Genomic DNA, 56,719 nt, shown 5'->3' with positions numbered 1-56,719 from the left:
GCGTCGGCTGTCCTACCGGCATGGCCTACGCGTCGGTCGCGGGGTTCAGGCGTTATCCCGAGCTGGCCGCGTGGAAGGAGAAGACGCTGCAGACGCAATACGATCCGCGCCGCCTGCCGATCGAGCAGAAGACTCACGCCGTGATCGCGTACGCGATGACCGAAAAGCAGGGCGGATCGGATCTGAGGGAAACGCAGACGTTCGCCGTCCCGCACGAGAACGGCGAGCATGGCGCGATCTACCTCGTCACCGGGCACAAGTGGTTCTGCTCGGTGCCCGTCGCCGACGGGATCTATACGCTCGCGCGCACGCAGGCCGGGGTGTCGTGCTTCTTCATGCCGCGGATTCTCCCGGATGGAACGACGAACCGGATTTTCATCCAGCGTCTGAAGGACAAGGCGGGCAACAAGTCGAATGCGTCGAGCGAGATCGAATATCGAAACGCATGGGCGATCCTCGTCGGCGAAGAGGGGCGCGGCATCCGGGAGATCCTCTCGCATGCGCATCTGACGCGTCTGGATTTCGCCGTGGGCTCGGCCGGGCTGATGCGTCATGCGCTCACGCTCGCGCTGAATCACGCGCAGACACGGACCGCGTTCGGCAAGCCGCTCGCGGAGCAGCCGATACAGGAGGCGGTGCTCGCCGATCTCGCGATCGACGCCGAGGCGTCGATGCTGATGGCGCTGCGCGTGAGCCGCGCGACGGACGGGTGGGAGGCCGGGAACGCGGCGGAGAAGGCGTTGGCCCGCATCGCGACGCCGGTCGCGAAGTTCTGGAATTGCCGGCGCGCGGCGAGCTTCGTCGTCGAGGCGCTCGAAGTGCATGGCGGGAACGGCTTCATCGAGGAAAATCCGATGGCCCGCCTGTATCGCGAGGCGCCGCTCAACGCGATCTGGGAAGGCACGTCGAACATGATGTGCATGGACGTCATGCGAGCGATGAAGCGCGAGCCGCAGACGCTCGATGCGTTGCTCGACGACTTCGCCGGTCTTGCCGGCGCCAACCGCTTTTTCGACGCGCATCTCGGCGTACTGAAGGCGACGCTCGACGAAGGCGCCGAAATCGAAGGAAACGCGCGCCGCATCGCATCGCTGATGGCGCTCGCCTTGCAAGGCGCCGAACTGCTGCGCCATTCGACCGCGGAAGTGGCGGATGCATTCTGCGCCTCGAGGTTGCATGACGGCATGGGCTACGTGTTCGGCGCGCTCAAGCCGACGCCGGCGCTTCGGCACATCGTGCGTCGCGCGGCGGTCGTCCCGCATTAGGAACGGCGCGCGCGCGATGCGATCGCGTGCGGCATGCGGCGTGCGGAAGCGAGTCCGGCTCGCCGCCATCATTCCCGGCGGATTCGGCTTCGCGCATGCGCGCGCCGAATCCGCGGTCGCGCCGAAAGAGGCCGGCGCGTTCGCGAAGACGCCCGCCGCTTGCTGCGCGCGCAGCAAGCGCCGACGGCGGCTCAACATCCGATTCGATCGATAGACACCGTGCGTGCTGCGCAACGGCGATGATGCCCTCGTGCCGGGGCGAGCGAAGGCGCGATGCTGCCCGTCGAACCGGCGGCACGGAACGCGGCGGCGCGGGGCGGACGTCGCCGCCGGGTTCGCATGCGCGCGCCGCACGTTCACCTCCGGAGGAAGCATGTTCGGCCTGATGCAGGATAAGCAGCTTCTGATCAGCGATCTCCTCGAATACGCGCGGGTCTATCACGGCGCGCGCGAGATCGTCAGTCAGGACGCCGCCGGCGCGATTCATCGCTACACCTATGCCGACGCGGCCGCGCGGGCGGCGCAGCTCGCGCACGCGCTCGACGCGCACGGCGTGGCGGACGGCGATCGCGTCGCATCGATCGCGATGAACGGCTATCGCCATTTCGAGATGTATTACGGCGTTTCCGGCATCGGCGCGGTGCTTCATACCGTCAACCCGCGGCTGTTCGACGCCCATCTGGTCTACGTCATCAATCACGCCGAAGATCGCCTGCTGTTCGTCGATCCCGAATTCCTGCCGACGGTCGAGCGCATCGCCGGGCAACTGCCGTGCGTCGAGAAGATCGTCGTGCTCGGCGATGCGGGCAGCGCCGGCGCGGTGCGACTTCCGGTCGACGTGACCGATTACGAGACCTTTATCGGCGCGTTCGCGACGACGTTCGCGTGGCCGTCGTTCGACGAACGCAAGGCTTCGTCGCTGTGCTACACGTCGGGAACCACGGGGGAGCCGAAGGGCGTGCTGTATTCGCACCGCTCGACGGTCGTGCACGCGCTGGCCGCGGCGCAGCAGAGCGCGTTCGGCATCGCGTCGTCCGACGTCGTGATGCCCATCGCGCCGATGTTCCATGCGAACGCCTGGGCGATGCCGTACCTCGCGGCGATGACGGGCGCGAAGCTCGTGCTGCCTGGGCGCAGGCTCGACGGCGAATCCGTCCAGCGCCTCGTCGAGCGGGAGCAGGTGACGTTCACCGTCGCGGTGCCGACGGTCGTCACGATGCTGCTCGAGCATCTGCGCCGCACGGGGAGCCGCATCGACAGCCTGAAGCGCGCAGTCGTCGGCGGCTCGGCGGTGCCGCCGCCGATGATCAGGACACTGAAGGAAGTCTACGGCTGCCAGGTTCATCAGGTATGGGGGATGACCGAGCTCAGTCCGCTCGGCACGTTCTCGACGCTGTCTCATGCGGCGAGCCAACTGGACGACGACGCGCAAACGAGAATCATGGCGTGCCAGGGCCGCGCGCAGTTCGGGATGGAGCTCAAGCTCGTCGGCGAGGACGGGCGCAGGCTCGCTCATGACGGCCGGTCCGTGGGCGCGATCTGGGTCAGAAGCGCATGGGCGGCGTCCGGCTATTTCAAGCAGGCATCCGGTGGCGTGCTGGACGGGGACGGCTGGTTTCCGACGGGCGACGTCGGAACGATCGATCCGCTCGGCTACCTGCGCATCACGGATCGCGCGAAGGACGTGATCAAGTCGGGCGGAGAGTGGATCAGCTCGGTCGATCTCGAAAATCTCTGCTATGGGCACCCGGCCGTGAAGCTCGCGGCCGTCGTCGGCGCGAGCCACCCGAAATGGGAAGAACGGCCGGTTCTTTGCATCGTGCGCAAGGCGGACGAGCCGGTGACGAAGGACGAACTGCTGACGTTCCTGTCGAGCCGGGTCGCGAAATGGTGGCTGCCCGACGATGTCGTGTTCCTCGACGAGATGCCGTTGACGCCGACCGGAAAAATCAGAAAGACCGAGCTGCGCGACCGCTTCCGCGACCATCTGACGGCCGGCGCACGTCAGGGCAGCGGGGACGCGACGTGATGTCGGCGCTGCGGCGCGCAGTTGCCGTCGCGCCCCGCCGCCTCTGCGGCTGCCGGGCATTGGGGAACGCACATCGGGGGATTGGAATGGAACGGGAGCGTCGCGAAGAGAGCCGAGACGTCGTGTGCGTCGAAAAACGTTCGTCGATGCCGGTTTCGACGTGGCGTGACGCGTCGCTGCCGGCGGGGCGGCTGGTTCGCGCGGCGTACGGCGCGCACGTTTTCGAGCCGCACGTGCATGACGAGCTCGTGATCGCCGTCACCGAAAGCGGCGCCGCGCATTGCAAATCGTCGCGCGGCGTGGAGACCGTGAAGCCTTTGACGCTGTGGGTGACTCACGCGGGCGAGTGCCACTCGGGTACAGTGCCGCGCGATTCCTGCTGGAAATACAGGGCGATCTATCTCGATCCGCTCGATGGCGACGAGCGCGTGCGTTATGAGAATATCCGCTCCGGCCTGCATGACGAGCCCGGGCTTGCCGCGCTGCTGCTCAGGGCGCATCGCTGCGCCGAGATCGATGCGCCCGCGCTGATGAAAGAGGCGTTCTGGCTCGAAGCCATGTCGGCGCTGCACGCGCGCTGCTCGACGGCCGCGGCGGCCGGCGAGCAGATCGGCGGCAACGCGCAGGCCGTCCATCGCGCGAAGGATTACCTCATCGAATATGCCGACGGCGATGTCAGTATCGAGGAACTGGCGCGCCTCACCAACCTGAGCCGTTTCCATCTGATGCGCTCGTTCAAGAAGACGTTCGGCATTCCGCTTCACCGCTTCCATCTCCAGTGCAAGCTTCACAAGGCGAAGTACCTGCTTCGGACCGGCACGTCGGTTGCCGACGCCGCATTGAGCGCGGGTTTTTTCGATCAAAGCCACTTCACGCGGAATTTCAAGCGAATGTACGGCGTCACGCCGGGTACGTTCCGAAGCCTGTATCGCGATGGCGTCAACTGATCGAGCCGAATCGCGATGCGCCGCGGCCGCTTCAGGCGATGACGTGCGCGAGCGCGGGTGTCGTCGGGGCCGGCGTCCATGCGTACGGCATCTCAGCACTATCGTACAAGCCGCCCGTTTTTGACGTTCGCACTATGGGCCGACCTTCGATAACGCACGCGAAACGGGGTAAGGAGATCAACGAAAAATGCGAGCACGACTGATAGGCGGCGCGACCGCAACGACATTTCTTTTGTGCTCGCCGGCCTGGGCGCAGAGCACCGTGACGCTGTACGGCCTGCTCGATAGCGGCTTCACCTATTCGAACAATCAGAATGGAAAAGCGAGCTATCAGGCGTCGAGCGGAGAGCTTCAGGGCAGCCGCTTCGGATTGCGCGGCGTCGAGGATCTTGGCGGCGGGATGAAGGCGATCTTCACGATCGAGAACGGATTCGACGGCTTCACGGGCAGGCTCGGGCAGGGCGGTCTCGGGTTCGGACGGCAGGCGTATGTCGGGCTTTCGTCGCCGTACGGCACGATCACCGTCGGGCGGCAATACGAGTCGATCGTCGAATACCTGGGCTACATGGAAGCGGGCGACACATTCGCGGGTTATCTGGGCGCACACGCGGGAGACGTCGACAACTTCAACAACACGTTTCGGGTCAACAATTCCGTGCGCTACAAGAGCCCGAATTTCAACGGTTTCGATTTCGGCGGGCTATACAGCTTCGGCGGCACGCCGGGCGATTTCGCGAACAACCGCGTCTGGAGCGTTGGCGCGGAATATGTGGCGTCTGGCCTGACGCTCGCCGGCGCGTTTCTGAGCATTCACAACGCGAGCACGAACATCTACGGGGCATCCGCGCCTGCGACGGCTGGCGCCGCGTTCGAGTCGAACGTGAAGAATCCGATCTACAGCGGCTTCACGTCCGCGTCGACGGTGCAGATTGCGGGTGTCGCCGCGCGATACGCGAGCGGCAAATCGACGATCGGCGCGATGTATTCGCAGACGCGGTTCGGCGACGTCGTGCCGACGAGCGCCGGCCCTTATTCGGGCAACCTCTACATTCGCAACGTCGAGGTGAGTTACCAGTATTTCATCACGTCGCTGCTGGAGGCCGGCGCGGCCTACGTTTTCACGAAGGCTCCCGATGCGAAGTATCACCAGGTCAGCCTCGGTCTCGACTATTTCCTGTCGAAGAGAACCGATGTATACGGCGCGTTCCTGTGGCAGCGCGCGATCGGCACCGACTCGACCGGCAATGCCGCCGTGGCGAATCTGAACCTGCTGTCGCCGTCTTCGTCAGCGAATCAACTGGCTGTCCACGTCGCGCTGCGCCACAAATTCTAGGTGCTGCCGGATGGCGGTAACGGGATTGCGGTGTTGGGGCGATCGGCTCCGATCGAGCCGTGCCGCAGCGCTGTCAGAGCGCGTGACGTGTTCCGGGCAGGGGCCGCTGGCTGGAAACAGAAAAGGGTTACAAGCTGATCGCTTGTAACCCTTTGAATTCGGTGGTGGGGCGTGAGTGACTCGAACACTCGACCTACGGATTAAGAGTCCGCTGCTCTACCAACTGAGCTAACGCCCCAACAGAAAGAAAATTATGCCGAAGCTTTCAAGACTTGTCTAGTCTTTTTTGTATTTTTCTCGAAACGCTTCCGTCGGCCGCGCATTGCCGTTCCGGATTCGCACGTTCCGTCGCATCGCGCGCGCTCCCGGTATGATGTCGCCCAAACCCTGTCGCGCGGCGGGCGCGCGGCTCTTTCTGGGCGTACGACAATGGACGAAAACACTGTCCGTGATTTGCTGGATCGGCTCCTTGCTCCGTGGGTCCGCTCCCTTTCCCTCACCCCCGTATCGGTTTCGGACGAGAGCGTCACCCTCCGGCTGCCGTTTTCCGGCGAGCTTCGCCATTCGGGCGGCGTGATCTGCGGGCAAGTGTTCATGGCGGCCGCCGACACCGCGATGGTCGTTGCGATCTCCGCCGCGCTCGGCGAATTCCGGCCGATGACGACCGTCGCCCTCAATACCCACTTCATGCGCCCGGTCCGCAAGGGCGACGTGCTCGTCACCGCCCGCGTGCTGCGGATGGGCCGCAATCTCGTGTTCGGCGAAATCGAGCTGTTCGACGAGGACGGCAAGATGGCCGTTCACGCAACGTCGACGTACGCGCTCGTCTCCTGAGCGCGTACAGCGGCAGGGTGGAACGGGAGCGCATCCGATGTTCGACCAGGTGGTATTCGCGGGCGGCGGCAATCGGTGTTGGTGGCAGGCGGGATTCTGGGACGTCGCGCGGCCCGCACTCGGCCTGCGGCCGCGCGTGATCGCCGGCATCTCGGCGGGCGCGGCGACCGCCTGCATGCTCTACATGCGCGACTCGCGCTGGGTGATGCGCTATTACGAAGAGGCGCTCAGGCACAACCGCCGGAACGTCTACTGGGGCAATCTGCTGCGCGCCGAGCCGGTCTTTCCGCATTACCGGATCTACCGGCAGGCGCTCCTCGATATCTACGGCGAGCCGTTCGCGAAACTCGCCGGCGCGCCGGAGATCCGCATCGGCGTGTCGCATGTGCCGCGCTGGCTCGGCGCGCGCAGCGCGGTCGCGGCGGGGCTCGTCGCGTACAACATCGAGAAGTACGTCCGCAAGACGTTGCATCCGACGCTCGGCCGCTCGCTCGGCTTTCGCCCCGAGTTCATCCGTGCGCAGGATTGCGCGCGCGTCGACGAACTCGCGGATCTCGTTCTCCAGTCGTCGTGCACGCCGCCGTTTACGCCCGTCCTGCGCCGCGACGGCCGACCGGTGCTCGACGGCGGGATGGTCGACAACGTGCCGGTCGGCGCGCTCGATGCGTCGCCCGGGCTCGTGCTCGTGATGGTGACGCGGCGCTACCCGCGCCCGCAGACGTTCGTCGTCGACTGCGACGGGCAGCGGCGGTTCTACGTGCAGCCGTCGAGCAAGGTGCCGATTTCGAGCTGGGACTACACGAGCCCGCATCAGATGCAGCATGCGTACGATCTCGGCCGGCGCGACGGCGAGCGCTTTCTGAGCGTCGTGCCGCAGTGCCTGGAAGACAACGGCGCGGTGCGCTGACGCCGGAAGCGCCGGGGCCTGGCGGGAAGCGGGTGCGGCTGATCGCCGCGGCCGGGCGCTCGGTGCACGATGGCGGGAGGCCGCACGGGCACGGGGCCGCTCGCGCACCGCGCTTCTTGACGCCGCTCCGCTCAGCGGCGAATCCGCCCCTGGTTGAGCGCTTCGGGATTCGCGACGCTCGACAGATCGCCCGCATCGAACGCGAGGATGTTCTTGAACGCCGCGCTGAAGTAGAGCTCGTAGCTTTCGCGTTCGACGTAGCCGATGTGCGGCGTGCAGATCACGTTTTCCATGCGCAGCAGGCTGTAGCCTTGCAGGATCGGCTCGCTCTCGTAGACGTCGATCGCGACCATTCCCGGCCGGTTGCGCGCAAGCGCGGAAATGAGCGCGTTTTCTTCGAGCAGTTCCGCGCGACTCGTGTTGACGAGGAGCGACGTCGGCTTCATTCGCAGCAGATCGTCGAGCTTGACGATGCCGCGCGTGTCGTCGTGCAGGCGCAGGTGCAGCGACAGCACGTCGGCCTGCTCGAAGAACGCCTCGCGGCTCTCGGCGGTCGCAAAGCCGTCGGCGCGCGCCGCTTCGAGCGAGTGCTCGCGTCCCCAGATCAGCACGTTCATTCCGAACGCCTTGCCGTAGCCGGCGACGAGCCGGCCGATCTTGCCGTAGCCCCAGATGCCGAGCGTCTGCCCGCGCAGCACCTGGCCGAGCCCGAAATTCGGCGGCATCGCCGACGTCTTGAGGCCCGATTGCTGCCATGCGCCCTGCTTCAGATTCGCGACGTACTGCGGGATGCGCCGCTGCGCGGCCATGATGAGCGCCCAGGTCAGTTCGGCGGGGGCGATCGGCGAGCCCGTGCCTTCGAGCACCACGATGCCGCGCTCCGTGCACGCGTCGAGATCGATGTGGGTCGACACGCGGCCTGTCTGGCTGATCATGCGCAGATGCGGAAGCTTGCCGAGCAACTGCGACGTGATGTGGGTGCGCTCGCGAATCAGCACGAGCGCTTCGACTTCGGCCAGGCGGCTCGCGAGCTGCCCGAGGCCGCGCACCGTGTTGTTGAAGATCTTCACTTCATGGTCGGCGAGCATCTCGAAGCAGTTGAGCTTGCGGACGGCGTCCTGGTAGTCGTCGAGGATGGCAATTTTCATGGCGAGTTTCGGGATTCGCGCGGGATGAGCGATGTGAGGTGGTGGCCGTCGCGCGTCGTCGCGCGCCGGGCCGGCCCGGTTTGAGGGCCGTAATGATCCTATGACGGCGCGGCAACAGGTGTATCTCTTTTTAACAGCTTGTTACGCGGTGCGGCAAGCGCCGATGCCAGGGGGCCGATCGCGCTGTTCGGACCCCGCTTGATGCTGGCCTGGCGGCGATTCCGGCGTTTCTCGATTGGGTAATTTGCGCAGGGAGATTGCTCAATTATTTCTTATTTCAGAACAATTGGTCTATCTAGCTAGATGGGCTGAGCAAATTTGAAGGTTTTTATCGAGATTTCGCGGGAAGTTGAGCAACTCTGCATCTTTTTCGCTGTCGTAGGAAAATTACTCATTTGCTTCATATTTTTGAAGCGGTAACAGCGGTAGGAGTGGAGTATGGATCATTTGCAGTCGATGCGAGTGTTCGTCAAGGTCGCGGATCTCGGCAGTTTCGCCCGGGCGGCGAGCGCGATGGACATCTCGAACGCGGTCGCGACGCGCCACGTCGCCGACCTCGAAGGCCGGCTCGGCACCCGCCTTCTGAATCGCACCACCCGTAGCCTCTCGCTGACCGAATCCGGCCAGGTTTACCTGGAGCGGGCGCGCCAGATCCTCGACGAGCTCGAAGACGTCGAGCAGATGGTCGTCGCGCGCAACCACGAGCCCGTCGGCACGCTGCGGATCGTCGCGCCCGTCGTGTTCGGCCTGCACAACCTTGCGCCCGTGCTGCAGACGTACACGCAGCGCTTCCCGAAGGTCATTCCCGACCTGACCCTCGTTGATCGTCAGGTCGATCTCGTCGAAGAGGGATTCGACGTCGGCATCGTGATCACGCGGCAGATGCGCAGCGCGAGCATCGTCACGCGCCGGCTGACGACGGGCTGCATGGTGGTCTGCGCGACGCCGAGCTATCTGGAGAAGCACGGCATGCCGATGCATCCGGAGCAGCTCGTCGAGCATCCCTGCCTGAGCCTGCCGTCCGAATACTGGGGCGACGAGCGCGTATTCACCGGCCCGGACGGCGAAGTGCGCGTGCGGCCGTCGAACGTCGTCGTCGCGAACAATACCGAGATGCTGCGCCAGTTCGCGATGCTCGGCATGGGCGTCGCGATCCTGCCGAGCTATCTGATCGGCAGCGACATCGCGCGCGGCAAGCTCGTGCGGCTGCTGAGCGATTACCGGCTGCCGCAGGTCGAGATCAACATCGCGTATCCGAGCCGCCGGCACCTGCCGGCGAAGGTGCGCACGTTCATCGACCATCTCGTCGAGCACTTCAGCCAATCGCCGGACACGATGCTCGGCGAGCAGTGGGCCACGCAGGGCGTTGCCGGCCAGCCCATCGACGCGCTGCCTGCCGACGCGCTCGCCGAGCGATCGAGCGCCGATCCGGCGCTGTCGCCGCGTCTGCCGCGCGCGCCGCGGGCGCGCACCGTCGTGCCGTCTCCGCTGTAACGCCGCGCGGCGTCGCGCGCCGAATCTCCTCCGCAAAAAGCAAAAGCGCGGGCTCGTCGAGAGCCCGCGCTTTTGCTTGGACCGAAGCATCGCGGCGCGGGCGCGCCGCCCGGTTGCTCGACATCGCGCGCGCCGCCCGGCGCCAATGCCGGCGCACCGCATTCGCGGCGCCGGCATTGCGCCGGTTACGAGCCCGTCTTGCGCGCCGGCGTCCTGCGCGCAGCCGTCTTGCGAGCGGGCGCCGCCTTCTTCTCGGTCTTGTCGCCGCTGTCGGCCGCTTCATCGTCGGCCGCGGCCGTCGTTTTGGACGCGGTCTTCTTCGCGGCCGCGGGCTTCGGCTCCTTCTTCTCGAACTCGAAGCCGATCTTGCCGTCCGCCTGCTTGACGAGATACGCCTTGAAGTTGCGCCCGGTGCGCAACGACTTGAAGTTCGGCAACAGATCGGTGCGGCCGTTCTCGAGGAGCTTCGTCATCTGCTCGCGGGTGATCTCCTGCTGCAGGATCACCTTGCCGGAGCGGAAGTCGCAGGTCTTCGGGCTCGCGACCGCGTGCTCGCAGACATAGCTCATTCCGTGCTCGAACACGCGGCCCTTGCACTTCGGGCACGCGCCTACGGGCGCCTGCGCGGAGAAGTCGGGCGCTTCGCCCTCTTCGCCGCCTTGCTCCTGGCCGAAGTCGAATTCGAGCTTGTAGTTCTTCGTCTCGTCGTCGAACGTGAGCTTGAGGATCGCGGAGAACGGCCGGCCCATCTTGCTGCGGAAGCCCGACAGCGGCCCGATTTCCTTTTTCCGCAACAGTTCCTCGACTTCGGCGATCTCGAATTGCCGGCTACCCGGGATCTTCGAGATCGAGAAGTCGCACTTCGTGCACGCGAAGCGCCGATAGTTCTCCTTCACCTGGCCGCCGCAGTTCGGGCACGGCGTCTCGAGCGTCGCGTAGTCGCCCGGGATCGTGTCGGAGTCGTATTCCTTCGCGCGCTTGACGATCGTCTGCGTCATCCGCGCGATTTCCTGCATGAACGCATCGCGCTGCAGGTTGCCGCGCTCCATCTGCGACAGCTTGTATTCCCACTCGCCCGTCAGCTCGGGGGCGGTCAGCTCCTTCACGCCGAGGCCGCGCAGCAGCGTCATTAGCTGGAACGCCTTCGCGGTCGGAATCAGCTCGCGGCCTTCGCGCACGAGGTACTTCTCGCCGAGCAGACCTTCGATGATCGCCGCGCGCGTCGCCGGCGTGCCGAGGCCCTTCGCGGCCATCGCCTCGCGCAGCTCGTCGTCTTCGACGAGCTTGCCCGCGCCTTCCATTGCCGACAGCAGCGTGGCTTCCGAATAGCGCGCGGGCGGCTTCGTCGTGAGGCCGTGCGCTGCGACCTTGTCGGTCTTGACCTTCTCGTCCTTCTGAACCGGCACGAGATTCGCGTCGGCGCCCTCGGCGTCCCGGCCGTAGACCTGCAGCCAGCCCGGCTCGACGAGCACCTTGCCTTCCGTCTTGAAGTGATGGCCCGCGACTTCGGTGATCCGGGTCGTCACCTTGAATTCGGCGGCCGGGAAGAACACCGCGAGGAAGCGCTTGACGACGAGGTCATAGAGCTTCTGCTCCGGCTCGGACAGCGATTTCGGCGCCTGCAGCGTCGGGATGATCGCAAAGTGGTCGCTGATCTTCGAATTGTCGAAGATCCGCTTGTTCGGCTTCACCCAGTTCTTGTCGAGCACCTGCTTCGCGTGCGGCAGGTAGTTGTTGCTCTCCTTGAGCATTTCGAGCGTCGACTTCACCGTGCCGAGGTAATCCTCCGGCAGCGCGCGCGCGTCGGTACGCGGATAGGTGAGCACCTTGTGCTTTTCGTACAGCGCCTGCGCGAGGCCGAGCGTGTTCTTCGCCGAGAAGCCGAAGCGGCTGTTCGCCTCGCGCTGCAGGCTCGTCAGGTCGTACAGCAGCGGCGAGAGCTGCGTCGACGGCTTCGATTCCTCGGTGACCGTGCCGAGCTGGTCGCGGCACGCGGCGACGATCGTCTCCGCGGCGGGCAGACTCCAGAGGCGCGAGTCGCGTTTTTCGGGGTCGAATTCGTCCTTCTTGAACTTCGGGTCGAACCAGCGGCCTTCGTAGAAGCCGCCCGCGCAGACGAATTCCGCGCGTACTTCCCAGTAGTCGCGCGGCACGAAGCGGCGAATCTTCTCCTCGCGCTCGACGACGATCGACAGCGTCGGCGTCTGCACGCGGCCGACGGTCGTCAGGAAGAAGCCGCCGCCCTTGCTGTTGAACGCGGTCATCGCGCGCGTGCCGTTGATGCCGACGAGCCAGTCGGCCTCCGAGCGGCAACGCGCGGCATCGGCGAGCGGCTGCATGTCCACGTCGGTGCGCAGGTGCGCGAAGCCGTCGCGGATCGCGGCGGGCGTCATCGACTGCAGCCACAGGCGCTGGACGGGCTGCTTCGCCTTCGCGTGCTGCGCGATCAGGCGGAAGATCAGTTCGCCCTCGCGTCCCGCGTCGCATGCGTTGATCAGGCGTTCGACGTCCTTGCGCTTGATCAGCCTGGTCAGCACCTTCAGGCGCGACTCGCTTTTCGCGATCGGATTCAGATCGAAATGGGGAGGAATGACAGGCAGATGCGCGAAGCTCCACTTGCCGCGCTTGACCTCGTATTCCTCCGGTGCGGCGATTTCGAGCAGGTGGCCGACCGCCGACGACAGTACGTATTCGTCGCTCTCGTAGTATTCGTCATGCTTGGTAAAGCCGCCCAAAGCACGCGCGATGTCGTTCGCGACAGAAGGCTTTTCCGCAATGATGAGTGCTTTCGACATGACAGTGTGTATTGATGGACCGGGCGAGCCCGATGCGGGCCCTTTTACGACGGCTTTATAGCACACGGCGCCCAAACGGCGGCCGGCGTGAGCAAAAAGCGGGTCATCATAAGTGGGGGCAAGGGCGGCGGCAAGCCTGTCGCACGCCTTCCCGCGTAAACGAGCGGTAAAGCTGCATTCCACGGCCGATATTTCGAGGCCAGACGATTCTAGTCGAACAAATTGCGCAGTTTGGGTGCATGCGGCGCGCCCGACAGCGCCGTCAGGTCGGCCAGCATTCGTTCGACGATTGCGGCGTGCGGCAGCACCGTGCCGAAGAAGCGGACCGAGTTCACGTCCTCGACGAGGAGCGTCGGGAAGTTCTCGACATCGAGATCGTCGAGCCGGTCGGCGTGCGTTTCGACGTCGATCCATGCGAAGCAGGCGCCGGGATGGGCGTCGGCGAGCCGGTCGAACGCGGCGCGGTATTCGCGGCAGGTGCCGCACCACTCGGCGCACAGGCAGGCGACGAGCAGCGTGTCGGGATTCCGGAGGCGCTCGGCGATCCGATCTTCGTCGGTGTCGAGATTCAGCGCGGGCATTGGCGGTTTTCCTTGCATCGTAAGGTGGCGGCGGCTCGAGCGAACGCCCGGGCGCGGCGCCTATGCGCCGGAATGTAGCACGGCGCTCGTCCCGCGCGCTTGAGTGGGCTCAGCCTGCGCGCTGGCGATGCGCATGTAGCGGCCGCCCGGCAGCGCTGCGATGCGGCCGGCGAGCTCTAGCTGCAGCAGCCGCCGGTGCAGCGCGCCGCTCGAAAGCGCCGTGCGCTGCGCGAGCAGCTCGAGCGGCACGGGGCCGTAACCGATCGCGGCGAGCAGCCGGCGCGCGTCGTCGTCCGGATCGACGTCGGCCTCGGCGGCGGCGGGCGCGCCGCGCGTTGCGCCCGCAGGGCGAGCAGGGTCGAAGCCGAATTCCTCGAGCACGTCGGCCGCGGTCTCGACGAGCTTCGCGCCGTCGCGAATCAGCGCGTGGCAGCCCTGCGACAGGGGCGCGTGGATCGAGCCGGGAATCGCGAACACGTCGCGTCCCATTTCGTTCGCGAGCCGCGCGGTGATCAGCGAGCCGGACCGGCGCGCCGCCTCGACGATCAGCGCGCCGCGCGACAGCGCGGCGATCAGCCGGTTGCGCTGCGGAAAATGGGCGGACCGCGCGGGCGTGCCGAGCGGCCACTCGGAGACGAGCGCGCCGCGCTCGGCGATTTCGTGGGCGAGCGCGTGGTGGCAAGCCGGGTAGACGATGTCCGCGCCTGTGCCGATCACGGCGACGGTGCCGCTTGCGCCGTCGAGCCCGCCGCGATGCGCGGCGCCGTCGATGCCGCGCGCGAGGCCCGACACGATCGCAAGGCCCGCGTCCGACAGTTCGCGCGCGAAGCGCGTCGCGTCGGCGAGCCCCTGCGGCGTTGCCCCGCGGCTGCCGACGATCGCGACGGCCCGCGCATGGAGCAGCGCGACGCGGCCCTTTATATATAGCAGCGGCGGCGGATCGTAGAGCTCGGCGAGCGGCTCCGGATACGCGGGATCGTGCCGGGTCATGAGCGCGTTGCCGGGCTCGTCGAGCCAGGCGAGCGTCGTGTCGACGCGCTGCTCGAAATCGTCTGCGGGCGGCGCGAGCGCCGATCGGGCCGCAGCGTCGCCGACGAGTGTCGCCAGCTCCGCATGCGACGCCGCAAAGAGCGCTTCGGGCGATGCGAACGCGCCGAGGAGTGCGGCACGCGCGGCGGCCGGCACGCCGGACGCGCCCGCAAGCCGCAGCCAGCCGGCGAGCTCGGCACGCGTCAACGATCGCGGCGACATGACGAAATCCTCGAGAAGCGCGGCCTGCGGGCCGCGTGGTGCCGTGATAAAATTTTCATCATCCGAAATAGAACGAATGCCGCGCGCGCAAGCTCACGGCGATTGGCCGGTCGTCGCGACGCGCGGCGGATTCCGCGCGTCGTCGAATCCATCTTGAGGCCGGCGCGCGCGTCGCGGCAGTCGGCCGAACGGCCGATGCGGGCGGGTCGTTCGTCTCTCAACACTGAAATCATGGCTTTGCTGAACATCCTTCATTACCCCGACAAACGGCTGCACAAGGTGGCCAAGCCGGTCGACAAAGTGGACGACCGCATTCGCAAGCTCGTCGCCGACATGGCCGAGACGATGTACGCGGCGCCCGGCATTGGGCTCGCGGCGACGCAGGTCGACGTGCACGAGCGCGTGATCGTGATCGACGTGTCCGAGGAGAAGAACGAGTTGCGCGTCTTCATCAATCCGGAGCTCGTCTGGACGAGCGACGGCAAGCAGGTCTATGAGGAAGGCTGTCTGTCGGTGCCGGGCGTCTATGACGAGGTGGAGCGTCCGGACCGCGTGCGCGTGCGCGCGCTCGACGAGAAAGGCGAGACGTTCGAGATCGACTGCGAAGGGCTTCTCGCGGTATGCATCCAGCACGAGATGGATCATCTGATAGGCCGCGTGTTCGTCCAGTATCTGTCGCCGCTCAAGCAGACCCGGATCAAGACGAAGATGAAGAAACTCGAACGCGCAATGTGATGCGCACGGCTGTTCCCGGATTCATTTGCACATGACACATTCACTGCGGGTCATTTTCGCCGGCACGCCGGAATTCGCCGCGGCGGCGCTCGCCGCGATTCATGAGGCCGGCTTCCCGGTGCCGCTCGTGCTGACGCAGCCCGATCGTCCCGCCGGGCGCGGGATGAAGCTGCAGGCGAGCGCCGTGAAGCGCTATGCGCTCGAGCACGGCATCGCGCTCGCGCAGCCGCCGTCGCTGCGCCGCGCGGGCAAGTACCCGGCCGAAGCTGCCGCCGCGCTCGATCTGTTGCACGCGACGCCGCACGACGTGATGGTCGTCGCCGCATATGGCCTGCTTCTGCCGCAGGAAGTGCTCGGCCTGCCGCGGCACGGCTGCATCAATATCCATGCGTCGCTGCTGCCGCGCTGGCGCGGCGCCGCGCCGATCCATCGCGCGATCGAGGCGGGCGACGCCGAGACCGGCGTCACGCTGATGCAGATGGATGCCGGGCTCGACACGGGCGCGATGCTGCACGATGCGCGCATCGCGATCGCGCCCGACGATACGACGGCGACGCTGCACGACAAGCTCGCGGCGGCGGGCGCGCGCCTCATCGTCGACGCGCTCGCCGAGCTCGAGCGTGCGGGTTCACTCGCCGCGACGCCGCAGCCCGCCGACGGCGTCACCTATGCCGAGAAGATCGGCAAGCACGAGGCGGCGCTCGACTGGCGCAAGCCGGCCGAGGTGCTCGCGCGGCAGGTGCGCGCGTTCGACCCGTTTCCGGGCGGCGCGGGCACGCTCGACGGCGCGACGCTCAAGCTGTGGGCGGCCGACGCGGTGCCGGCGCGCGGCGACGCGGCGCCCGGCACGATCGTCGATGCCGGCCCGGACGGCATCGTGATCGCCTGCGGCGAAGGCGCGCTGCGCGTCACGCAATTGCAGAAGCCGGGCGGCAAGCGCCTGCCGGCGCGCGAGTTTCTCGCGGGGGCGCCGCTTGCGGCCGGCCAGCGCTTCGCGCCGCCCGACGCCGCGTAATTTTCGTCGCCTGCCAACAGTTCATCGGAATCGCGCGCGCCGCGCAATCGGCCGAACGGCCGGGTCGCGGCGCGCAGGGCGCGCGCGTAGAATTCTCTGATATCAGCATCGAGGGATCGGCATGTTCGGCATCACCCATCTTGGCTTGTTCGTCGCAGCGGTTTTCCTGTTGAACATCACGCCGGGGCCCGACACCGCGTACATCGTCGGCCGCAGCGTCGCGCAGGGGCGCGGCGCGGGCCTCATGTCCGCGCTCGGCATCTCTGCCGGCTGCTGCGTGCACGTGCTCGCGTGCGCGTTCGGCCTGACGGCGGTGCTCGCCGCGTCGGCAACTGCGTTCACGGTCATCAAGATCGTCGGCGCGGCCTATCTCGTCTACCTGGGCGTGCGCCTCATCTTCGCGAAGCAGGAGCAGGCGGCCGAGCAGCCCGCACGGCGCGGCGCGGACAAATCGCTGCGCCAGTTGTTCACGCAAGGGTTCCTGACCAACGTGCTGAACCCGAAGGTGGTGCTGTTCTTCGTGTCGTTCTTCCCGCAGTTCGTGTCGGCGGACAGCAATCACAAGGTGCTCGCGTTCCTGACGCTCGGCGCGGTGTTTCTCGCGATGAGCACCGTGTGGTCGTGCATCGTGGCGTGGGTCGCGGGCACGGTCACGCAACGCTTTGCCGGCAAGCCCGGTGTGAAGAAATGGCTCGACCGCGGCGTCGGCGGCGCGTTCGTCGGCCTCGGCGTCAAGCTCGCGACATCGACGCGCTGAGGATTGAATTTTCTCGAAACGCTCTTATCTAACAGATCGCTTACAATTATGCACCGCCGCCGATATGCGTGCGGTGCGATCCCCGCAGACGGATAAGGAGTGGGAAACATGTTCAATTGGGTCAAAACGGCGATGCTGATGGCCGCGATCACGGCCCTGTTCATCGTGATAGGCGGCATGATCGGCGGATCGCGCGGAATGACGATCGCGCTGCTGATCGCGCTCGGTATGAATTTCTTCTCGTACTGGTTCTCGGACAAGATGGTGCTGCGCATGTACAACGCGCAGGAGGTCGACGAGGCCACGGCGCCGCAGTTCTATCGGATGGTGCGCGAACTCGCGACGCGCGCGAACCTGCCGATGCCGCGCGTCTACCTGATCGACGAGAATCAGCCGAACGCGTTCGCGACCGGCCGCAATCCCGAGCACGCGGCCGTCGCCGCGACGACGGGCATCCTGCGCGTGCTGTCCGAGCGCGAGATGCGGGGCGTGATGGCGCACGAGCTCGCGCACGTGAAGCATCGCGACATCCTGATCTCGACGATTTCCGCGACGATGGCGGGCGCGATCTCGGCGCTCGCGAACTTCGCGATGTTCTTCGGCGGGCGCGACGAGAACGGCCGTCCCACCAATCCGATCGCTGGCATCGCGGTCGCGCTGCTTGCGCCGATCGCGGGCGCGCTGATCCAGATGGCGATCTCGCGCGCGCGCGAGTTCGAGGCGGACCGCGGCGGCGCGCAGATCTCGGGCGATCCGCAGGCGCTTGCTGCCGCGCTCGACAAAATCCACCGCTATGCGTCGGGCATTCCGTTCCAGACGGCCGAGGAGCATCCGGCCACCGCGCAGATGATGATCATGAATCCGCTGTCGGGCGGCGGGCTGCAGAATCTGTTCTCGACGCATCCGGCCACCGAGGAGCGGATCGCGCGGCTGATGGAAATGGCGCGCACCGGCCGCTTCGACTGACGAGCGTCGCAACGTCGACGCGCTCGTGAGAGGGCGCTATATCGGTAGCCGGTCTTGACATGCTTCGGCGCATCCGGCGATCGCCCGAACCCCGCATGCATCGCGCTGCGAAGTTTGGCGTTTTGGACGGCCGCTCGTTCGGTTGATTGGGGTGGCGAAACGCGGCTTGCGGGCGGCGGCGGATCGTGCCGATACTGCGCCGAAGCGCCGAACATACCGAGCGCGCATGGCACATCGCGCACCCAGCCACCCGAAACCCGATTCCCGCCGCGCTACAATACCCCGCTTACAGCCGACCGGCCGCGGGCCGGCCACCACGGCACACCCCTACCACCGCCCGGCGCGACCGCGTGCCGCAGGCACTGCTGATCCGATGACCCAGACTCGCCCTTCCCGTTCCCGCGCATCCGGCGCGCCCGCTCGCGCGCCGCGCCTGTCGGCGCTGCATCTCGTCCCCAATTCGCTCGGCTTCGCGCTCGACGGCGCCGCGCAAGCGGTCGACGCAGTCAATCGCGGCGCGGCGCTGCCCGCTGCGCTTGCGGCCGTCCACGCATCGATGTCTTCGAACGCACAGGCGGCGGCGCGCGGCGCGATCCAGGACATCGCGTATCGCGCGATGCGCTTTCGCGGCACGGCCGACTGGCTGATCGCGCAACTCGTTGCGAAGGCGCCGCCGGCGCACGTGCATGCGCTCCTCGTCTGCGCGTTCGCGCTCCTCGTCGACGACGGCGAGCACGCCGCCTACACGCCCTTCACCGTCGTCGATCAGGCGGTGACCGCGATCGGCGCGCGCCGCGAGTGCTCGTTTGCGAAGGGGCTTGTCAACGCGGTGCTGCGCCGGTTCCTGCGCGAGCGGGCCGCGTGGCTCGAGCGGCTGCAGTCCGATCGGCGCGCGCGCTGGAACTACGAGCCGTGGTGGATCGACGCTGTCGAGCGTGCGTGGCCCGATGCATGGCCGCGCATTCTTGCCTCGGGCGACACCCCCGGCCCGCTCACGCTGCGCGTGAACGCGCGCCGCATGACGGCCCAAGCGTATCTCGACGTGTTGCGCGCCGAGCGGATCGACGCCGAGAAGATTGGCCGTCACGCGATACGGCTCGCATCGGCGCTGCCCGTCGAGCGCATTCCGGGTTTCGCGGACGGCCTTGTGTCGGTGCAGGACGCGGGCGCGCAGCTCGCGGCCGAATGGCTCGGCGCGCGCGACGGCATGCGCGTGCTCGACGCGTGCGCGGCGCCCGGCGGCAAGACGGGTCACATTCTCGAACTCGCGCACGCCGAAGTCGTCGCGCTCGAAAGCGATCCGGCGCGCGCGCCGCGCATCGGCGAGAACCTCGCGCGGCTGTCGCTCGCGGCCGACGTGCGCGTCGGCGACGCAGGAGACCCCGCGCAATGGCACGACGGGCGTCCGTTCGACCGGGTCCTCGCCGACGTGCCGTGCTCCGCGTCGGGCATCATGCGCCGTCATCCGGACATCCGCTGGCTGCGCCGCGCGGCCGACATTCCCGCGCTCGTCGCCGAGCAGCGCCGCATTCTGAGCGCGCTCTGGCCGCTCGTGAAACCCGGCGGCGAGCTGCTGTACGCGACCTGCTCGATCTTTCCGGACGAGGGCGAACTGCAGGCGCGCTGGTTTGGAGACGCCTGTCAAGATGCGGTACGATTGGACGCGCCCGGGCAGTTGCTGCCGCAGGGCGCGACAGGCGGGGCGCCGGCCGTCGGGGGATCGGGCGAGCCCGGCCGGCATGTCGATCACGACGGATTTTTCTACGCGCGCTTTCAGAAACGGTGACGATCAAACGCTTCTTTCCACTCCGGCTCGCGGCCGTGCTATGGGTCGCGCTGACGCTGTGTCTCGCTGCCGTTCCTTCCGCGCACGCCGATACGATCGCCGTGCAGCGCGCGTCGCTGCAGTCGGACGGCGGCGGCTGGAGTCTCGACGCGCGTTTCGATTTCGAGCTCAACAGCAGCCTCGAGGATGCGGTGAACAAAGGCGTGCCGCTCTACTTCACGACCGATTTCGAGCTGAGCCGCGCGCGCTGGTATTGGTTCGACGAGCAGCCGGTGTCGGTGTCGCAGACGATCCGCCTGTCGTTCCAGCCGCTCACGCGCGAATACCGGGTATCGACGGGCGGCCTGCAGCTCGGCTTTCCGTCGCTGAAGGAGGCGCTCGCGGTGGTCAAGCACGTGACGTCCTGGCACGTGATCGACAAGGGCCAGGTGCGCTCGGGCGAGACGTATACGGCGTCGGTGCGCATGCAGCTCGATACCGCGCTGATGCCGAAGCCGTTCCAGGTGGACGCGGTGAACAACCGCGACTGGAATCTCGTTTCCGACTGGAAGCGTTTCATTTTCACGGTGGCCGAGCGTGCTAAGTAAAATGCGCGTCCGCCGCGCAACGAGCGGAAAGAGTTTTCTGATACGCGTGATCGTGTCGACTGTCGCGATCACGGCGCTTCTGCTGCTCGTGCTGCTCGCGGCTGCGAGCGCGAACACCGAGTTCTTCGATCGCTACTACTCGTGGCTCTACTCGGCGAACATCATCGTCGCGCTCGTGTTCCTGCTCGTCGTGCTCGGGCTCGTCGGGATGATCGTCGCGCGGCTGAGGAAGGGCAAGTTCGGCACGCGGCTGCTCGCGAAGCTCGCGGTGTTCTTCACGCTCGTCGGCGTCGTGCCGGGCGGGATCATCTATATCGTGTCGTATCAGTTCGTATCGCGCAGCATCGAATCGTGGTTCGACGTGAACGTCGAGACGGCGCTCACCGCGGGCCTCAATCTCGGGCGCGGGATGCTCGACACGTCGCTCGCCGACTTGCAGACGAAGGCGCGCCTGATGTCCGAGCAGCTCGCGAGCGCCGACACCAACACGAACGGCACGACGCTCACGCTGCTGCGGCTGCGCGACCAGTTCGGCGTGCAGGACGCGACAATCGTCGAGCCGGGCCGCGGCACGGGCGCGTCGCCCGACGTGCACATCATCGCGCAGGCATCGGGCAACTTCGCCGCGCTGATTCCGGACGACATGCCGACGCCGCTGATGCTGAGCCAGGCGCGCGAGCACGGCGCATTCGCGGCGATCGAGGGCGAGGTCGACGGCGATCCGCGCGCGCGCGGATCGAAGGGCGCGCTGCGCCTGCGCGTCGTGCAGCGCATTCCCGATTCGTCGACGCTGCTGTTGCAGCCCGCCGAGCGTTTCCTGCAGCTCACGCAGCCGGTGTCGCCGACGCTCGCGCGCAACGCGGACGCCGTGCAGCGCGCGTATCGCGAATATCAGGAGAAGGCGCTCGGCCGCAGCGGGCTGCGCAAGATGTACATCGGCACGCTCACGCTCGCGCTCTTTCTCGCGACGTTCATCGCGATGATGATCGCGCTCGCGCTCGGCAACCAGCTCGCGCGGCCGCTCTTCCTGCTCGCGCAGGGCACGAAGGAAGTCGCGGAGGGCGACTATACGCCGAAGCGCGAGATCAAGACGCGCGACGAGCTCGGCTTCCTCACGCAGTCGTTCAACGCGATGACGCGGCAGTTGTCGGAGGCGCGCCTCGCGGTCGAGAAGAACCGCGTCGCGCTCGAGCATTCGAAGACGTATCTCGAGAGCATTCTCGCGAACCTGACGGCGGGCGTGTTCGTGCTCGACCGCCAGTTTCGCCTGACGACCGCGAATCGCGGCGCCGAGCGGATCTTCCGCCAGCCGTTCAATTCGCTGATCGGCACGACGCTCGATCAGATCGGCGTCGTCGCGGAATTTGGCGCGATGGTGAGAAAGGCGTTCGCCGATCGCGAGGCGGCGGGCCAGGGCAGCGGCGAGGATCGCGGTCACTGGCAGCAGCAGTTCGCGGTCGAGGTGCCGGGCGAGGCCGATCCGCTGACGCTGCTCGTGCGCGGCACGCGGCTCGTGTCGACGGCGGCGGCGCCCGGCCAGCCCGACGATCCGCAGACGTCCGGCTACGTCGTCGTGTTCGACGACATTTCCGACGTGATCTCCGCGCAGCGTTCGGTCGCATGGGGCGAAGTCGCGCGGCGGCTCGCGCACGAGATCAAGAATCCGCTCACGCCGATCCAGTTGTCGGCCGAGCGCCTGCAGATGAAGCTCTCCGACAAGCTCGCGCCGACCGACGCCGACGTGCTCAAGCGCGGCGCGACGACGATCGTCAATCAGGTGGCCGCGATGAAGCGCATGGTCGACGATTTCCGCGATTACGCGCGCACGCCGCCCGCGGTGCTCGTCAACCTGCAACTGAACGATCTGGTGAGCGAAGTGCTGACGCTTTACGGCGTCGGCGAGGGCAAGAGCACGATCGTCGTCGAGCAGGCGCCGCTTCCGGTGATCCGCGGCGACGCGACGCAACTGCGTCAGGTGATCCACAATCTGCTGCAGAACGCGCAGGATTCGGTCGCCGACGTCGAGCATCCCCGTGTGTTGCTCGAAACCAAGACAGTAGAATATGGCGATCCCGACGCGGACGGCAAAACGCGCGTCGCGGTTCGGCTGACCGTTTCGGACAACGGTCCGGGTTTTCCGGCGCGCATCCTGACGCGCGCGTTCGAGCCTTACGTGACGACGAAGGCGAAAGGGACGGGGCTCGGCCTCGCGACCGTGAAGAAGATCGTCGACGAGCATGGCGCGCGGATCGATCTGCGCAATCGCATGCACGGCGACGTCGTGGAAGGCGCGCAGGTCTCGATCCTGTTCCTGCAACTCGCGGACGATGCGGCGGGCACCGGGGGCGGCACGAACGGCGGCACGGCACCCGCCAAGACAAGAGCAACTGTGCAGACAAAGGCAGCGTAAATGGCAACCATCCTGGTGGTAGATGATGAAATGGGCATCCGGGAATTGCTCTCGGAGATCCTCAGCGACGAAGGGCACGTCGTCGACGTCGCGGAGAACGCGCAGGCCGCGCGCGACTACCGGCTGCGGCATGCGCCCGATCTCGTGCTGCTCGACATCTGGATGCCCGATACCGACGGCGTCACGTTGCTGAAGGAATGGGCGAGCCAAGGACAACTGACGATGCCCGTCATCATGATGTCGGGGCACGCGACGATCGACACGGCCGTCGAGGCGACGAAGATCGGCGCGCTCGATTTTCTCGAGAAGCCGATCACGCTGCAGAAGCTGCTGAAGTCGGTCGAGCACGGACTCGCGCGCGGCGCGGCGCCGGTGCCGGCGAGCACGGCGGCGAAGCCGGCGGCGGGGCTGTCGTCGGTCGCGTCGGCGGCCGTGCTGCCGACGTTCGGCGACGATCCGTCCGCGGCGCTCGCGGGCCAGACGACGGCCGCGATCCCGTTTGACATTCCGCTGCGCGAGGCGCGCGACGCGTTCGAGCGAGCGTACTTCGAATATCACCTCGCGCGCGAGAACGGCAGCATGACGCGCGTCGCGGAGAAGACGGGCCTCGAGCGCACGCACCTGTACCGCAAGCTCAAGCAGCTCGGCGTGGAGCTCGGCAAGAAGCCGGCCGAAGGCGCGGCATAAATTTTTTGCACAAAGGGCTTGATCGGTGTTTTGTGCGTTGCTATAATTTTTCTTCTTCGTGGCCCGGTAGCTCAGTTGGTAGAGCAGCGGATTGAAAATCCGCGTGTCGGTGGTTCGATTCCGCCCCAGGCCACCAGCAGTATCCCACCCCAAGAATCGCCAGGTTCTTGGGGTTTTTCGTTTGTGGCGCGGCATTCCGGTCCTCGGCCGATTGCGAGGCGGCGTGATAAAATCTTCGTCGACTCAAAGACTTAGAGGACTTGAGGATGCGCGAGAAGGCGCCGCAAGTCCTTTTTTCGTTTCGGCGGCTCGTGCATCGCGCGGGTCCGTGCGCCGCCCGCGCGGCGCGATGAGCGACATAAGCGCCGCGCCGTTTCGGGCCGCGCGCTGCTGCCTATACTGGGTGGGCCGGCGCGCGTCGGATCGCCGGCGCGCTCGCTCATCATTCACGGAGTATCACGGTGATTCGGACAGACGCTAAGGACGGCGCGCTCGTATTGTTTTCCGGCGGCCAGGATTCGGCCACGTGTGTTGCCTGGGCGCTCGAGCGCTATCAGACCGTCGAGACGCTCGGCTTCGATTACGGTCAGCGCCACCGCGTCGAGCTCGAATGCCGCGAGGGCGTGCGCGATGCGCTGAAGCGGCGTTTTCCGCAGTGGTCGCACAAGCTCGGCGACGATCACATGGTCGATCTGTCAGTGCTCGGCGCGATCAGCGACACGGCGATGACGCGCGCGATCGAGATCGAGACGGCGTCGAACGGCCTGCCGAACACGTTCGTGCCGGGCCGCAACCTGCTGTTCATGACGATCGGCGCGGCGATCGCGTATCGGCGCGGGCTGCGCGTGCTCGTCGGCGGCATGTGCGAGACCGATTTCTCCGGCTACCCGGATTGCCGCGACGACACGATGAAGGCGCTGCAGGTCACGCTCAATCTCGGCATGGACTCGCGCTTCGTGCTGGAGACGCCGCTGATGTGGCTCGACAAGGCCGATACGTGGCGGCTCGCCGAGCAACTGGGCGGCAAGCCGCTTGTCGAGCTGATCCGCGTGGAGACGCACACGTGCTACGTCGGCGAGCGCTCGGAGCTGCACGACTGGGGCTTCGGCTGCGGCGAATGCCCGGCGTGCAAGCTGCGCAAGCGCGGCTTCGAAGCGTATCTGCGCGGCGAAAGCGTGACGGAGGCGCCCGTCTGACGCGTGGCGTGGCGTGCCGCTCGCGCGTGGGCGCGAGCGGCAACAGGATTCATCGAGTAACGGAAGGCGAGCGGCGCAAGCCGGAACGAAGCAGCATGACGTACACGGTCAAGGAAATCTTCTATACATTGCAGGGCGAGGGCGCGAACGCCGGTCGTCCCGCCGTGTTCTGCCGGTTCGCCGGCTGCAACCTGTGGACCGGGCGCGAGGCGGATCGCGACGGCGCGGTGTGCCGCTTCTGCGATACCGATTTCGTCGGCACCGACGGCGAGAACGGCGGCAAGTTCAAGGATGCCGCATCGCTCGCGGAGAAGATCGCGTCGCTCTGGCCGGCGGGCGAGGCGCATCGCTTCGTCGTCTGCACGGGCGGCGAGCCGATGCTGCAGCTCGATCAGCCGCTCGTCGACGCGCTGCACGCGGCGGGCTTCACGATCGCGATCGAGACGAACGGCTCGCTGCCCGTGCTCGAATCGATCGACTGGATCTGCGTGAGCCCGAAGGCGGATGCGCCGCTCGTCGTCACGAAGGGCAACGAACTGAAGGTGGTGGTGCCGCAGGACAACCAGCACCTGGCCGATTACGCGAAGCTCGACTTCGAGCATTTCCTCGTGCAGCCGATGGACGGCCCGTCGCGCGAGCTCAATACGAAGCTCGCGATCGACTGGTGCAAGCGCCATCCGCAATGGCGGCTGTCGATGCAGACGCACAAGTACCTGAACATTCCCTGAGCCTTACGCTTCATTCATCGTGCTGATTACCCGAAAACTCGAATTCGACGCGGGACACCGCATTCCCGATCACCGCAGCCAGTGCCGGAATCTGCACGGGCATCGCTACGTGCTCGAAATCACGCTGCGCGGCGATCTCGTCGAGACCGAGGGCGCGCCCGACCGCGGGATGGTGATGGATTTCGCCGACGTGAAGGCGCTCGCGATGGAGCACCTCGTCAGCAAGTGGGATCACGCGTTTCTCGTCTATGCGCGCGACGAAATCGTGCGCTCGTTCCTCGAAAGGATGGCCGACCACAAGACGGTCGTGCTCGACCGGATTCCAACCGTCGAGAATCTCGCCGCGATCGCGTTCGGCATCCTCGCGAACGTGTACGACGCGCATTACGGCGTCAATCTGCGCCTCGAGCGCGTGCGTCTGTACGAGACGCCGAACTGCTGGGCCGACGTCGAGCGCGATCCGCGCGGCTGACGCGGGCGGCGCGCCGCGTGAGTCGCGCCGCGCTGCTCATGGCTTCCCACCTGCTCCGTTCTTTGCCTGAATCCGCCAAGGGCCGGCCGGCCCGGCATCGGTGTTTTCCGAATCCGCGCGCGGGCGCGATCACGGTATGATCGAATCGCGGATCGTCCGCCGCGACGAACGCGTCGCGCGCCCCGCCTGTTGCGGCGCAGCGCCCCGCCCGGCGGCTTCGCCGCCCCTCTTTCCGAATCGCAGTCCGCCCGTGCGCCGCACGACAGGAGGCCGCCGATGAGCACGCTCACCAATTCCCTGAAAGCACGTTTGCGCGACGGCGACGAGCCGCTGCTCGGCCTGTGGCTGACGCTCGCGAGCGCGGCGGCGACCGAGGCGCTCGCGCACGCCGGCTTCGACTGGCTGTGCATCGACATGGAGCACGCGCCGAACGACAGTCGCGACGTCGCTGCGCAACTGCGCGCGCTCGCGGCCGCGCATCTGCCGAGCGAGCCCGTCGTGCGGGTGCCGGCGCGCGAGCCGTGGCTCGTCAAGCGGGCGCTCGACGCGGGCGCGCGCACGCTGATGTTCCCGGGCGTCGAGACGGCCGACGAGGCCGCGCATGCGGTGCGGCTCACCCGCTTTCAGGCGCCCGACGCGCCGGACGGGCTGCGCGGCGTCGCGGGCATCGTCCGCGCGGCCGCGTACGGGATGCGGCGCGACTATGTGCAGACGGCGAACGCGCAGATCGCGGCGATCGTGCAAATCGAATCGGCACGCGGCATCGACGAAGCCGAGCGGATCGCGGCGACGCCAGGCGTCGATTGCGTATTCGTCGGGCCCGCCGATCTGTCGGCGAGCCTCGGGCATCTTGGCGACACGAAGCATCCGGATGTCACCGCCGCGCTCGAGCACGTGCTCGCGGCCGGGCGGCGCGCCGGCGTGCCGGTGGGTATTTTCGCCGCGGACGCAGCCGGCGCGCGCCAGTCTCTCGAAGCCGGATTCCGCGTGGTCGCGTTGTCGGCGGATGTCGTGTGGCTGCTGCGTGCGACGCGACAGGCGTTGCAGGAGGTGCGGGGATGAACGGGAAGCGCCGCGGCGCGCCGTTCTCGGCTCGCGCGCGGCACGCGCTTCGCGGCGCGGCGATCAGCTCGTTCGTCGCGGCGGCATTCGTCGCGGCCGCGGGCGGCGCGTTCGCGCAGGCATCGGGCGCGCAGGCATCGGGCGGGCCGAGCCAGTCGAACCCGGAGCGCGAGACGGAGTCGGCGGTCGCCGACTACAACGCGGGCAATCTGCGCGCGGCGCTCGTGCAGTTTCACGACGCGGCGGCGCGCGGCAACCGCCTCGCCGCGTTCGACTACGCGATGATGCTGATCAACGGCGAAGGCGTGACGGCGAACGTGCCGGAAGGGCTGCGCTGGCTGCGGCGCGCGGCCGACGCGGGGATGTCGCAGGCGCAGTACGTGTACGGCCGGATGCTCGACGACGGCGAATTCGTCGCGCGCGATCCGGCGGCCGCGCACGGCTGGTTCCTGAAGGCCGCGCGGCAAGGGCACGTGCAGGCCGAGCTCGCGCTCGCGAACCAGTTTCTCGACGGGCGCGGCACGCCGCGCGACAACCGGCAGGCGTTCGTGTGGTACAAGCGGGCGGCCGATGCGGGCGAGCCGGTTTCGCAATACGTGACTGCGTCGTTTTACGAGCGCGGCGGCGACGGCGTAGCGCGCAATCTCGACATCGCCCGCGCGTACTATGCGGCCGCCGCCGCGCAAGGCGACGGCGCGGCGGCGCTCAAGTACCGCGAGCTGACGGCGGCATTGAAGGCGGGGCCGGGCGGCGCGTCGGCGCCGAAGGCGTCCGGGCCGCCGAACTGACGGCCGGTGCGGCTGACGCCCGTCCCGTTCGCGGCGCCGGCCGCGCCCGACGTCATCCCGACGACGACCACAAAAAACGGCGCATCGCGCCGCTTCGATCAACTCTTCATCAGCCGTTTCTGCCGTCCGACGCTCATGATGAGCCCGACCGCGATGCCGAGCGTCGTGAGCGCCGTGCCGCCATAGCTCATGAACGGCAGCGGCACGCCGACGACGGGCAGCACGCCGCTCACCATCCCGATGTTGACGAACGCATAGACGAAGAAGGCGAGCGTGAGCGAGCCGGCGAGCAGCCGCCCGAACAGCGTCGCGCCCTGCGCGGCGATGTAGAGCCCGCGCGCGATCAGCGCCATGTACAGCGTCAGCAGCACGAGCCCGCCGACGAGCCCGAATTCCTCGGAAAACACCGCGAAGATGAAGTCGGTGTGCTTTTCCGGAATGAATTCGAGGTGCGCCTGCGTGCCCTTCAGATACCCCTTGCCGAGCGGGCCGCCGGAGCCGATCGCGATCACCGCCTGGATCGTGTGGAAACCCTTGCCGAGCGGGTCGGACGTCGGATCGAGCAGCGTGCAGACGCGGTGCTTCTGATAGTCGTGCATCAGCGGCCAGACGACTTCGGGCTGGCAGATGCGCTCCTCGAACACGGCGATCGAGCCGACCGCGAGCACGCCGGCGACGAGCACCGGCACGATCAGCTTGTACGACAGCCCCGCGAGATAGATCACGAAGATGCCCGCGGCGAACACGAGGACGGCGGTGCCGAGATCCGGCTGCTTCGCGATCAGCCCGACGGGCACCATCAGGATCACGAACGCGACGACGAAGTCGTACCAGCGCAGGCTGCTTTCGCGCCGCTGGTAGTACCACGCGAGCATCAGCGGCGTCGCGATCTTGAGGATCTCGGACGGCTGGATCACGACGCCGACGTTCAGCCAGCGCTTCGCGCCCTTCTTCGTCATCCCGAACAGCGCGACCGCGATGAGCAGCGCGACGCCGAACGAATAGAGCGGCACCGCGAAGCGCATCAGCGTCTGCGGCGGGATGTTCGCGATCACCCACATCAGCACGAACGTCAGCATGATGTTGCGCAACTGGTCCTCGACGCGTCCCGGCACGTCGACGCTCGCGCTGTACAGCGTGACGATGCCGACGCACAGCAGCAGGAACACGATGAGCGCGAGCGGTCGGTCGAAGCCCGCGAACATCTGCTTGATCTTGTCGAGCGAGGCGCGCTTGTCGAATTGCATGCCTGTCTCCGTTACTCGTCGATGCCGCCCGTCGCCGGCTTGGCGGCGGAGACGGCATGGTTGTCGTCCTGCGGGGACTTCCTTTGGTCGCGCCACGGCGCGGCGGCGGTGATCGCCGCGCCGCTCGCCGGCGCGGGCGGCGTCGGCTGCGGCAGTGCCTTGAACCCGGCCGCGACGCCGACAGGCCTCGTCGCATCGCCGATCACGGGCGCGTTGACGGGCTCGGTCGCCGACGCGGCCGCCGCGACGGCCGCCGCTTCCGTCGTCGGATTCTTGCGGTCGATCAGGTAGAAATCGAGCACGCGCCGCGCGATCGGGCCTGCCGACTGCGCGCCCCAGCCGCCGTTCTCGACGATCAGCGCGAGCGCGATCTGCGGATGGTCGACGGGCGCGTACGCGATGAACAGCGCGTGGTCGCGCAGATGCTCGGCGAGCAGGTGGCCGCGGTAGTTGCCGCCCTGCAGCGAGAACACCTGCGCGGTGCCGGTCTTGCCCGCCGCAAGGTACGGCGCGCCGCGGAACACCTTGAACGCGGTGCCCGACGGGCTCTCGACGACGTTCTCCATCCCGCGCTTCACGACGTCGAGGTCGCCCTGCTTGAGCGGGATCGTGCCGCTTTCCTTCGGCACCGTCAGGTGCCGCGCGCGCGAGATCGGGTTCTCGACCTCCTTCACGAGGTGCGGCTTCATGACGACGCCGTCGTTCGCGAGCGTCGCCGTCGCGTGCGCGAGCTGCAGGATCGTGAACGAGTTGTAGCCCTGGCCGATCCCGAGGCTGATCGTCTCGCCGTCGAACCATTTCTGCTGCGCGGCCTTCTTGAACGTCTTCTTCTTCCATTCGGGCGACGGCAGGATCCCGCGCGCCTCGCCCTGGATGTCGATGCCCGTCAACTGGCCGAAGCCGAACGGCTTCATGAAGTTCGCGATCGCGGTCACGCCGAGGTCGCGCGCGAGCATGTAGAAATACGTGTCGTTCGACACCATGATCGCGCGGTTCATGTCGACCCAGCCCTGGCCCGAGCGCACGTCGTTGCGGAACGTGTGGCCGCCGAACGTGAAGTAGCCGGGGTCCTGGAAGCCCCAGCCGGGCGTGCGCTTGCCGAGCGCGAGGCCCGCGAGCGCCATGAACGGCTTGTACGTCGAGCCGGGCGGATAGGTGCCGTGCAGCGGACGGTTCAGGAGCGGCTTGTCGGGCGAGTTGTTGAGCTCGTCCCAGGTCTGCTGGTCGATGCCGTCGACGAATGAATTCGGATCGAAGCTCGGCGACGACACGAACGCGAGCACGTCGCCCGTCTTCGGCTCGATCGCGACGAGCGCGCCGCGCTTGCCGGCGAACGCCTGCTCGGCGATCTGCTGCAGCCCGATGTCGAGCGACAGCACGAGGTTGCTGCCGGGCGTCGCCTGCGTGCGCGACAGCGTGCGCACGGGCCGCCCGCCCGCCGTCACCTCGACTTCCTCGAAGCCCGTGATCCCGTGCAGATCGGTCTCGTAGCTCTGCTCGACGCCGATCTTGCCGATGTAGTCGGTGCCCTTGTAGTTGTTCGCGTCGCGGCGCGGATCGTAGCTTTCCGGATCGCTGTCGTTCTCGTCGCTCATCGCGTCGATCCTGTCCTGGTCGCGCTTCGAGATCCGGCCGATGTAGCCGATCACATGCGCGGCCGTCGGGCCGAGCGGATACTGGCGGAACAGGCGCGCGCGCACGTCGACGCCCGGGAAGCGCCAGCGCTGCGCGGTGAAGCGCGCGACTTCGTCGTCGGTGAGGCGCGTGCGGATCGGCAGGCTCTCGAAGTTCTTCGAGTCCTCCTGCAGCTTCTTGAAGCGGCGGCGGTCGCGCGCGTCGATCTGCACGACCTCGGCGAGCGCGTTGATCGTGTTCTCGAGCGTGTCGGTGAGCTTCGACGGCGTGATCTCGAGCGTGTACGCGGAGTAGTTCTTCGCGAGCACCACGCCGTTGCGATCGGTGATGATCCCGCGGTTCGGGACGATCGGCGCGACCGAGATCCGGTTTTCCTCGGCCTGCAGCGCGTACTTGCCGTGCTGCCAGACCTGCAGGTAGAAGAACCGCGCGGCGAGCAGGCCGAAACAGACGAACACGAACACGCCCGCCGCCGCGACGCGCAGGCGGAACTTCGAGAGCTGCTGTTGTGTGTCCTTGAATTCGGTCATGCGATTACGGATGAAGGGGCGCGCTTTCGCCGCCGCGCGGCGGCCGCAACGCGCCGGCGGCGAGCGGTCGGTCGGTCGATCGGCGGGCGTTCAACGCGAAATTCCTGGCGGCGCGGCGCGTCAGATCGGCCGCGTGTCGTCCGGGTCGACCGGACGGCGCTGCGGCATCAGCAGCAGATGGCTCGCGACCGGCCACAGCGCCGCCTCGACGAAGCCGTCGACGAGATAGCTCCAGCCGGGGAACGCGGCGCCCATCAGCAGCCGGATCACGAACGGCACGAGCTGCGCGAGCACGAGGAGCGGCGCGACATAGAAGATCTGCACGCCGAGCGGCAGCCACAGTACACGCCGGTGGATCGTGATCGCGCCGTACGACAGCAGCGTGTACGCGAGCGCGTGCTCGCCGAGGAGGCCCGCGTCGTGAACGTCCATCAGGATGCCGAGCGCGAACGCAACGCCCATGCCGACCTTGCGCGGCTGGTGGATGTTCCAGAACAGCAGCACGAGCGCCACGCAATCGGGCACGCCCGGAATCCGGCCCCACGGCATCAGGTTCAGCAGGAACGCGGCCGCGAGGCTGAAGACGATGAAGTACGGATTGACGGGCTGCAGGATGTACTGAGGGCGGCTCATCGCGGCGCTCCTTGCGACGGCGCGGCCGCGGGCTTGAGCGGCGCGGCGGGTTGCGCCGCACCGGCCGGCCGGTTCTGCGCTGGCGCGGGCGGCGCGGCGGCCGGTTTTGCGCCCTTGTCCTTGTCCGCGCCTTTGTCGGCGGCCTTCGCGCTCTTGTCCGCGCCCTTCGCCGCCTTTTTGCCCCTTGCCGATTTCGCGTTCGCGTCGCTCGCGGCTTCGTCGGCGGCGGGGCGCGGCGGAACGTCGGTGCGGTAGTGCAGCACGAGCATCTCGCGCGCGCCGCGCACCGCGGCGATCGGCGCGCAGACGACGTGCGCGAACGCGGTGTCCGCGAGCTTGTCGACGCGCACGACCTTCGCGACCGGCAGCCCCGGCGGATAGACGCCGTCGAGCCCGCTCGTCACGAGCTCGTCGCCCGCGAGCAGATCGGCGCTCGTCGGCACGAAGCGCAGATCGAGCGCATCGCCCTTCGGCGTGCCGTAGATCACGCTGCGCAGCCCGGTGCGCAGCACCTGGACCGGAATCGCGAGATCGCGGTCGGTGACGAGCGTGACTTCCGACTGCAGCGGGAACACGCGCGTGACCTGGCCGATCACGCCGTCCTCGTTGACGACGGGCGCGCCGTTCTGAATGCCCGCCTGCGAGCCGTGGCCGATGATGATCTTTTGCGAGAACGGATCGCCCGTGTCGTACTGGATCTCGACGGGCGTCGCCTGCGCGGCGATCTGCTGGCGCAGCTCGAGCACCGCGCGCAGGTGCGCGTTGTCGGCGGCGAGTTGGCCCGCCTGGTTCGCCTGCAGCGACAGCTTCAGGTTGCGGTCGCGCAATTGCTGGTTTTCGTGGCGCAGCGCGGTGCTCGACGTCGCGAGCTCGGCCGCGCCGACGATCAGGTCGCGCGGCACGAGCGCCGCGCGCTGCAGCGGATAGAGCACGGTGCCGAGCACGCCGCGGACGATTTCGAGCGTGTTGAAGCGCGCGTCCGAGACGAGGAGCGCGATGGCCAGGACGACGAAGAAGATCAGCCGCGCGAGCGCGGACGGACCTTGTTTGAAGAGGGGCGGCGGACTGTATTCCATGGTCGGCGCCGGGCGCGTGATCGGTTTAGATGTTGCTCAGACGCGCGAACGGCGCGGCGGTTCGTTCTAAACGAGCGAGCCTGCCACGCCGCGCGAGCGACATACGGATGCCTAGACGATCACTCGTACGAGAAGATGCTGCCGAGCTTGTCCATCCGTTCGAGCGCCATCCCGGAGCCGCGCACGACGCAGGTGAGCGGATCCTCGGCGACGAGCACGGGCAGGCCGGTTTCCTCGGCGAGCAGGCGGTCGAGGTCGCGCAACAGCGCGCCGCCGCCCGTCAGCATCATGCCGCGCTCGGCGATGTCCGCGCCGAGTTCGGGCGGCGTCTGCTCGAGCGCGATCTTCACCGACGACACGATCTGGTTCAGCGGATCGGTGAGCGCCTCGAGGATTTCGTTGCTGGAGATCGTGAAGCTGCGCGGAATGCCTTCCGACAGATTGCGGCCCTTCACTTCCATTTCCTTGACTTCGGAGCCCGGGAACGCGGAGCCGATTTCCTTCTTGATCGCCTCGGCCGTTTGCTCGCCGATCAGCATCCCGTAGTTGCGGCGGATGTAGTTGACGATCGCCTCGTCGAACTTGTCGCCGCCGACGCGCACCGAGCCCTTGTAGACGATGCCGCCGAGCGAGATCACGCCGACTTCCGTCGTGCCGCCGCCGATGTCGACGACCATCGAGCCCGTCGCCTCCGACACCGGCAGGCCCGCGCCGATCGCAGCCGCCATCGGCTCCTCGATCAGGTAGACCTGCGACGCGCCCGCGCCGTGGGCCGCTTCCTTGATCGCGCGGCGCTCGACCTGGGTCGAGCCGCACGGCACGCAGATGATGATGCGCGGTGACGGCGAGAACATCCGCGATTCGTGCGCAGTCTTGATGAACTGCTTGATCATCTGCTCGGTGACCGTGAAATCGGCGATCACGCCGTCTTTCATCGGACGGATCGCCTCGATGTTGCCGGGCACCTTGCCGAGCATCTGCTTCGCTTCCTTGCCGACTGCTTGAATCGTTTTCTTGCCGTTCGGGCCGCCTTCCTGGCGGATCGAGACGACGGACGGCTCATCGAGCACGATGCCCTTGCCGCGCATGTAGATCAGGGTGTTTGCGGTGCCGAGGTCGATCGCGAGATCGTTGGAGAAATAGCTGCGCAAAAAACCGAACATTCAGAATCCTGTTTCGCTCTGGGGCCGGCCCCATGCGGACATGGCGCGAAGGGCGGCAGCGGAAAAAATAACAGCCTCGGATCGGGCGGGGGCGGCCGCTCGAAAAACGCGAAGCTGCGAGTGAAATCTTCCGGGACCGGCGCGAAGCCCGCGCGGCTTCGCTTCGTCAAAGCGGCGGCGGCGGCGCGGCAAAGGCAGTCCGGGTCTGGGTCGAACGCGTAATGATACCTTATAATTTCGCTGTATTTGAACCGAAACGGGCTGTATTTTCGCCGCTTCGCCCCCGATTTTTGAGGGTTAGATCGAACCTTCCAACCCCCTGACGCAACGCAAGTTTCACGCTGCGCCAAGCCCTTGTTTTTCCGGTGACCGCATGGCTTTGACCCTGACCGATGTGAAACGCATCGCGCACCTTGCGCGGCTCGAAATGGCCGACGCCGACGCCGAGCGCACGCTGGCCCAGCTCAACGAGTTCTTCTGCCTCGTCGAGCAGATGCAGGCCGTCGACACGACGGGCATCGCGCCGCTCGCGCATCCGATCGAGCAGATTCTGGAGGTCGCGCAGCGGCTGCGCGACGACGCCGTCACGGAGCACGTGAACCGCGACGACAATCAGCGCCCGGCTCCGGCCGTCCAGGACGGCCTGTACCTCGTGCCGAAGGTGATCGAGTAAGCGCCCGGTTCGGGCCGCGGCCGCGAAAGCGGCTCCGCCCGCCCGTCCCGCCGCTTGTTCGCCCGCGCGCGCCTAGTCGCCGCGCGCCGAAGAATCCAGGAAACCCACGCAATGCACGCAAAAAGCCTGACCGAACTGCGCGCCGCGCTCGACGCCAAGGAATGCTCGGCCGTCGAACTGGCGCAGCACTATCTGAAACGGATCGACGCCGCGCACGATCTGAACGCGTTCGTCCACGTCGATCCCGAGCTGACGCTCGCGCAGGCGAAGGCCGCCGACGCCGCGCTCGCGCGGGGCGCGGCCGGCCCGCTCGCCGGCCTGCCGATCGCGCACAAGGACGTGTTCGTCACGCGCGGCTGGCGCTCGACCGCCGGCTCGAAGATGCTCGCGAACTACACGAGCCCGTTCGACGCGACCGTCGTCGCCCGCCTCTCGGCGGCCGGCATGGTCACGCTCGGCAAGACCAACATGGACGAGTTCGCGATGGGCTCGTCGAACGAGAACTCGGCGTTCGGCCCGGTGAAGAACCCGTGGGACACGAACGCGGTGCCGGGCGGCAGCTCGGGCGGCAGCGCGGCCGCCGTCGCCGCGCGCCTCGCCCCGGCCGCGACGGGCACCGACACCGGCGGCTCGATCCGCCAGCCGGCGTCGTTCGCCGGCGTGACCGGCATCAAGCCGACCTACGGCCGCGTGTCGCGCTACGGGATGATCGCGTTCGCGTCGTCGCTCGACCAGGGCGGCCCGATGGCGGGCAGCGCCGCCGACTGCGCGCTGCTGCTCAACGCGATGGCGGGCTTCGACGAGCGCGACTCGACGAGCCTCGAGCGCGCCGGCGAAGACTTCACGCGCCGCCTCGGCGAGCCGTGGGCGCCGGGCAACGGCGCGGGCAAGCCGCTCGCGGGCCTGCGCATCGGCCTGCCGGACGAGTATTTCGGCGCGGGCCTCGCCGCGGACGTGCGCGCGGCGGTCGACGCGGCGCTCAAGGCGTATGAAGCGCTCGGCGCGACGCTCGTGCCGGTGTCGCTGCCGAAGACGGAGCTGTCGATCCCCGTCTATTATGTGATCGCGCCCGCCGAGGCGTCGTCGAACCTGTCGCGCTTCGACGGCGTGCGCTACGGCCACCGCGCGGCCGAATACCGCGATCTGCTCGACATGTACAAGAAGTCGCGCGCCGAGGGTTTCGGGCCCGAAGTGACGCGCCGGATTCTCGTCGGCACGTACGTGCTGTCGCACGGCTACTACGACGCGTACTACCTGCAGGCGCAGAAGATCCGCCGCATCATCGCGCAGGATTTCCAGGAGGCGTTCAAGTCCTGCGACGTGATCATGGGCCCGGCGTCGCCGACCGTCGCGTGGGACCTCGGCGCGAAGGGCGACGACCCCGTCCAGATGTATCTCGCGGACATCTATACGCTGTCGGTGAGCCTCGCGGGCCTGCCCGGCATGAGCGTGCCGTGCGGCTTCGGCGCGGGCGCGAACGCGAAGCGCCCGGTCGGCCTGCAGATCATCGGCAACTATTTCGACGAAGCCCGGGTGCTGCAGGTCGCCGATGCGTTCCAGCGCGCGACCGACTGGCACGTACAAAAACCGGCAGGAGTGTGAGCATGACCCAGTGGGAAGTCGTTATCGGCCTCGAGACGCACGCGCAACTGTCGACCGTCTCGAAGATTTTCTCGGGCGCGTCGACGCAGTTCGGCGCGGAACCGAACACGCAGGCGTGCCCCGTCGACCTCGCGCTGCCGGGCGTGCTGCCCGTGCTGAACCGCGGCGCGGTCGAGCGGGCGATCCGCTTCGGCCTCGCGATCGGCGCGACCGTCGCGCCGCGCAGCATCTTCGCGCGAAAGAATTATTTCTATCCGGATCTGCCGAAGGGCTATCAGATCAGCCAGTACGAGATTCCGGTCGTGCAGGGCGGCCAGATCACGATCCAGGTGCCCGCCAACGAAAAGGCCGGCAAGGACGCGTATTCGAAGACGGTCAACCTGACCCGCGCGCACCTCGAAGAGGACGCCGGCAAGTCGCTGCACGAGGACTTCGCGGGAATGACGGGCATCGACCTGAACCGCGCGGGCACGCCGCTCCTCGAGATCGTCACCGAGCCGGAAATGAGGAGCGCGGCCGAGGCGGTCGCATACGCGAAGGCGCTGCACGCCCTCGTCGTGTGGCTCGGCATCTGCGACGGCAACATGCAGGAAGGCTCGTTCCGCTGCGACGCAAACGTGTCGGTGCGCCCGCTCGGCCAGGAGAAGTTCGGCACGCGCGCCGAGATCAAGAACCTGAACTCGTTCCGCTTTCTCGAAGACGCGATCAACTATGAGGTGCGTCGCCAGATCGAGCTGATCGAGGACGGCGGCGAAGTCGTGCAGGAAACGCGCCTGTACGATCCGGACAAGCGCGAGACGCGCTCGATGCGCAGCAAGGAAGACGCGCACGACTACCGCTACTTCCCCGATCCGGACCTGATGCCGCTCGTGATCGGCGCGGACTGGATCGAGCGCGTGAAGGGCGAGATGCCCGAGCTGCCGGCCGCGATGCAGCAGCGCTTCGTCGAGCAGTACGGCGTGTCCGCCTATGACGCGGGCGTGCTGACGTCGACGAAGGCGATGGCCGCGTACTTCGAGGCCGTCGTCGCGAAGGCGGGTGCGGCCAACGCGAAGATCGCCGCGAACTGGCTGATGGGCGACGTTTCGTCGCAACTGAACCGCGACGGCGTCGAGATCGACGCGATTCCCGTGTCGGCCGCGCAGCTCGCGCTCGTGCTGCAGCGGATTGCCGACGGCACGATCTCGAACAAGATCGCGAAGGAAATCTTCGTGACGATCTGGGACGAGAAGGCGGCCGACGAAGGCGCGGCCGACCGTATCATCGAAGCGAAGGGCCTGAAGCAGATTTCCGACACGGGCGCGCTCGAGGCGATCATCGACGAGGTGCTCGCGGCGAACGCGAAATCGGTCGAGGAGTTCCACGCAGGCAAGGAAAAGGCGTTCAACGCGCTCGTCGGCCAGGCGATGAAGGCGACGAAGGGCAAGGCGAACCCGCAGCAGGTCAACGAGCTCCTGAAGAAGAAGCTCGGCTGAGCGGGCGCCGCCGAATTGAAGCCGCACTGATGCGAGCGGGCCGCCGCCGAACCGGCGTTCGGGGCGGCCCGCTCGCGTTTCGCGAAGCGCCGGGCCGCGCTTCGTGCAATACGAGAGGAGGTGTCGATGGCCAAGCAACCGTCGCTCGACGACTACCGCGTGCCGTATCACACGCGCGAAAAAGAAGCCGCCGCGTTCATGCTCGACGCGTTCGATCCGGCCGCGAAGCCGTTTTCGAACGGGGCGAAGGAAATCGACCGCGAGCGGCTGTCCGCCGTCGCGTTGCAGCTCGACACGCTGCAGGAGCGGCTGCATACGCAGCGGCACAAGCGCATGCTGCTCGTGCTGCAAGGGATGGACTCGAGCGGCAAGGACGGCACGGTGCGCGCGGTGTTCCACGAAGTCGACCCGCTCGGGCTGCGCATCGTGTCGTTCAAGGCGCCGACGCCCGTCGAGCTCTCGCACGACTTCCTCTGGCGCGTGCATGCGCAGGCGCCCGCCGCCGGCGAGCTGACGATCTTCAACCGCAGCCATTACGAGGACGTGCTCGTGCCGCGCGTGACGGGGGCGGTCGACAAGGCCGAGTGCGAGCGGCGCTACAAGCAGATCCGGCAGTTCGAGGAGATGCTCGCCGAATCCGGCACGCGGGTCGTCAAGTGCTTCCTGCACATCTCGAAGGACGAGCAGCGCGCCCGGTTGCAGGCGCGCATCGACGATCCGAACAAGCACTGGAAGTTCGACATTTCGGATCTCGAAGCGCGCAAGCACTGGGACGCATATCAGGCGGCCTACCGCGACGCGCTCGCCGCGACGTCGGCCGAGCATGCGCCGTGGTACGTGATTCCGGCCGATTCGAAGACGCATCGCAACGTGATGATCGCCGAGCTGCTGCTGCGCGAGCTGACCGCGATGAAGCTCGAATATCCGCCCGAGAAACCCGAGCTCGCCGGCATCAGGATTCAATAAACCGCAACGAAATCACGGGACGGAATTCACCATGCTGCGTGTCATCACCGCGAATCTGAACGGCATCCGCTCGGCCGCGAAAAAGGGCTTCTTCGACTGGCTCGGCGAGCAGAGCGCCGATTGCGTCTGCGTGCAGGAAATCAAGGTGTCGGCGGACGATCTGCCCGCCGAGTTCGTCGAGCCGCACGGCTTCCGAAGCTACTTCCATCACGCGGAGAAGAAGGGCTACAGCGGCGCGGGCCTCTACTCGCGCCGCGAGCCCGACGACGTGATCATCGGCTACGGCAGCAGCGAGTTCGATTCGGAGGGCCGTTACGTCGAGGCGCGCTTCGGCAAGCTGTCGGTCGTGTCGGTGTACGTGCCGTCCGGGTCGAGCGGCGACGAGCGCCAGCAGGCGAAGTACCGCTTCATGGACGAATTCATGCCGCACCTCGCCGAGCTGAAGGCGAAGCGCGAAGTGATCCTGTGCGGCGACGTGAACATCGTCCACAAGGAAATCGACATCAAGAACTGGAAGAGCAACCAGAAGAACTCCGGCTGTCTGCCGGAGGAGCGCGCATGGCTCACGAAGCTGTTCGACGAGGTGGGCTACGTCGACGTGTTCCGCACGCTCGATCAGCGGCCCGAGCAGTACACGTGGTGGAGCAACCGCGGTCAGGCCTATGCGAAGAACGTCGGGTGGCGGATCGATTACCAGATCGCGACGCCGGGGGTTGCCGGCACGGCAAAAAGCACGGCGATCTTCCGCGACGTCAAGTTCAGCGATCACGCGCCGCTCACGGTCGATTACGACTACAAGTGACGCGGCGGGCGGCCGCGCCGGTTCGCGTCCGTGAGCGCGGCCGGGCGCTCCGCGCGAGCCGAGGCGCGATGAAGAAAAACGGGCCGCGCGCGGCGCGTCAGCCGCGCCGCGCGTCACTGCGCATCATCCATTACGCGGCGCGCTGCGGCCTGACCGACCCGATATCGATCACGAACCGATATTTCACGTCGCTCTTCAGCATCCGCTCGTAGGCCGCGTTGATCTGCGACATCGGAATCACTTCGATGTCCGACGTGATGCCGTGCTGCGCGCAGAAATCGAGCATCTCCTGCGTCTCGGCGATGCCGCCGATCAGCGAGCCCGCGAGGCGGCGGCGCTTGAAGATCAGGTTGAACACCTGCGGCGACGGATGATCGTGCTCCGGCGCGCCGACGAGCGTCATCGTGCCGTCGCGCTTCAGCAGATGGAGGAACGGATTCAGATCGTGCTGCGCGGCGACCGTGTTCAGGATGAAGTCGAAGCTGTTCAGATGCGCGTTCATCTGCGCTTCGTCCTTCGAGATCACGACTTCGTGCGCGCCGAGCCGCTTGCCGTCCTCGATCTTCGACGGCGACGTCGTGAACAGCACGACGTGCGCGCCCATCGCCCGCGCGAGCTTCACGCCCATGTGGCCCAGGCCGCCCAGGCCGACGATGCCGACCTTCTTGCCGGGGCCCGCGCCCCACTGGCGCAGCGGCGAGTACGTCGTGATGCCCGCGCAGAGGAGCGGCGCCGCGCCCGCCGGGTCCAGCGTGTCGGGCACGCGCAGCACGAATGCCTCGTCGACGACGATCTGCGTCGAGTAGCCGCCGTACGTGATGTCGCCCGTTGCGCGGTCGCGGCCGTTGTAGGTGCTGACGAAACCGTTCTCGCAGTACTGCTCGAGCCCCTGCGCGCAGCTCGGGCACGTGCGGCAAGAATCGACGAGGCAGCCGACCCCGACGAGCTCGCCCGCCTTGAAGCGCGTGACCTGCGGACCGACGGCCGTCACGCGGCCGACGATCTCATGGCCCGGCACGATCGGGTACGTCGTGTTCTTCCATTCGTTGCGGACCTGGTGGAGATCGGAGTGGCAGACGCCGCAGTAGAGGATCTCGATCTGCACGTCGAGATCGCGCAGCGCGCGGCGCTGGAATTCGAACGGCGCGAGCGGCGTCGAGGCGCTCGTTGCCGCGTAAGCGTAAGTCGTGCTCATGAAGGCTCCTGACTCGAAAAGACGTGTGCCGCGCGCGGCCGCGGAATGCGGCGGCGCAGCGGCACGGGAGCAATCCTAAGCATGCGGCTGGACGCCCGGAATACCTGAAGATCTTGAAGGTTTGCCTATTTCTCTTGAATTTCGAGCGGAGTGCGGAAAGAAGACTGGTCCGGTGCTAGATTGCAAGCCTGTTTCTCTTGCGGCATGAAGGAAGCCCGATGAGTTTCGAACCCCTTTTCCCCGACGGCGGCGCGCGCCTGCAGCGCCGCATCCTCGCGTTGTTCGACCGGCTCGCGCCGAACGAAGGCTACACGCACGCCGTGATCGACGGCGTGCGCTTCATTCGCTCGAACCGGCCGGTGCCGCGGATGCCCGTGCTGTACGACCCGAGCATCGTCGTCGTGTGTCAGGGGCGCAAGCGCGGCTATGTCGGCGAGCAGACCTTCGTCTACGACGCGCAGCAGTATCTCGTGCTGTCGGTGCCGCTGCCGTTCGAGTGCGAGACGTTCGCGACGCCGGACGAGCCGTTTCTCGCGATTTCGATTCGCATCGATCTCGCGGTGATCGCCGAGCTCGCGATCCTGCTCGACGAGACGCACGGCGCGTCGATCAGCGAGCCGCGCGGCATCTATTCGACGCCGCTCGACGCGCCGCTCGCGGACGCGGTGCTGCGCCTGCTCGAGGCGCTCGCGTCGCCTGCCGACACGCGCGTGCTCGGGCCGGCGATCATGCGCGAGATCGGCTATCGCGTGCTGACGGGCGCGCAGGGCGACGCGATCCGCGCGGCGCTCGCGCAGCAGCATCATTTCGGGCGCGTCGCGAGGGCGCTGCGGCGAATCCATGCGGACCTGAGCGGCGAGCTCGACGTCGAGACGCTCGCGAGCGAAGCGGGGATGAGCCTCGCCGTGTTTCATGCGCAGTTCAAGAGCGTGACCGCGAGCTCGCCGATGCAGTACGTGAAGGCGATGCGGCTCCATCATGCGCGGCTGATGATGGTGCAGGACGGGCTGAACGCGGGCGCGGCGGCGGTGCGGGTCGGCTATGCGAGCGCGTCGCAGTTCAGCCGCGAGTTCAAGCGGCTGTTCGGGCGCAGTCCGAGCGACGAAGTGCGCTGGGTGCAGGCGGGCGGCCGGCAGCCGGTCGGGCTCGAGGCGGGAGAGTGATCGCGGGCGGCCGAGCGTGACGGGCGGGCCGAACGCGGAGCGCCGCGACGGATCGCGTGATCGACGCGCGAGCGGGGGCCGTCGACGCTGAGGACGAATGCGAACCGGTGTGCGAACCGGTTCGCGAGCCGTCGGCGACGCGGCGCGGACGCGGCCGCGAACAGCAACGCCTGGCCGCCGTCGCTCAGCGATTCGCCGCCGTGGCGCGCTGCTTCGCGCCGGCCGCGGCGTTCGCGCCCGCGTCGGCGTTCTTGACGAGCGCCTTCCGGTAGAGCGGCATCAGGTCGGCGAGGCGCTTGCGCAGATCGTTGCGGCGCCGCGTGTCGTACGGGTGCGTGTAGATGAAGCCGTTGTCCTTGTCGGCGCGCGTCGCGACCGCGAGCTTGTCCCACAGCGTGATCGCCGCGCGCGGATCGAAGCCCGCGCGCGCGGCGATGTCGCCGCCGATCACGTCGGCTTCGGTTTCGTCGGTCGGATCGTAGCGGACCGACGCGAAGCGCTCGATGATGCCGAGCGGCGCGGGCAGCGGCTCCGACAGCCCGAAGAGGGGCGGCAGCGGCGTCGCGCCCGTGCCGAGCGACGCGGCCTGCTGTTCGCCGAGGCTCGAGCGCGCATGCTCGCGCAGCGCGTGCGCGATCTCGTGCGCGAACAGTACGCCGAGTTCGTCGTCGGTGAGGCGCAGCCGGTCGAGCAGCCCGCTATCGACGAGCACCTTGCCGCCCGGCAGGCAGAACGCGCGGATCGAGCGCGAGCGCCGCACCTCGATTTCCCAGTTCCAACCCTTCACGCGCTCGCTCCACTTGACCGCATACGGCGCGAGCCGCGTGACGATCGTGCGCAGCCGCTTCACGCGCGCGTTGTTCGGCGGCAGCAGGCGCTCGCGCTGCACGGCGTCCTGCACGGTCTGCCGGTATTCGTTGTCGGTCAACTGTTCGAGGAGCGGCGACGGAATCAGGCTGCGGAACACGATCGCGTTGCCGTAGCGCACCTGCTGATCGCCGAGCCCATATGGCTGCGGATTGCCGGCGGGCGCGCCCGCCGGCGTCGCGGACGGCGGGCCGCCGTCGGCGACGAGCATCGGCTCGGCCATGCACAGCTCGAGCCCGAGCGCCGGGCCCGCGATGCCGAGCGCGACGCCGCTCGCGAACGTGAGCGCGGCGCGGGCGACGCGCAGCTTAGCCTGCACGGGCGGCCTCGTTGCCTGACATGCTGCCGTTCCACGGCGCGATCTTGAACAGCAGCAGCATCCCGGGAATGCCGAGCGCCGCGCAGACGAGGAAATAGTCGAACCAGCCGATCTGCGCCACGATGAAGCCGCTCGACGCCGACGCGAGCGTGCGCGGCACCGACGCGAGGCTCGTGAACAGCGCGAATTGCGTCGCGGTATAGCGCGGGTCCGTCGTGCTCGCGATGTACGCGGTGAACGCGGCGAGCGTGAGGCCCGTCGAGAACGTCTCGAAGCCGTAGATGGCGGCCATCAGCACGGGGTCCGGGCCCGCCTTCGCGAGCCACGCGAAGCCGAGCGTCGACACGATCTGCAGGACCCCGAAGATCCACAGCCCGCGCGCGATGCCGATCTTCACGAGCCACACGCCGCCGATGATGCCGCCCGCGAGGCTCGCCCAGAACGCGGTCGTCTTCGCGATCACGCCGATCTGCGTCTTGTTGAAGCCGAGGTCGAGGAAGAACGACGTCGACAGCGTTGTCGCCATCGTGTCGCCGAGCTTGTAGAGGAAGATGAAGCCGAGCACGAGCAGCGCGCCGCGCCAGCCGTCGCGGCCGATGAACTCGCGAAACGGCAGGATCACCGCCTCCGACAGGCTCTTCGGCGGCGCGCCGTGCACGTCCGGCTCGCGCACGACGAGCGTCATCAAGATGCCGGGCAGCATGAACGCGGCGGTGAGCGCGAACACGGCGTCCCACGGCAGATGGTCGGACAGGATCAGCGACAGCGAGCCGGGAATCAGCGCGGCGACCTTGTACGCGTTCACGTGCACCGCGTTGCCCAGGCCCTGTTCGGTGTCGCGCAGCAACTCGCGGCGGTATGCGTCGATCACGATGTCGGCGCTCGCGCCGAAGAACGCGACGAGCGTCGTCAGGGCGGCGACCGTCCAGATCGATTCGCGCGGCGACACGAAGCCGAGCGCGGCAATCGCGACGGCGACGAGCAACTGCGTGACGAGCATCCAGCCGCGCCGCCGCCCCGGCCGCCAGCCGGGCAGGCGCGGGATGAAGCGGTCCATCAGCGGCGCCCACAGGAACTTCCACGTGTAGGGGAACTGAATGAGCGCGAAGAGGCCGATTTCCTTCAGGTTCACGCCTTCCGAGCGCAGCCAGGCCTGCACCAGGTAGACGAGCGTGAAGAGCGGCAGTCCCGACGTGAAGCCGAGAAAGACGCAGATCAGCATGTGCGTGTTCAGAAACGCGCGCCAGCCCGGGTGATCCTCGTGGGCGTTGAGAGCGGGCGCGTCGTGCGGCGGTTTGGTCATCGAACTAAATACTAGGGTTGTCTCCGCTTGACGCGGTAGACCGCAAGACTACCACGCCAGTTCACTCCCCATCGAATCGGTTGCCCTTCGTGCAGCACCGCGCGGTCGAGAATCTCCACGCCGACTTCGGGCGCGAGCGCTTCGAAATCCTTGATCGTCAGCACCCGCACGTTCGGCGTGTTGTGCCATTGATAAGGCAGCGATTTCGACACCGGCATCCGGCCGCGCAGCACCGACAGCCGGTGCGCCCAATAGCCGAAGTTCGGGAACGACACGATGCATTCGCGCCCGACGCGCGCGGTTTCGCGCAGGATCGCGGCCGTCTGGTGGATCGTCTGCAGCGTCTGCGACAGGATCGCGAAATCGAAGCTGTGATCCTCGAAGAGGCGCAGGCCGTCCTCGAGATTCTGCTGGATCACGTTGATGCCGTTCTTCACGCTCGCGAGCACGCCCGCGTCGTTGATCTCGACGCCGTAGCCGGACACCTCCAGCTCCTCGGTCAGGAGCGACAGCAGCGACCCGTCGCCGCAGCCGAGATCGAGCACCGTCGAGCGCGGCTCGACCCAGCGCGCGATCGCGCGAAAGTCCGCGCGCGCGGACAGCGTATTCAGCGCCTGTTGATTCATGCGCCCACCTCCTCGGCAATCCGTTCGTAATAGGCGCGCACCACGTTGTGGTAGCGCGCGTCGTCGAGCAGGAACGCGTCATGCCCGTGCGGCGCATCGATCTCCGCGTACGACACCGAGCGCCGGTTGTCGAGCAGCGCCTTCACGATCTCGCGCGAGCGCGCGGGCGCGAAGCGCCAGTCGGTCGCGAAGCTCGCGACGAGATACTTCGCCTTCGTATGCGCGAGCGCCGCGCTCAGGTTGCCGTTGAACGCCTTCGCCGGATCGAAGTAGTCGAGCGCGCGCGTGATCAGCAGGTACGTGTTCGCGTCGAAGTAGTCGGCGAACTTGTCGCCCTGGTAGCGCAGGTACGATTCGACTTCGAACTCGACGTCGAAGTTGAAGTTGTACGCGTCGAGCGCGCCGTCCGCGCGGCGCAGCGCGCGACCGAATTTCTCGGCCATGTCGTCGTCGGACAGATACGTGATGTGGCCGATCATCCGCGCGACGCGCAGGCCGCGCCGCGGCTTCACGCCGTGCGCGTAGTAGTCGCCGCCGTGGAAATCGGGGTCCGACAGGATCGCCGAGCGCGCGACTTCGTTGAACGCGATGTTCTGCGCAGACAGCTTCGGCGTCGACGCGATGTCGATGCAGTGCGCGACCCGCTCCGGATACAGCAGGCTCCACGCGAGCGCCTGCATCCCGCCGAGGCTGCCGCCCATCACCGCGGCGAAGCGCTCGATGCCGAACGCATCGGCGACGCGCGCCTGCGCGTGCACCCAGTCCTCGACCGTCACGACGGGAAAGCGCGCGCCGTATGGCGTGCCCGTCGACGGATCGATGCTCATCGGCCCCGTCGAGCCGAAGCACGAGCCGAGATTGTTCACGCCGATCACGAAGAAGCGGTTCGTGTCGAGCGGCTTGCCGGGCCCGACCATGTTGTCCCACCAGCCGGTGCTGCGCGGATCGTCCGCGTAGACGCCCGCGACATGATGCGACGCGTTGAGCGCGTGGCAGACGAGCACCGCGTTCGAGCGCGCGGCGTTGAGCTCGCCGTAGGTCTCGACGACGAGCTGATAGTTGCCGAGCACGCTGCCGCTTTGCAGGCGCAGCGGTTCGGCGAAATGCATGGTTTGTGGGGCGACGACGCCGATCGATTCCATTCGTTCCGCCTTATGACTGGGCGGCTAAATGGTTGTCGGGCGTGCGCGGAAAGCGGGGAGCAGGCTGACGACCTCTTTAGCCGCATTTGTAGTGAACCGCCGGGACGACAGCCCCGGCCGGTTCGCGCGCCCGCAATCGAGTCAGCAAATCGGCGCGCTTTCCGAGCATCGCCGCAAAGCGGCGACGACAGTCGGGCAAGTATAACGGAAAAACTTCGGCGTCGCGGCGATGGAAGGGAATCGCGCAGGGCTTCCGCATGAAGGCCCCCATGAATCAAGGCTGAGAGCGGAAAAGGTTGTTGTAAACATTTGGCGTCTCAGGTTTACTCTCGATTTTTGCCGGACGAGAGATGCCAACGATCATGGACGCGTTTGCCGAACTGCGAGACCCGCGCTGCCGCGCCTGCCGTTATCCGTTGCAGGAAATCCTGTTTGCCGCCCTGTGCGCGGTTTTATGCGGCGTCGAGGACTGGGAAACGATGACACTGTGGGGCCGCACGCAGCTTGCTTGGCTGCGTAGCCATCTGGCGTATGAGAACGGCGTGCCGTCGCCCGATACGTTCCGGCGGGTATTCGGCGCGCTCAGTGCGAAAGCGTTTGAGCGCTGCTTCATCGACTGGGTCGGGCAACTGTGTCCGGCGCTGGCTGGCCAGCATGTGGCGATTGACGGCAAGGCGGTGCGCGGCAACCGTAGCGGCACGCATGCGGCGCTGCATTTGGTGTCGGCATGGTGCTCGAACAACGGCTTGAGCCTCGGGCAAGTGAGCACGGCCGATAAGAGCAATGAGATCACGGCGATCCCGGAATTGCTGGCCGCGCTCGATTTGCAGGGCGCGACGATAACGATCGACGCGATCGGCACGCAGCACGAGATCGCACGCACGATCGTGGAGGCCGGGGCCGACTACGTTCTGGCGGTCAAGGACAATCAGCCGCGACTGGCCGAAGGCGTGCGCCAGTGGTTTGCGGCTGCCCAGGACGGCAAGCTCGAAAGCTCGTACTGGGAGCACACCGAACATGACAAAGGCCACGGGCGGCTGGAGACCCGGGTTTGCCGGGTCAGCGATGATGTGGCGTGGCTGAGCGGGACAGGACAGCACTGGGCGGGTCTCCAGCGGCTGGTGATGCTTGAGCGCACACGCCAGATTGGCGAGAAAGTGACGACCGAGCGCTGTTACTACATCAGCTCGAAAGCGGTGAAAGCAACTGAGATGGCTCCGATCATCCGTGCTCATTGGGGCATCGAAAACCAACTGCACTGGGTCCTCGATGTCTCGTGGGGCGAGGATGCCAGCCTGATCCGCGACACCCTGGCCGCCCGCAACATGGCCAGTCTGCGCAAGATCACACTCAATCTCGCCCGGCTGGCTCAGAGTCGGCAGCCCAAGAAGGTGAGCCTGAAGAACATCCGTAACCTCGCCGCATGGGATACCGCTATGCGTGACTCCATCCTCGGCCTTGCCTGACATGCCTCTTCATGCGGAAGCCCTGGGGAATCGCGCGTCCGGCATTGCTTGCTTGCCGCTGCGGGCAGGATGCTTGCCGCGGCCCCGCGTGCCGTTACTGCAGGATCAGCCGCAACTGCGCGTCGGCGTGCTCGCCAGGCGCTTTCGTGAAGCCGCTCTTCGCATAGCGGTGCCAGCGGCCGAGCACGTAGCTGACGACGAGGCTCGCGCGCAGCGCCGGATCGTAGTCGTCCGGCAGCGGCACGGGCGGCGGCGGCGGGCCGCCGCCGTCCGCGTGCGCGCGGGCTTCGAGGAGCGCGACGCGCAGGCATTGCCTGATCGACGTCTCGATCCGCTCGAGCATCTGGTTGACGCGCTCGGCGAGGCGCTCGTGCTCGCCGACGAGCGCCTCGCCCGTCAGCACGCGTGTCATGCCGGGATTCTTCGCGGAGAAATTGAGCAGCATCAACGCGATCGAGCGCGCCTGCAGCACGCCGTTCGGCTCGTTCGCGGCGATCTGGTTGACGAGCCCGAAGAACGTTTCCTCGATGAATTCGATCAGGCCTTCGAACATCTGCGCCTTGCTCGAGAAATGCCGGTACAGCGCGGCCTCCGACACGTCGAGGCGCGCGGCGAGCGCAGCGGTCGTGATCTTCTCGCGCTTCGGCGATTCGAGCATCGACGCGAGCGTCTGCAGGATGTGCACGCGGCGCTCGCCCGGCTTCGGGCGCGCGCGGCTCGCGGAGGCGGCGTTGCGTTCGTCGTCCGCCGCTGCGGTTACTGCCGGGTCCTGCGGGTGAGTCGGCTGCATTTTTGTCGCCCCGATCGAGTGCCCAATCGCAGCGATTTTAGCGAACCAATGCGACGATCGACATAGTGCGGTCGTCCGTAGCTTGGCAGATGACCGGGCAGATGCCCCGTGATCCAGACGGTGCGCAGGCCGAGCCGCTTGTAGCGCTTCAGGTGGCCGCGCGTGTCCTCGACAAGGATCGCGTCGGACAGGCGCGCGTGCGCGGCGCGCATCGCCCGGCGCAGCATCGCCGCGTCGGGCTTCGCGCGCCACGCGCGGCGGTCGCGCATCTGCTCGATCGCGATCACGCGCTCGAACAGGCGTTCGATCCCCAGCTCGCGCAGCACCGCGCGCGCATACGCTTCTGGCGCATTCGTCAGCACGATCTTGCGGCCGGGCAGCGCGGCGACGAGCCGCGCAAGCCCGCGCTCCGCGCGCACCATCGGCGGCAGGTCGGCGAACGTGTGGACGACCTTCAGGAAATCGTGCGGATCGATCGGATGATGGCGCGCGAGGCCGAGGAGCGCCGCGCCGTAGCGGCGCGTGTAGTGGGTGCGCAGGTGATCGGCGTGCGCGCGCTTGACTTTCAGCGTATCGATGATGTACTGCGTCATCGCCTGGTTGATCGCCGGGAAGATCGCGTGCGACGCGTGGTGCAGCGTGTTGTCGAGGTCGAAGAGCCAGACGGGGCCGCCCGCCTGCGGGCGGGCGCGCGGCTTGCGCCGGCGTCCGGGCGTCTGCTCGCTCGCCGGCGGCGAGGCCGCGCGACGCGGCTGTCGGCGCGCGTTCAATGCGAGCGGATCATCGTGCCGAACGGCTGCTCGGTCAGGATTTCGAGCAGCACCGAGTGCTCGATGCGGCCGTCGACGATGTGGACCGACTTCACGCCGCTCTTCGCCGCGTCGAGCGCGGATGAGATCTTCGGCAGCATGCCGCCCGAGATCGTGCCGTCCTCGAAGAGCGCGTCGATCTCGCGCGCGGACAGGTCGGTCAGCAGGTTCCCTTCCTTGTCCATCACGCCGGGGATGTTCGTCATCATCACGAGCTTCTCGGCGTTCAGCACGGTTGCGAGCTTGCCCGCGACGAGGTCCGCGTTGATGTTGTACGACAGGCCGTCCTCGCCGAAGCCGATCGGCGAGATCACCGGGATGAACGCGTCGTCCTGCAGCGCCTTCACGACGGCCGGGTTGATCGCCTCCACCTCGCCGACCTGGCCGATGTCGACGTACTCGCCCGGGCTGTCGCGGTCCGGCATCATCAGCTTGCGCGCGTGGATGAGGCCGCCGTCCTTGCCCGTCAGGCCGACCGCGTGGCCGCCGAAATGGTTGATCAGCGTGACGATGTCCTGCTGCACCTCGCCGCCCAGCACCCATTCGACGACTTCCATCGTCTCTTCGTCGGTGACGCGCATCCCCTGGATGAACGTGCCCTGCTTGCCGATCTTCTTGAGCGCCTGGTCGATCTGCGGGCCGCCGCCGTGCACGATCACCGGGTTGATGCCGACGAGCTTCAGCAGGATCACGTCGCGCGCGAAGCCCTGCTTGAGCCGTTCTTCCGTCATCGCGTTGCCGCCGTATTTGATCACCACGGTCTTGCCGTGATAGCGGCGAATGTACGGCAGCGCTTCCGCGAGGATTTCGGCTTTCAGGGAGGGGGAGATCTGCGAGAGGTCAATCGGCTCGGACATGGCGGCGGCTCGGGTGCGAAACGTTGAAACAGGCGGAATTGTACAGGAGTGGCGCAGCGCAGCATGGGGTTTTTGGCCGTTCGGACGATGGGCGGCGCGCACATCGAAACCGGGCGCCGCGACCGGAAAAAGTGCGGTTTTCCTGCGCGATCCGCATGCAATTTCCGCGCGCGGCGCTTATGCTTGGCACGTGATGCCCGGCTGCGCGCCGCGAGGCGGCGGATCGCCGTTGCGGCCGGCGCAGACATTCACCCTTTTGTCGTTTTCGTCCCTGTCCTGGCTTGACCCGGCCCAATTGCGATGACCGAGCCCGCCGCCCCGTCCGGCCTGACCAGCAAGCGCTGCCCGTGCTGCGGCAGCGCGTTCGACTGCGGCGCCCGCACGCGTCCGTTCACCTGCTGGTGCGCGGCGATGCCGGCGCTGCCGGCGGGCGCGCAACCCGCGACGGGGGCGCGCTGCCTGTGCCCGGAATGCCTTGCCGACGAGATCGCCCGGCGTGTCGCGGCCGGCATGAGGGACGAAGGGACGGATCGCCCCGAGCGCGAAGACTGAGAAGGTAAACTGCGCGGATGCAACGAATCACCACTACCGGACGTGTCAACCTGAGCCATCTGTTCTGGTTGCGCAATCTGGCGATCATCGGCCAACTGGTCACGATCGCTGTCGTACAGACCTATTTCGGCGTTCATTTGCCGTTGCCCGCGATGCTGATGGTGATCGCGCTCGAAATCGTGTTCAACGCGCTCACGTGGGTGCGCGTGTTGCGCGCGCGGCCCGAGACCAATTTCGAGCTGCTCGGCCAACTGTGGGTCGACCTGGGCGCGCTTTCGGCGCTCCTCTTCCTGTCTGGCGGGACGACGAACCCGTTCGTTTCGCTGTACTTGCCGTCGCTCGCGATCGCGGCCGCGGTGCTGCCGTGGCACCTGATGATCTGGCTCGCGGCGTTCGCGGTCGCGTGCTACCTCGCGCTCGGCTTCGATTCGGTGCCGCTCAACCTGGATAATCCCGCGAATCTGTTCGATTATTTTCGTGCGGGCATGTGGGTGAACTTCATGGTGAGCGTCGGGCTCATCGCGTGGTTCGTCGCGCGGATGTCGAGCGCGCTGCGCCAGCGCGACGCGGCGCTCGGCGAGGCGCAGCAGGCGCTGTTGCGCGATGAGCGCGCGGTCGCGCTCGGCGTGCAGGCGGCCACCGTCGCGCACGAGATGGGCACGCCGCTGTCGACGATCGCGATGCTGACCGAGGAATTGCGCGAGGCCGCCCGCACGGACGCGGGGCTCGCGCGCTACGATGCGGACCTGAAGGTGCTCGAGGAGCAGATGTCGCAGTGCACGTCGGCGCTCGCGCGCCTGAGAAGCCGCGCATCGGAGCGGCCGAGCCGCGAGCCCGTGGGCGAGTGGCTCGACACGTTCGTCGAGCATTGGCGGCTGCGCCATCCGCACGTGCTGTTCGAGCAGTTGGGGCCGCAGCCCTCGGGCGTCGCGCTCGACGACACGGTCGCGGTCGGCCAGATCCTGACCATCCTGCTCGACAATGCCGCGCGCGCGAGCCGCGATCGCGTTACGCTGGCGGCAACGATCGCGCACGACGGCGCGCACGACGAAATCGAGTTCGAGGTCTGCGACAACGGGCCAGGCATCCCGGCCGCGTTGCGCGACACGCTCGGCGCGGCGCCCGTCGACAGCACGCAGGGCGGCCACGGGGTTGGCCTGTACCTCGCGTTCAGCGCGGCGGCGCGCCTGGGCGGCTCGATCGAGCTCGCCGACGCGCGGCCGCGCGGCACGCGGGCGATCCTGCGGCTGCCGGTCGCACGCCAGGTAGCGGCCGAGATGGCGAACGAAAACGGATAGACCAGATGGAGTGATGCAAATGAGCGACAAGAATTTCCTCGTGATCGACGACAACGAAGTGTTTGCCGGTACGCTGGCGCGCGGGCTCGAGCGCCGCGGCTACGTGGTGCGGCAGGCGCACAACAAGGACGAGGCGCTCAAGCTCGCGGGCGCCGAAAAGTTCCAGTTCATCACCGTCGACCTGCACCTCGGCAACGATTCGGGCCTGAGCCTCATCGCGCCGCTGTGCGATCTGCAGCCCGACGCGCGGATCCTCGTGCTGACCGGCTACGCGAGCATCGCGACCGCGGTGCAGGCGGTGAAGGACGGCGCGGACAACTACCTCGCGAAGCCGGCGAACGTCGAGTCGATCCTTGCGGCGCTGCAGACGAACGCGAGCGAGGTGCAGGCCGACGAGGCGCTCGAGAATCCGGTCGTGCTGTCGGTGGACCGGCTCGAATGGGAGCACATCCAGCGCGTGCTCGCGGAGAACAACAACAACATCTCGGCGACCGCGCGCGCGCTCAACATGCACCGCCGCACGCTGCAGCGCAAGCTCGCGAAGAAGCCGGTGCGGCAGTAAAAGGCGCGCCGCGGACGTCGGCCGGCGGCAGTTGACCCGCAGTTGACTCGCAGTTGACCAATGGCCGGTCGGCGGATGACCGGCCGCAGCCGGTCCGCAATCGATCGCCGGTTTCGACCGATCGACACCGAAGATCCGCTACGTGGCGCAACGAAAAACGGGCCGCCCCGCAAGGGACGGCCCGTTTTTCTCGAGCAACGGCGGCGAAGCCGCTTCGCGTCACAGCACGTAGCGCGACAGATCCTCGTCCTTCGACACCTCGCCGAGCGCGCGGTCGACATACGCTGCATCGATCGTCACGCTCTCGCCGGCGTGATTGCCCGCCGCGAACGACACTTCCTCGAGCAGCTTCTCGATCACCGTGTACAGGCGCCGCGCGCCGATGTTCTCGGTCTTCTCGTTGACCGCATACGCGATCTCGGCGAGCCGGCGGATGCCTTCGTCGGCGAATTCGAGCTTGACGTCCTCGGTTGCGAGGAGCGCCTGATACTGCTTGACGAGGCTCGCGTCGGTCGCGACGAGAATCGCTTCGAAATCCTTCACCGACAGCGACTCAAGCTCGACGCGGATCGGAAAGCGTCCCTGCAGCTCGGGAATCAGGTCGCTCGGCTTCGCGAGATGGAACGCGCCGCTCGCGATGAACAGGATGTGATCGGTCTTCACCATCCCGTACTTCGTGTTGATCGTCGTGCCTTCGACGAGCGGCAGCAGATCGCGCTGCACGCCCTGCCGCGACACCTCGCCGCCGCCGCCTTCGTGGTTGCGCGACGTGATCTTGTCGATCTCGTCGAGGAACACGATGCCGTTCTGCTCGACGTTCTGCACGGCCTTCGTCTTCACTTCCTCGTCGTTAAGCATCTTCGCCGCTTCCTCGTCGGTCAGCAGCTTCAGCGCCTCCTTGATCTTCACCTTGCGGCGCTGCTTCTTGCCGCCGCCCAGGTTCGAGAACATCGAGCGGATCTGCTCGGTCATCTCCTCCATGCCGGGAGGCGCCATGATGTCCATGCCGACCGTCGGCTGCTCGATGTCGAGCTCGATTTCCTTGTCGTCGAGCTGGCCTTCGCGCAGGCGCTTGCGAAACGTCTGGCGCGTCGCGTTGTTGTCGTCGTTCGCATGCTCGGCGCTCGCGCCGAAGCCCACCGCGCGCGGCTGCGGCAGCAGCACGTCGAGGATGCGGTCTTCGGCGAGATCGGTCGCCTTGCTGCGCACCTTGCGCATCTCCGTTTCGCGGGTCTGCTTGACCGAGATCTCGATCAGGTCGCGCACGATGCTGTCGACGTCGCGCCCGACGTAGCCGACTTCGGTGAACTTGGTCGCCTCGATCTTGATGAACGGCGCGTCGGCGAGCTTCGCCAGGCGCCGCGCGATCTCGGTCTTGCCGACGCCCGTCGGCCCGATCATCAGGATGTTCTTCGGCGTGATCTCCTGGCGCAGCGGCTCGGCGACCTGCTGGCGGCGCCAGCGGTTGCGCAGCGCGACCGCGACGGCCTTCTTCGCCTTGTCCTGGCCGATGATGTGCTTGTCGAGTTCCGAGACGATCTCGGCAGGGGTCATGGTGCTCACGGCTTCTCCTTACTCGATGGTCTCGATGATCCGGTTGTGGTTCGTATAGATGCACATGTCGCCCGCGATCTCGAGCGCCTTCTCGACGATCTCGCGCGGGGACAGATCGGTGTTCTCGGCGAGCGCGCGCGCGGCGGCCTGCGCATACGCGCCGCCCGAGCCGATCGCGCAGATCCCGCCCTCGGGGTCGAGCACGTCGCCGTTGCCGGTGATGACGAGCGTCGACGTCGCGTCGGCCGCGATCAGCATCGCTTCGAGGCGGCGCAACATGCGATCGGTGCGCCAGTCCTTCGCGAGCTCGACGGCCGCGCGCGTCAGGTTGCCCTGGTGCTTTTCGAGCTTCGCCTCGAAGCGGTCGAGGAGCGAGAACGCGTCGGCCGTGCCGCCCGCGAAGCCGACGAGCACCTGGTTGTTGTAGATGCGGCGCACCTTGCGCGCACCGCCCTTCATCACGATATTGCCGAGCGTGACCTGGCCGTCGCCGCCGAGCGCGACCTTGTCGCCACGCCGCACGGAGACGATCGTCGTGCCGTGAAATTGCTCCATCTGGATTCCTCGAGAAAGACGGGGGAGGCGGGACGCGCGAAGGCGCCGCCGCGTGCTGCGGCGCGCGCGAGCGGGGCCCTGCCGGCCGGCTCGACGCGCATGGTCTTCATTTTAGGGCGGGCGCCGCGATATCAAGGGCGGCGTGCGGCGGGCGCCGCCGCGGCGGAAAGCAAAGCGGCGGCGGGCAAAACAAAAGCGCGCGGCAGGCCGCGCGCTTTGGACAAAGCGTGTGAGGCGCGGAAGGCGGGCCGCGCCGGGTGGGTGTCAGTCGCCGAACAGCTTCTGACGCAGCTCGCGGCGCTCCTGCGCTTCGAGCGACAGCGTGGCCGTCGGACGTGCGAGCAGACGCGGGATGCCGATCGGCTCGCCCGTCTCTTCGCACCAGCCGTACTCGCCCGATTCGATGCGGGCGAGCGATTGCTGGACCTTCTTGAGAAGCTTGCGTTCGCGGTCGCGCGTGCGCAGTTCGAGCGCGTGCTCTTCCTCGATCGTCGCGCGATCGGCGGGGTCCGGCACGATCACCGTTTCGCGCAGATTCTCGGTCGTCTGGCCCGCATTGCGGAGAATTTCCGCCTGCAATTGTTCGAGCCGATTTTTGAAGAAGGCGAGCTGATCCTCATTCATGTAATCCTTGTCGCTCATCTTCAGGATTTCGGCTTCGGTCAAGAGTTTCTTCGTCATCTGCTTGCTTCTTCAATGTGCGGCGAATCCATGGATATTGCCCGCACTTTGGGATTACCCGCAACAGCCCTTGCAATTGTTTGCCATTCGCTGTGACGGGGCCGAAAGCCTCCGGATACCCGGCCCGTTTCGTTCAGTACTCCCTCGGGGACCGGATTGCGCGTGACCGGCGGGCGGCCGTCCCCTGCGCTCTACCTGCCGCCCGGGCTTCACGCGAGGATCGGGCCTGCCGCCGCCCTTCTCCAGCGGGCAGGTATTGTAACTGAATCGCAAGCCCTCGCCGTATCGGGTCGATCCCCTGCCGGTCAAGCGGTATCCTGAAAATATAACCCGCAAATCAGGAAAAAGCGATGACGGCCGTGCGCCGGCCCGGCGGGCTTCCCGGCGGGCGGCAGGTTACGCGAGGCAGGCGTCGAGGCCGTCGGTGATGAGGTCGCGCGGCAGGTCGACGCCGATGAACACCATCTTGTTGGTCTTCTTCTCGACCGGCAGCCACTTCGCGGCGAGATCGCTGCCCATCATCTGGTGCACGCCCTGGAACACGACCTTGCGGTCGACGCCCTTCATGTACAGCACGCCCTTGTAGCGCAGCATCCGCTCGCCGTAGATCTGCAGGATCCCGCCCAGGAAGTCTTCGAGCTTGTTCGGATCGAACGGGCGATCGTTGCGGTAGACGAACGACTTGATCTTGTCGTCGTGGTGCGCGTGATGATGATGGTGGCCGTGCTCGTGATCGTGCTCGCAATGGCCGTGATCGTGATCGCAATGCGCGTGATCGTGGTCGTGATCGTGGTGATGCGCGTGCTCGTGCTCGTCTTCCGCGAGGAAGTCCGGATCGATCTCGAGCTTCGCGTTCAGGTTGAAGCCGCGCAGGTCGAAGATCTCCTTGATGTCCGCATCGCCGAAGTTCACGACCTTGATCGCCGCCCTCGGGTTCATGTGCAGCAGGCGGTGCTTCAGCTCGGACACCGTCTCGTCGTCGACGAGGTCCGCCTTCGTGATGAACAGGCGATCGGCGAAGCCGACCTGCCGCTGCACGACCTCGTGCTCGTCGAGCTGCGTGTCGGCGTGCTTCGCGTCGACGAGCGTGATGACCGCATCGAGCAGGAATTCGTCGGCGATCTCGCTGTCGATGAAGAACGTCTGCGCGACGGGGCCCGGATTCGCGAGGCCCGTCGTCTCGATCACCACGCGGTCGAAGTCGAACTTGCCGTCGCGCTTGTTCGCGGCGAGCTCGGCGAGCACGCGCGCGAGGTCGCCGCGGATCGTGCAGCAGATGCAGCCGTTGCTCATCTGGATGATCTGCTCGTTCGAATCCTGGACGAGGATTTCGTTGTCGATGTTTTCTTCGCCGAACTCGTTTTCGATCACGGCGATTTTCATGCCGTGCTGTTCGTTCAGGATG

Annotated in this window: 51 protein-coding genes and 2 tRNA genes (2 of these 53 running past the window's edge); 31 read left to right on the top strand and 22 right to left on the bottom strand. The window is 67.0% G+C overall.

Annotation, left to right across the window (positions count from 1 at the left end; all coding sequences use genetic code 11):
- The 4 genes from AQ610_RS18095 to AQ610_RS18075 form a co-directional block, all read left to right on the top strand.
- Positions 1-1,265, top strand: partial view of an acyl-CoA dehydrogenase family protein gene (locus AQ610_RS18095; protein WP_006024085.1) — the 3' portion only. 430 nt of this gene lie to the left of the window's left edge; only the last 1,265 of its 1,695 coding nucleotides appear in the window; its start codon lies beyond the left edge, outside the window; it ends in the stop codon at positions 1,263-1,265.
- 373 nt (positions 1,266-1,638) lie between these two features.
- Positions 1,639-3,294, top strand: coding sequence for a long-chain fatty acid--CoA ligase (locus tag AQ610_RS18085; protein WP_006024087.1), 1,656 nt, complete (start codon positions 1,639-1,641; stop codon positions 3,292-3,294).
- Entirely contained in the window at positions 3,294-4,241 is a 948-nt protein-coding gene (locus AQ610_RS18080; RefSeq protein ID WP_309294830.1) for an AraC family transcriptional regulator, read from the top strand. Before AQ610_RS18085 ends, AQ610_RS18080 begins: the two co-directional genes overlap by 1 nt.
- Positions 4,242-4,428: 187 nt before the next feature.
- A complete protein-coding gene (locus AQ610_RS18075; RefSeq protein ID WP_006024089.1) occupies positions 4,429-5,574 on the top strand; it encodes a porin in 1,146 nt (381 codons plus the stop codon).
- Between the two features lie 162 nt (positions 5,575-5,736).
- On the opposite strand, the gene AQ610_RS18070 is transcribed toward AQ610_RS18075, so the two are convergent.
- A tRNA-Lys gene (locus AQ610_RS18070) sits at positions 5,737-5,812 on the bottom strand.
- 191 nt (positions 5,813-6,003) lie between these two features.
- On the opposite strand from AQ610_RS18070, the gene AQ610_RS18065 reads away from it, so the two are divergent.
- Both AQ610_RS18065 and AQ610_RS18060 read left to right on the top strand, forming a co-directional pair.
- Positions 6,004-6,408, top strand: a complete 405-nt coding sequence (locus tag AQ610_RS18065) for a PaaI family thioesterase (RefSeq protein WP_009910940.1) — start codon at positions 6,004-6,006, stop codon at positions 6,406-6,408.
- A 37-nt stretch (positions 6,409-6,445) separates the two neighbouring features.
- The gene (locus AQ610_RS18060; protein ID WP_006024090.1) at positions 6,446-7,315 is read left to right on the top strand and encodes a patatin-like phospholipase family protein; all 870 of its coding nucleotides are present in this window, start codon (positions 6,446-6,448) and stop codon (positions 7,313-7,315) included.
- Between the two features lie 131 nt (positions 7,316-7,446).
- On the opposite strand, the gene AQ610_RS18055 is transcribed toward AQ610_RS18060, so the two are convergent.
- On the bottom strand, positions 7,447-8,463 hold the full coding sequence (locus tag AQ610_RS18055; protein WP_006024091.1) for a D-2-hydroxyacid dehydrogenase family protein: 1,017 nt from the start codon (positions 8,461-8,463) through the stop codon (positions 7,447-7,449).
- A gap of 438 nt (positions 8,464-8,901) precedes the next feature.
- Here AQ610_RS18055 and gvmR point away from each other — a divergent pair, with 438 nt between their 5' ends.
- Positions 8,902-9,957, top strand: coding sequence for a transcriptional regulator GvmR (gene gvmR / locus AQ610_RS18050; RefSeq protein WP_009910941.1), 1,056 nt, complete (start codon positions 8,902-8,904; stop codon positions 9,955-9,957).
- Positions 9,958-10,142: 185 nt separating this feature from the next.
- Here the strand turns inward: gvmR and AQ610_RS18045 are convergent, their stop codons facing one another.
- The 3 genes from AQ610_RS18045 to dprA all read right to left on the bottom strand — a co-directional run bounded on the left by AQ610_RS18045 (position 10,143) and on the right by dprA (position 14,632).
- Positions 10,143-12,752 carry a DNA topoisomerase III gene (locus AQ610_RS18045; RefSeq protein ID WP_006024093.1) on the bottom strand — a complete coding sequence of 870 codons (2,610 nt, stop codon included), beginning with the start codon at positions 12,750-12,752 and terminating at the stop codon, positions 10,143-10,145.
- Between the two features lie 209 nt (positions 12,753-12,961).
- On the bottom strand, positions 12,962-13,351 hold the full coding sequence (locus AQ610_RS18040; protein ID WP_511149536.1) for a thioredoxin family protein: 390 nt from the start codon (positions 13,349-13,351) through the stop codon (positions 12,962-12,964).
- Positions 13,352-13,393: 42 nt separating this feature from the next.
- Positions 13,394-14,632, bottom strand: coding sequence for a DNA-processing protein DprA (gene dprA / locus AQ610_RS18035; RefSeq protein WP_511149537.1), 1,239 nt, complete (start codon positions 14,630-14,632; stop codon positions 13,394-13,396).
- 183 nt (positions 14,633-14,815) lie between these two features.
- Here dprA and def point away from each other — a divergent pair, with 183 nt between their 5' ends.
- The 14 genes from def to AQ610_RS17965 all read left to right on the top strand — a co-directional run bounded on the left by def (position 14,816) and on the right by AQ610_RS17965 (position 27,773).
- On the top strand, positions 14,816-15,319 hold the full coding sequence (gene def / locus AQ610_RS18030; protein ID WP_009910943.1) for a peptide deformylase: 504 nt from the start codon (positions 14,816-14,818) through the stop codon (positions 15,317-15,319).
- 31 nt (positions 15,320-15,350) lie between these two features.
- Positions 15,351-16,334 (top strand): methionyl-tRNA formyltransferase, encoded by a 984-nt coding sequence (fmt, locus tag AQ610_RS18025; protein WP_006024097.1) that lies wholly within the window; start codon positions 15,351-15,353, stop codon positions 16,332-16,334.
- Positions 16,335-16,455: 121 nt separating this feature from the next.
- A complete protein-coding gene (locus AQ610_RS18020; RefSeq protein ID WP_006024098.1) occupies positions 16,456-17,091 on the top strand; it encodes a LysE family translocator in 636 nt (211 codons plus the stop codon).
- Between the two features lie 108 nt (positions 17,092-17,199).
- Complete coding sequence (gene htpX / locus AQ610_RS18015; protein ID WP_006024099.1) at positions 17,200-18,057, top strand: zinc metalloprotease HtpX; 858 nt, start codon at positions 17,200-17,202, stop codon at positions 18,055-18,057.
- A gap of 373 nt (positions 18,058-18,430) precedes the next feature.
- On the top strand, positions 18,431-19,843 hold the full coding sequence (rsmB, locus tag AQ610_RS18010) for a 16S rRNA (cytosine(967)-C(5))-methyltransferase RsmB (RefSeq protein ID WP_006024100.1): 1,413 nt from the start codon (positions 18,431-18,433) through the stop codon (positions 19,841-19,843).
- The gene (locus tag AQ610_RS18005) at positions 19,840-20,430 is read left to right on the top strand and encodes a DUF4390 domain-containing protein (RefSeq protein WP_009910945.1); all 591 of its coding nucleotides are present in this window, start codon (positions 19,840-19,842) and stop codon (positions 20,428-20,430) included. Before rsmB ends, AQ610_RS18005 begins: the two co-directional genes overlap by 4 nt.
- 1 nt (position 20,431) lies before the next feature.
- Complete coding sequence (gene esaS / locus AQ610_RS18000) at positions 20,432-22,840, top strand: sensor histidine kinase EsaS (RefSeq protein WP_006024102.1); 2,409 nt, start codon at positions 20,432-20,434, stop codon at positions 22,838-22,840.
- Positions 22,841-23,527, top strand: coding sequence for a response regulator transcription factor EsaR (esaR, locus tag AQ610_RS17995; protein WP_009910946.1), 687 nt, complete (start codon positions 22,841-22,843; stop codon positions 23,525-23,527). It abuts the gene before it with no gap.
- Positions 23,528-23,587: 60 nt separating this feature from the next.
- Positions 23,588-23,663, top strand: a tRNA-Phe gene (locus tag AQ610_RS17990).
- 325 nt (positions 23,664-23,988) lie between these two features.
- Positions 23,989-24,723 (top strand): 7-cyano-7-deazaguanine synthase QueC, encoded by a 735-nt coding sequence (queC, locus tag AQ610_RS17985; protein WP_006024104.1) that lies wholly within the window; start codon positions 23,989-23,991, stop codon positions 24,721-24,723.
- 95 nt (positions 24,724-24,818) lie between these two features.
- Complete coding sequence (gene queE, locus AQ610_RS17980) at positions 24,819-25,451, top strand: 7-carboxy-7-deazaguanine synthase (RefSeq protein ID WP_009910947.1); 633 nt, start codon at positions 24,819-24,821, stop codon at positions 25,449-25,451.
- Positions 25,452-25,470: 19 nt separating this feature from the next.
- Positions 25,471-25,923: a 6-carboxytetrahydropterin synthase QueD gene (gene queD / locus AQ610_RS17975; protein ID WP_006024106.1), complete on the top strand. Its 453-nt coding sequence runs from the start codon at positions 25,471-25,473 to the stop codon at positions 25,921-25,923.
- Between the two features lie 276 nt (positions 25,924-26,199).
- Positions 26,200-26,985, top strand: coding sequence for an HpcH/HpaI aldolase family protein (locus AQ610_RS17970; protein ID WP_006024107.1), 786 nt, complete (start codon positions 26,200-26,202; stop codon positions 26,983-26,985).
- The gene (locus AQ610_RS17965) at positions 26,982-27,773 is read left to right on the top strand and encodes a tetratricopeptide repeat protein (RefSeq protein ID WP_006024108.1); all 792 of its coding nucleotides are present in this window, start codon (positions 26,982-26,984) and stop codon (positions 27,771-27,773) included. The genes AQ610_RS17970 and AQ610_RS17965 overlap by 4 nt, the downstream gene beginning before the upstream one ends.
- A 98-nt stretch (positions 27,774-27,871) precedes the next feature.
- On the opposite strand, the gene rodA is transcribed toward AQ610_RS17965, so the two are convergent.
- The 5 genes from rodA to AQ610_RS17940 all read right to left on the bottom strand — a co-directional run bounded on the left by rodA (position 27,872) and on the right by AQ610_RS17940 (position 34,057).
- Positions 27,872-29,020 carry a rod shape-determining protein RodA gene (gene rodA / locus AQ610_RS17960; RefSeq protein WP_006024109.1) on the bottom strand — a complete coding sequence of 383 codons (1,149 nt, stop codon included), beginning with the start codon at positions 29,018-29,020 and terminating at the stop codon, positions 27,872-27,874.
- A gap of 11 nt (positions 29,021-29,031) precedes the next feature.
- On the bottom strand, positions 29,032-31,185 hold the full coding sequence (gene mrdA / locus AQ610_RS17955) for a penicillin-binding protein 2 (RefSeq protein ID WP_006024110.1): 2,154 nt from the start codon (positions 31,183-31,185) through the stop codon (positions 29,032-29,034).
- Between the two features lie 120 nt (positions 31,186-31,305).
- Positions 31,306-31,818 (bottom strand): rod shape-determining protein MreD, encoded by a 513-nt coding sequence (gene mreD / locus AQ610_RS17950; protein WP_006024111.1) that lies wholly within the window; start codon positions 31,816-31,818, stop codon positions 31,306-31,308.
- Positions 31,815-32,894 (bottom strand): rod shape-determining protein MreC, encoded by a 1,080-nt coding sequence (gene mreC, locus AQ610_RS17945; RefSeq protein WP_006024112.1) that lies wholly within the window; start codon positions 32,892-32,894, stop codon positions 31,815-31,817. The genes mreD and mreC overlap by 4 nt, the downstream gene beginning before the upstream one ends.
- A 119-nt stretch (positions 32,895-33,013) precedes the next feature.
- Positions 33,014-34,057, bottom strand: a complete 1,044-nt coding sequence (locus tag AQ610_RS17940; protein WP_004189550.1) for a rod shape-determining protein — start codon at positions 34,055-34,057, stop codon at positions 33,014-33,016.
- A 373-nt stretch (positions 34,058-34,430) separates the two neighbouring features.
- Between AQ610_RS17940 and gatC the strand changes: the two genes are divergently transcribed.
- The 5 genes from gatC (at position 34,431) to AQ610_RS17915 (ending at position 39,575) form a co-directional block, all read left to right on the top strand.
- On the top strand, positions 34,431-34,730 hold the full coding sequence (gene gatC, locus AQ610_RS17935; protein WP_009910953.1) for an Asp-tRNA(Asn)/Glu-tRNA(Gln) amidotransferase subunit GatC: 300 nt from the start codon (positions 34,431-34,433) through the stop codon (positions 34,728-34,730).
- Positions 34,731-34,841: 111 nt separating this feature from the next.
- Entirely contained in the window at positions 34,842-36,332 is a 1,491-nt protein-coding gene (gatA, locus tag AQ610_RS17930) for an Asp-tRNA(Asn)/Glu-tRNA(Gln) amidotransferase subunit GatA (RefSeq protein WP_006024114.1), read from the top strand.
- Positions 36,333-36,334: 2 nt separating this feature from the next.
- A complete protein-coding gene (gatB, locus tag AQ610_RS17925) occupies positions 36,335-37,807 on the top strand; it encodes an Asp-tRNA(Asn)/Glu-tRNA(Gln) amidotransferase subunit GatB (protein WP_006024115.1) in 1,473 nt (490 codons plus the stop codon).
- Positions 37,808-37,933: 126 nt separating this feature from the next.
- Entirely contained in the window at positions 37,934-38,773 is an 840-nt protein-coding gene (locus AQ610_RS17920; protein ID WP_009910957.1) for a PPK2 family polyphosphate kinase, read from the top strand.
- 31 nt (positions 38,774-38,804) lie between these two features.
- Complete coding sequence (locus AQ610_RS17915; protein WP_006024117.1) at positions 38,805-39,575, top strand: exodeoxyribonuclease III; 771 nt, start codon at positions 38,805-38,807, stop codon at positions 39,573-39,575.
- Positions 39,576-39,705: 130 nt separating this feature from the next.
- Here the strand turns inward: AQ610_RS17915 and AQ610_RS17910 are convergent, their stop codons facing one another.
- Complete coding sequence (locus tag AQ610_RS17910) at positions 39,706-40,770, bottom strand: NAD(P)-dependent alcohol dehydrogenase (protein ID WP_006024118.1); 1,065 nt, start codon at positions 40,768-40,770, stop codon at positions 39,706-39,708.
- A 218-nt stretch (positions 40,771-40,988) separates the two neighbouring features.
- Between AQ610_RS17910 and AQ610_RS17905 the strand changes: the two genes are divergently transcribed.
- Positions 40,989-41,933, top strand: a complete 945-nt coding sequence (locus tag AQ610_RS17905) for an AraC family transcriptional regulator (protein WP_006024119.1) — start codon at positions 40,989-40,991, stop codon at positions 41,931-41,933.
- 184 nt (positions 41,934-42,117) lie between these two features.
- Here the strand turns inward: AQ610_RS17905 and AQ610_RS17900 are convergent, their stop codons facing one another.
- From AQ610_RS17900 to metX, 4 genes are read right to left on the bottom strand one after another with little or no spacing between them, the layout of a single operon-like run.
- Positions 42,118-43,119 carry a M48 family metallopeptidase gene (locus AQ610_RS17900; RefSeq protein WP_006024120.1) on the bottom strand — a complete coding sequence of 334 codons (1,002 nt, stop codon included), beginning with the start codon at positions 43,117-43,119 and terminating at the stop codon, positions 42,118-42,120.
- Entirely contained in the window at positions 43,109-44,422 is a 1,314-nt protein-coding gene (locus AQ610_RS17895) for an AmpG family muropeptide MFS transporter (RefSeq protein ID WP_006024121.1), read from the bottom strand. Before AQ610_RS17895 ends, AQ610_RS17900 begins: the two co-directional genes overlap by 11 nt.
- 11 nt (positions 44,423-44,433) lie before the next feature.
- Positions 44,434-45,048, bottom strand: a complete 615-nt coding sequence (gene metW, locus AQ610_RS17890) for a methionine biosynthesis protein MetW (RefSeq protein ID WP_006024122.1) — start codon at positions 45,046-45,048, stop codon at positions 44,434-44,436.
- Complete coding sequence (metX, locus tag AQ610_RS17885; RefSeq protein WP_009910959.1) at positions 45,045-46,190, bottom strand: homoserine O-succinyltransferase MetX; 1,146 nt, start codon at positions 46,188-46,190, stop codon at positions 45,045-45,047. The genes metW and metX overlap by 4 nt, the downstream gene beginning before the upstream one ends.
- A 350-nt stretch (positions 46,191-46,540) precedes the next feature.
- Between metX and AQ610_RS17880 the strand changes: the two genes are divergently transcribed.
- Positions 46,541-47,656: an ISAs1 family transposase gene (locus AQ610_RS17880; protein WP_006029871.1), complete on the top strand. Its 1,116-nt coding sequence runs from the start codon at positions 46,541-46,543 to the stop codon at positions 47,654-47,656.
- 94 nt (positions 47,657-47,750) lie between these two features.
- Here the strand turns inward: AQ610_RS17880 and slmA are convergent, their stop codons facing one another.
- Genes slmA through argB form a run of 3 tightly spaced genes read right to left on the bottom strand, consistent with a single transcriptional unit; the run spans position 47,751 to position 50,112 of the window.
- Complete coding sequence (gene slmA, locus AQ610_RS17875; RefSeq protein WP_006024125.1) at positions 47,751-48,446, bottom strand: nucleoid occlusion factor SlmA; 696 nt, start codon at positions 48,444-48,446, stop codon at positions 47,751-47,753.
- Complete coding sequence (locus AQ610_RS17870) at positions 48,413-49,216, bottom strand: pyrimidine 5'-nucleotidase (protein ID WP_006024126.1); 804 nt, start codon at positions 49,214-49,216, stop codon at positions 48,413-48,415. The genes slmA and AQ610_RS17870 overlap by 34 nt, the downstream gene beginning before the upstream one ends.
- Complete coding sequence (gene argB, locus AQ610_RS17865) at positions 49,213-50,112, bottom strand: acetylglutamate kinase (protein ID WP_006024127.1); 900 nt, start codon at positions 50,110-50,112, stop codon at positions 49,213-49,215. Before argB ends, AQ610_RS17870 begins: the two co-directional genes overlap by 4 nt.
- 300 nt (positions 50,113-50,412) lie before the next feature.
- Between argB and AQ610_RS17860 the strand changes: the two genes are divergently transcribed.
- From AQ610_RS17860 to AQ610_RS17850, 3 genes are read left to right on the top strand one after another with little or no spacing between them, the layout of a single operon-like run.
- Complete coding sequence (locus AQ610_RS17860) at positions 50,413-50,664, top strand: cysteine-rich CWC family protein (protein WP_043281907.1); 252 nt, start codon at positions 50,413-50,415, stop codon at positions 50,662-50,664.
- A 17-nt stretch (positions 50,665-50,681) separates the two neighbouring features.
- Complete coding sequence (locus tag AQ610_RS17855; protein WP_006024129.1) at positions 50,682-51,962, top strand: ATP-binding protein; 1,281 nt, start codon at positions 50,682-50,684, stop codon at positions 51,960-51,962.
- Positions 51,963-51,981: 19 nt separating this feature from the next.
- Positions 51,982-52,524, top strand: a complete 543-nt coding sequence (locus AQ610_RS17850; protein ID WP_006024130.1) for a response regulator transcription factor — start codon at positions 51,982-51,984, stop codon at positions 52,522-52,524.
- 219 nt (positions 52,525-52,743) lie between these two features.
- On the opposite strand, the gene hslU is transcribed toward AQ610_RS17850, so the two are convergent.
- The 4 genes from hslU to AQ610_RS17830 form a co-directional block, all read right to left on the bottom strand.
- A complete protein-coding gene (gene hslU / locus AQ610_RS17845; protein ID WP_006024131.1) occupies positions 52,744-54,087 on the bottom strand; it encodes an ATP-dependent protease ATPase subunit HslU in 1,344 nt (447 codons plus the stop codon).
- 9 nt (positions 54,088-54,096) lie between these two features.
- Complete coding sequence (gene hslV / locus AQ610_RS17840; protein ID WP_006024132.1) at positions 54,097-54,633, bottom strand: ATP-dependent protease subunit HslV; 537 nt, start codon at positions 54,631-54,633, stop codon at positions 54,097-54,099.
- Between the two features lie 264 nt (positions 54,634-54,897).
- Entirely contained in the window at positions 54,898-55,314 is a 417-nt protein-coding gene (dksA, locus tag AQ610_RS17835; RefSeq protein WP_006024133.1) for an RNA polymerase-binding protein DksA, read from the bottom strand.
- Positions 55,315-55,710: 396 nt separating this feature from the next.
- Positions 55,711-56,719 carry the 3' portion of a CobW family GTP-binding protein gene (locus AQ610_RS17830; RefSeq protein WP_006024134.1) on the bottom strand. 65 nt of this gene lie beyond the right edge of the window, so the window shows 1,009 of its 1,074 coding nt (coding positions 66-1,074); its start codon lies off the right edge, out of view — the gene reads right to left on this strand; it ends in the stop codon at positions 55,711-55,713.

Origin of the sequence: Burkholderia humptydooensis, from assembly GCF_001513745.1 — a bacterium.
GTDB classification, from domain to species: domain Bacteria; phylum Pseudomonadota; class Gammaproteobacteria; order Burkholderiales; family Burkholderiaceae; genus Burkholderia; species Burkholderia humptydooensis.
This window is presented reverse-complemented; position numbering and strand designations above follow the sequence as displayed.

Excerpts from the sequence above, each read along its gene's own strand:
- AQ610_RS18085 (WP_006024087.1), top strand. The coding sequence starts at position 1,639 with ATGTTCGGCCTGATGCAGGATAAGCAGCTTCTGATCAGCGATCTCCTC.
- AQ610_RS18080 (WP_309294830.1), top strand. The coding sequence starts at position 3,294 with ATGTCGGCGCTGCGGCGCGCAGTTGCCGTCGCGCCCCGCCGCCTCTGC.
- AQ610_RS18075 (WP_006024089.1), top strand. The coding sequence starts at position 4,429 with ATGCGAGCACGACTGATAGGCGGCGCGACCGCAACGACATTTCTTTTG.
- AQ610_RS18065 (WP_009910940.1), top strand. The coding sequence starts at position 6,004 with ATGGACGAAAACACTGTCCGTGATTTGCTGGATCGGCTCCTTGCTCCG.
- AQ610_RS18060 (WP_006024090.1), top strand. The coding sequence starts at position 6,446 with ATGTTCGACCAGGTGGTATTCGCGGGCGGCGGCAATCGGTGTTGGTGG.
- AQ610_RS18055 (WP_006024091.1), bottom strand. The coding sequence starts at position 8,463 with ATGAAAATTGCCATCCTCGACGACTACCAGGACGCCGTCCGCAAGCTC.
- gvmR (WP_009910941.1), top strand. The coding sequence starts at position 8,902 with ATGGATCATTTGCAGTCGATGCGAGTGTTCGTCAAGGTCGCGGATCTC.
- AQ610_RS18045 (WP_006024093.1), bottom strand. The coding sequence starts at position 12,752 with ATGTCGAAAGCACTCATCATTGCGGAAAAGCCTTCTGTCGCGAACGAC.
- AQ610_RS18040 (WP_511149536.1), bottom strand. The coding sequence starts at position 13,351 with ATGCAAGGAAAACCGCCAATGCCCGCGCTGAATCTCGACACCGACGAA.
- def (WP_009910943.1), top strand. The coding sequence starts at position 14,816 with ATGGCTTTGCTGAACATCCTTCATTACCCCGACAAACGGCTGCACAAG.
- fmt (WP_006024097.1), top strand. The coding sequence starts at position 15,351 with ATGACACATTCACTGCGGGTCATTTTCGCCGGCACGCCGGAATTCGCC.
- AQ610_RS18020 (WP_006024098.1), top strand. The coding sequence starts at position 16,456 with ATGTTCGGCATCACCCATCTTGGCTTGTTCGTCGCAGCGGTTTTCCTG.
- htpX (WP_006024099.1), top strand. The coding sequence starts at position 17,200 with ATGTTCAATTGGGTCAAAACGGCGATGCTGATGGCCGCGATCACGGCC.
- rsmB (WP_006024100.1), top strand. The coding sequence starts at position 18,431 with ATGACCCAGACTCGCCCTTCCCGTTCCCGCGCATCCGGCGCGCCCGCT.
- esaS (WP_006024102.1), top strand. The coding sequence starts at position 20,432 with ATGCGCGTCCGCCGCGCAACGAGCGGAAAGAGTTTTCTGATACGCGTG.
- esaR (WP_009910946.1), top strand. The coding sequence starts at position 22,841 with ATGGCAACCATCCTGGTGGTAGATGATGAAATGGGCATCCGGGAATTG.
- queE (WP_009910947.1), top strand. The coding sequence starts at position 24,819 with ATGACGTACACGGTCAAGGAAATCTTCTATACATTGCAGGGCGAGGGC.
- AQ610_RS17970 (WP_006024107.1), top strand. The coding sequence starts at position 26,200 with ATGAGCACGCTCACCAATTCCCTGAAAGCACGTTTGCGCGACGGCGAC.
- AQ610_RS17965 (WP_006024108.1), top strand. The coding sequence starts at position 26,982 with ATGAACGGGAAGCGCCGCGGCGCGCCGTTCTCGGCTCGCGCGCGGCAC.
- rodA (WP_006024109.1), bottom strand. The coding sequence starts at position 29,020 with ATGCAATTCGACAAGCGCGCCTCGCTCGACAAGATCAAGCAGATGTTC.
- mrdA (WP_006024110.1), bottom strand. The coding sequence starts at position 31,185 with ATGACCGAATTCAAGGACACACAACAGCAGCTCTCGAAGTTCCGCCTG.
- mreD (WP_006024111.1), bottom strand. The coding sequence starts at position 31,818 with ATGAGCCGCCCTCAGTACATCCTGCAGCCCGTCAATCCGTACTTCATC.
- mreC (WP_006024112.1), bottom strand. The coding sequence starts at position 32,894 with ATGGAATACAGTCCGCCGCCCCTCTTCAAACAAGGTCCGTCCGCGCTC.
- AQ610_RS17940 (WP_004189550.1), bottom strand. The coding sequence starts at position 34,057 with ATGTTCGGTTTTTTGCGCAGCTATTTCTCCAACGATCTCGCGATCGAC.
- gatC (WP_009910953.1), top strand. The coding sequence starts at position 34,431 with ATGGCTTTGACCCTGACCGATGTGAAACGCATCGCGCACCTTGCGCGG.
- gatA (WP_006024114.1), top strand. The coding sequence starts at position 34,842 with ATGCACGCAAAAAGCCTGACCGAACTGCGCGCCGCGCTCGACGCCAAG.
- gatB (WP_006024115.1), top strand. The coding sequence starts at position 36,335 with ATGACCCAGTGGGAAGTCGTTATCGGCCTCGAGACGCACGCGCAACTG.
- AQ610_RS17920 (WP_009910957.1), top strand. The coding sequence starts at position 37,934 with ATGGCCAAGCAACCGTCGCTCGACGACTACCGCGTGCCGTATCACACG.
- AQ610_RS17915 (WP_006024117.1), top strand. The coding sequence starts at position 38,805 with ATGCTGCGTGTCATCACCGCGAATCTGAACGGCATCCGCTCGGCCGCG.
- AQ610_RS17910 (WP_006024118.1), bottom strand. The coding sequence starts at position 40,770 with ATGAGCACGACTTACGCTTACGCGGCAACGAGCGCCTCGACGCCGCTC.
- AQ610_RS17905 (WP_006024119.1), top strand. The coding sequence starts at position 40,989 with ATGAGTTTCGAACCCCTTTTCCCCGACGGCGGCGCGCGCCTGCAGCGC.
- AQ610_RS17895 (WP_006024121.1), bottom strand. The coding sequence starts at position 44,422 with ATGACCAAACCGCCGCACGACGCGCCCGCTCTCAACGCCCACGAGGAT.
- metW (WP_006024122.1), bottom strand. The coding sequence starts at position 45,048 with ATGAATCAACAGGCGCTGAATACGCTGTCCGCGCGCGCGGACTTTCGC.
- metX (WP_009910959.1), bottom strand. The coding sequence starts at position 46,190 with ATGGAATCGATCGGCGTCGTCGCCCCACAAACCATGCATTTCGCCGAA.
- AQ610_RS17880 (WP_006029871.1), top strand. The coding sequence starts at position 46,541 with ATGCCAACGATCATGGACGCGTTTGCCGAACTGCGAGACCCGCGCTGC.
- slmA (WP_006024125.1), bottom strand. The coding sequence starts at position 48,446 with ATGCAGCCGACTCACCCGCAGGACCCGGCAGTAACCGCAGCGGCGGAC.
- argB (WP_006024127.1), bottom strand. The coding sequence starts at position 50,112 with ATGTCCGAGCCGATTGACCTCTCGCAGATCTCCCCCTCCCTGAAAGCC.
- AQ610_RS17860 (WP_043281907.1), top strand. The coding sequence starts at position 50,413 with ATGACCGAGCCCGCCGCCCCGTCCGGCCTGACCAGCAAGCGCTGCCCG.
- AQ610_RS17855 (WP_006024129.1), top strand. The coding sequence starts at position 50,682 with ATGCAACGAATCACCACTACCGGACGTGTCAACCTGAGCCATCTGTTC.
- AQ610_RS17850 (WP_006024130.1), top strand. The coding sequence starts at position 51,982 with ATGAGCGACAAGAATTTCCTCGTGATCGACGACAACGAAGTGTTTGCC.
- hslV (WP_006024132.1), bottom strand. The coding sequence starts at position 54,633 with ATGGAGCAATTTCACGGCACGACGATCGTCTCCGTGCGGCGTGGCGAC.
- dksA (WP_006024133.1), bottom strand. The coding sequence starts at position 55,314 with ATGACGAAGAAACTCTTGACCGAAGCCGAAATCCTGAAGATGAGCGAC.